This window comes from Pseudomonas sp. CM25 (genome assembly GCF_013179705.1).
Taxonomy (GTDB): Bacteria; Pseudomonadota; Gammaproteobacteria; order Pseudomonadales; family Pseudomonadaceae; genus Aquipseudomonas.
Window position 1 is genome coordinate 1 of the sequence record NZ_JABMCW010000006.1, and the last position, 47,733, is coordinate 47,733.

Below are 47,733 nucleotides of genomic sequence, written 5' to 3' on the forward strand. Positions count from 1 at the left end.
GGTAGCCGCCGTGCGCACATCACCCAAGCGCAGCGGGAAGTTGTTCAACCGTTCGTGCAGCGTGATGCTGCTGCCACTGCCACGCTTGTCGATGTCCACCAGCGCCGCCGGGCCCACCCCCGAGGTGATCTTCTGCGGCACGATCAGCCGCAGGCCATCCCCACGCTGCTCTTCGGTCAGCGGGTCGCGGGTCTCGGCCAGCTTCTGCTTGATGCAATCGGCATACTCGCGCGGGCTCTTGCCAGACATCACATCCAGTGTTTCATGCGACTGTTCCAGCTCTGCAACACTGACACAGCCACCCAGCGCTACCGACAACGCCGCCACCATCCACTTCATTTGCAGCACCTCCGCCATCAAGAATTCGGTTCGACCACGACCAGGCGATTTTGCTCCCCGTACTGGCAGATTTATCCACGCCCGGCGAACAGCGCGGCAGTGTATCGACACATCGTGGTATCTTTTGCCTTTGCAGATCCAAACCTTGCGGAGCATCACATGAAATTCGTACACCAGCGCGAGCACCTCAACGAAGACGACATCGTCGTCGTCGAGTGCTCCCAGCGCTGCAATATCCGCCTGATGAACGACGCCAACTTCCGCAGCTTCAAGAATGGCGGCCGTCACACCTACCACGGCGGCCATTTCGAGCAGTTCCCGGCAAAGATCACGGTGCCCAGCACCGGCTTCTGGAACATCACCATCGATACCGTGACCACCCGCCCGATCTCGGTCACCCGCAAGCCGACCCTGACCCACAAGATCAAGATCATCCGTCGTTCGTCGTCGAAACTCAGATAAGGCCACCATGACCCAGATCATCAAGTACGTCATCAAATACAAGCTCGACGGCGAGCGCCGCTGGGACTTCGCGCTGATGCCCGATGCCTCTCTCGAGCAAGCCCTCGATGCCCTGCGCAAGATCCACGGCGACGACGCCGACAAGATCAGCGACATCCAGGTCAGCAAGGCCCTGTAAAACTGCCGTAAGCCCCGCCGCACCGCCAGCCCCGCGCAAGGAGAATCGCATGAGCCATTGGCCCGACCGCCGTATCCTCGACCTGCTGGGCATCGAGTTGCCTGTGCTCCAGGCGCCCATGGCGGGTGCGACCGGCGCGCCGATGGCGATTGCCGTGGGCCTGGCTGGCGGGCTGGGCGCCCTGCCCTGCGCCATGCTTACGGGCGAACAGGTGCGCGCCGAGATCGCCGCCTTTCGCAGCGGCTGCCCGGGCCGCCCACTGAACCTGAACTTCTTCTGCCACCAGCCGCCAGCGCCCGATGCCGAGCACGACGCACGCTGGAAGCAGGCGCTTGAACCTTATTACCGTGAAGTGGGTGCCGATTTCGCGGCGCCCACGCCAGTGTCCAACCGCGCGCCGTTCGATGAGCAGAGCTGCCAACTGGTCGAGGCGTTGCGCCCGGAAGTGGTGAGCTTCCACTTCGGCTTGCCCCAGGCCGACCTGCTGCAACGGGTCAAGGCCAGCGGTGCCAAGGTACTGTCCAGCGCCACCACCGTGGAAGAGGCCGTCTGGCTGGAGCGCAATGGCTGTGACGCGATCATCGCCATGGGCTATGAGGCCGGCGGCCACCGCGGCATGTTCCTGAGCAGCGACATCACCAGCCAGATCGGCACCTTTGCCCTGGTGCCGCAGGTGGCCGACGCGGTGAGCGTGCCGGTGATTGCCGCTGGCGGCATTGGCGACCACCGCGGCCTGGTGGCAGCACTGGCCCTGGGCGCTGCGGCCGTGCAGATCGGCACGGCTTACCTGTTCTGCCCCGAGGCCAAGGTTTCGCCAGCGCATCGCCGGGCCCTGGACAGCGCCCCTGCCAGCGACACGGCGCTGACCAACCTGTTCACCGGTCGCCCGGCGCGGGGTATCAATAACCGCATCATGCGCGAACTGGGACCGATGAATGACCTGGCCCCGCGCTTTCCGCTGGCGGGCGGGGCATTGATGCCCCTGCGTGCGATCACCGAGCCGCAGGGCAACAGCGACTTCAGCAACCTGTGGTCGGGGCAGGCGCTGCGCCTGGGCAGGCATATGCCCGCTGGCGAATTGACCCGCGAAATTGCCTGCAAGGCGCTGGCAATGGTCGGGTGTCAGGCATCTTCTTAAGCAGGTTTGGCCCTTTCGCGGGCGAATCGATCAGCCCCTTCCCGGCAAATGGCCTACCGCTATATAGTTAAGGCCATAACGTTAACCCCAAGGAGCTGTATTCATGCGTGTCCGCCCGTCCTGCCTGGCCGTCACCGCCCTGGCCAGCCTGTTCGCCTTCAACACTGCCTGGGCCGATGAAGTCCAGGTTGCGGTCGCAGCAAACTTTACAGCGCCGATCCAGGCCATCGCCAAGGATTTCGAGAAGGACACCGGCCACAAGCTGGTCGCCGCCTATGGTGCTACCGGGCAGTTCTACGCACAGATCAAGAACGGTGCCCCGTTCGAAGTGTTCCTCGCCGCAGATGACAGCACCCCGGCCAAGCTTGAACAGGAAAAGGCAATCGTCCCGGGTTCGCGCTTCACCTACGCCATCGGCACCTTGGCCTTGTGGTCGGCCAAGGACGGTTATGTAGACGCCAAAGGCGACGTGCTGAAAATGAACGCGTACAAGCACCTGTCCATCGCCAACCCGAAAGCTGCGCCTTATGGCCTGGCTGCCACCCAGGTTCTGGACAAGCTCAAGCTGACTGACGCCACCAAGGGCAAGATCGTCGAAGGCCAGAACATCACCCAGGCCTTCCAGTTCGTTTCCACCGGCAACGCCGAGCTGGGCTTCGTGGCGCTGTCGCAAATCTACAACGACGGCAAGGTCACCAACGGCTCGGCCTGGATCGTCCCTTCCGAACTGCACGACCCGATCCGCCAGGACGCCGTCATTCTCGACAAAGGCAAGGACAATCCGGCCGCCAAGGCCCTGGTCGATTACCTGAAAGGCCCGAAAGCCGCTGCAGTGATCAAGTCCTACGGCTATGAAATCTGATGCCACTGGACGCCAGTGACCTGGGTGCCATCTGGCTGACCATCAAGCTGGCCAGCCTGACCACCCTGATCCTGCTGATTATCGGCACACCCATCGCCTGGTGGCTGGCGCGCACGCGCTCCTGGCTGCGCGGGCCGGTGGGCGCCGTGGTGGCGCTGCCGCTGGTGCTGCCGCCAACGGTGATCGGCTTCTACCTGCTGATCGCCCTCGGCCCGCACGGCTGGCTGGGCCAGGCGACCCAGGCACTGGGCCTGGGCACCGTGGTATTCAGCTTCACCGGCCTGGTGATCGGTTCTACGGTGTATTCCCTGCCGTTCGTGGTCCAGCCGCTGCAGAACGCCTTCGGCGCCATCGGCCAGCGCCCGCTGGAAGTGGCGGCGACACTGCGTGCCAGCCCTTGGGACACGTTCGTCCATGTGGTGCTGCCCCTGGCGCGGCCCGGCTTCATCACCGCCAGCATCCTCGGCTTCGCCCACACGGTGGGCGAATTCGGTGTGGTGCTGATGATCGGTGGCAACATCCCTGACAAGACCCGCGTGGTTTCGGTACAGATCTTCGATCACGTCGAGGCCATGGAGTATTCGCAAGCCCACTGGCTGGCCGGTGCCATGCTGGTGTTCTCTTTCCTGGTGCTGCTCCTGCTGTACGCCGGACGCCGCGGCAAGGCTGGCTGGAGCTGAAATGACCGCATCGATTGTGGCGCGCCTGAAACTGGCGCGCGACGAATTTACCCTGGATGTCGACCTGCTACTGCCAGGGCGCGGCATCAGCGCGCTGTTCGGCCACTCGGGCTCGGGCAAGACCAGCTGCCTGCGCTGCCTGGCCGGGCTGGAGCGGGCTGCCAGCGCCTATATCGAGGTCAACGGTGAAGTCTGGGAAGACAGCGACCGCGGCTACTTCCAGGCACCGCACCTGCGCCCGGTGGGCTACGTGTTCCAGGAGGCCAGCCTGTTCCCGCACCTGTCGGTACGTGGCAACCTGGAGTTCGGCTGGCGCCGGGTGGCCCCGGCTGAACGCAAGGTCAGCCTCGACCAGGCCAGCCAGCTGCTGGGGATCGGCCACCTGCTGCAACGCCGCCCCGCCACCTTGTCCGGGGGCGAGGCGCAGCGGGTAGGCATTGCCCGCGCCCTGCTCAGCAGCCCGCGCCTGTTGTTGATGGACGAGCCTCTGGCTGCCCTCGATGGGCCGCGAAAGCGCGAGATCCTGCCCTACCTGGAGCGCCTGCACGACGAACTGGACATCCCGCTGGTGTACGTCAGCCACGCCCAGGATGAAGTGGCGCGGCTGGCCGACCACCTGGTGCTGCTGGAGCAAGGCCAGGCGGTGGCCAGCGGCCCGATTGGCGAAACCTTGGCCCGCCTCGACCTGTCGCTGGCCCAGGGCGAGGATGCCGGCGTGGTGTTCGAGGGCATGGTGGTGGGCCACGACCCGTACTACGACCTGCTCGACCTGCGCCTGCCCGGTAGCACTGGGCCGTTGCTGCGCATCGCTCACCCGGCGCATGTGATGGGCAGCACCTTGCGCGTCAAGGTACAGGCCCGTGACGTCAGCCTGGCGCTGGCAGCCGACAGCACCTCGAGCATTCTCAACCGCTTGGCGGTGCGCGTGCGCGAAAGCCGACCGGCCGAGAACCCCGCGCATGTGCTGGTCAGCCTGGATGCCGGCGGCAGCCCCCTGCTGGCCCGCATCACGCGCTTCTCGGCTGACCAGCTGGGCTTGCACCCGGGGCAGATGCTGTTTGCCCAGATCAAGTCGGTCGCGCTGTTGGGCTGAGCAACCCCGAAGCGGCTGTTGTCCATTGATCAGTAACTTGATCGAGGCTTGCCGCACATGCTCGACTGCCCTCTGCCGCGTACCCTGCATTACGTTGACGACAGCCAGCCGGGCCTGACCCGCAAGCGCTGGCGCGACCGCTTCATCTATCTGGATGCCGATGGCCAGCGGGTGCGCGACAGCGAAACCCTGGCGCGCATCGCCGCGCTGGTGATCCCACCGGCCTATACCGATGTGTGGATCTGCGCCGACCCCATGGGCCACCTGCAGGCAACCGGTATCGATGCCCGTGGCCGCAAGCAGTACCGCTACCACGTGCAGTGGCGCGAGCTGCGCGACCAGCACAAGTACGGGCGCATGCTGGCCTTTGCCCAGACCCTGCCCAAGCTGCGGGCGCAACTGGAAAACCATCTCGCCCGGCCAGGCCTGGACCGCGAAAAGGTCATGGCGCTGGTGGTGAGCCTGCTGGACCATACCCTGATCCGCATTGGCAACCAGCGCTACCTGCGCGACAACCAGTCCTACGGGCTGACTACGCTGCGTAACCGCCATGTGCAGATCAAGGGCAGCACTATCCGTTTCCAGTTCCGCGGCAAACGCGGCGTCGAGCACAACGTCACCCTCAATGACCGGCGCCTGGCCAGCCTGCTCAAGCGCTGCATGGAGTTGCCCGGCCAGGCGCTGTTCCAGTACCTGGATGAAGACGGCCAGCGTCACAGTGTCGGCTCCAGCGAGGTCAACCAGTTTCTGCAACAGCTTACCGGCGCCGACTTCACCGCCAAGGACTACCGCACCTGGGCCGGCAGCAGCCTGGCCCTGGACCTGCTACGGCCGCTGGCCTGGGAACCCGAAACCGAGGCCAAGCGCCAAGTGGCCGGCATTGTCCGCCAAGTGGCCGCGCGCCTGGGCAATACACCCGCGGTGTGCCGGCGCTGTTACATTCACCCTGCTGTACTCGAGCACTATGCACTGGGGCGTCTGGCCAACCTGCCGAAAAACCGGGTACGCAAGGGGCTGGACCCCGAAGAAGTCGCATTGCTGCTGTTTTTACAGGCACTTGAGGAACAGGAGGCCCATTGAGCCTGTCTATTCAGCCCATGATGCGAAGAAATTTCCCATTGGTCGCCAAGCGCCCTATCCTTGACACCGAGCACCTTGGCCGACAAACCGCTGACGGTTTGCCCAGCCACCTGCAACTGAAGACACGCAACAGAATTTGTCTGTCGGGGAATTACTATCCGCCGAAAGCGTCTTTAATGAGAAGGAAGAGGGACACGCTCCCGCCGCCGAGGCAACTGGCCCGACGGTTTTTTACATCACCAAGGAGAACTACATGCTGATACTCACCCGTAAGGTTGGCGAAAGCATCGTCATCAACGATGACATCAAAGTCACCATTCTGGGCGTCAAAGGGATGCAGGTGAGGATCGGTATCGATGCACCGAAAGATGTCCAGGTTCATCGCGAAGAGATCTTCAAACGCATCCAGGCCGGCAGCCCGGCCCCGGAAAAGCACGACGACTCGCACTGAGCGACTTGCCTCAAGCCGCACGGATGCGCTTGATCGCCCCGCGCCTCAGGTGCCCAGCAGTTCGCGCACCTTGGCGATCATACAATCCATGTCGAACGGTTTGTCGAACACGGCGGCGAACAGTTCCGGGCATCCCTGGTTGGCCTGCGCGCCACTCATGAGGATGACCGGCAACTCGCTCAAGGACGGGTCTTCACGCATTGAGCGCACCAATTCCTCGCCATTGAGCAGCGGCATCATGTAGTCGGTGATAACCAGCTGCACGCGCTTCTCCTTCAGCGCCTCCAGGGCCTTGCAGCCGTTGCTCGCCTTTTCCACCGCGTAGCCTTCGTCTTCCAGGGCGAAGCCGAGGATATCGGCGATCAGGTACTCGTCATCGACGATCAGGATGGTGTTCATCTGCTCATCCTGTTAGCCGCTCCCTTGCGGTACGGGCGTTCCCGAAAGCACACCACTGGCACCTTCGAACGCCTTGCGCAAGTTAATGCCCTGCGGCCCGATCAGCAGCTCGTGCAAGGCGGGGTCATGGTGGCTGTCACGCACCTTGAGAATCGACAGCATGCGCCGCAGCTGCGAATCCAGTTCGACGAAGCGCATCAGCACCAGGTTGTCGACAATGCTCGACAGGTCTGGCGCGGGCGCGCTGATTTCCGAACCGAAGATGTCGCGCATTTCCCAGGTCAGCATCACGCTTACATCGCGCGCGCGCAGCTCGCCAGCCAAGGCACGGAAAAACGCATTGAGCCGTGTCGGGTCGATGGCAAGGCGGCTGAATGCGCCAAGGCTGTCGATCAGCACGCGCTTGCTACCGTGCGCCTCCACCTGCTTTAGCAGGCGTGCGCCAACCTGGTCCAGCAAGCCCTCTGTGGTCGGCTGCCAGAACAACTGAAGGCTGCCGCCCTGCTCCATTGCGGTAAAGTCATAGCCCAACGATGCGGCTTTGTTGCGCAGCCGTTCGGGCGTTTCGTAAAAGCCGAAATGCAGCCCAGGGGCCTGCACAGTGCTGGCGCCGAGAAACGCCAGGCCCAACGATGTCTTGCCAATGCCCGAAGGCCCGATCAGCAGGCTGACCGAACCGGTAGCCAGGCCACCGTCAAGCATTTCATCCAGGTCGGCCACACCGCTGGTGACACGCCCAAGGTTTGCGTTGCCCATCTGGCTAGGGTGGCTGAACAGCGACTCCAGCCGCGGAAACACGTGCATGCCCGCTTCATCGATAAGGCACTCGTGGCGCCCTGACAACGCCGCACTGCCGCGCGTCTTGCGCAACTGGACATGGCGCACGGCGCGGCTGCCCACCAGCTGTTCACCCAGTTCGATCACCCCGTCGACCATGGTGTGCTCCGGGCTGCCCTCGTCCAGCCGGGCACTGGTCAGCAACAGCAAGGTGCAGCCGGCAAAGGCCGCATGGCCCTGCAGTTCGGAGACGAACTTCTTGGTGTCCAGCGCGGTTTCCGCGCGCACGCGGGCATTGAGCACCCCGTCGACGATCAGCAGGCTGGCCTGCTGCCGGGCGATTTCCTGGCGCAGCAAGCGCACCACCGCATCCAGCCCTTCCTGTTCGAGGGTATCGAAGGCGCTGACGAACTGGATCTGGTCGCCCACCAGTGCCGGGTCGAAGAAGTCCAGGGTGGCCAGGTACTGGAACAGCCGCTCATGCGATTCGCTGAGCAGCGTGGCTACCAGTACCCGGCCGCCGGAGCGCACATGACCACACGCCAGCTGATTGGCCAGGATGGTCTTGCCGGCACCCGGCGGGCCTTGAATGATGTAGGACGAACCGGCAACCAGGCCACCCTTGAGCAACGCATCAAGGCCTTGTATGCCCGTCACCAGCCGCTTGAGTGCCTGTGCCATGCTGTCTACCTGTGGAGTTGGCTGTCTGTCGGAGGCTGGTACACTGGCAAGTAAAGCTGCATGCAAGTTCCATGGCCGGGGTCGCTGTCGACGCAAATCGCACCACCGCTCTGCCTGGCAAAGCCATACACCTGGCTAAGGCCCAGGCCGGTGCCTTTGCCAAAAGGCTTGGTGGTGAAAAACGGCTCGAAAATACGTGGCAATACCTCTGGCGCAATACCCTCGCCGCTGTCCTGCACTTCGAAACGCACGAAGCTGCCGCGCAACCCTTCCACCTCGCCAACCAGTTCGACCACATCCACCATCAGGCTGATCCGGCCCTGCCCGGTGATGGCATCGCGGGCATTGAACAGCAGGTTGAGCAGCACCATCTGCAACTGCCCGGCATCCACCTCGATCAACGGTAGGTCCGGTTGCAGCACGACGTGCAGGTCAACCGCATCAGGCAATGCATGCTCCAGCAGGCCACGGGTCGCGGTTACCAGATCAGCCGGTGCGACGCACGTCACATCGAGCTTGCGATGGCGGGCAAAGCTGAGCAATTGCTGGGTCAGTTCAGTGCCCCGCTGCCCGGCATCGAGGATGTGCTGCAGCATGCGCTGGGCCCGCAACGGATCTTGGGTAGCCAGCGCCAGGCGCGCCGAGCTGATGATGATGGTCAGCATGTTGTTGAAGTCATGCGCCAGGCCACCGGTCAACTGGCCGAGTGCTTCAAGCTTCTGCGCCTGGAACAACTGGGCGCGCACGGCATCCAGCTGCATGGCCGACTCACGGCGGTCGGTAATGTCGCGGGTAACCTTGGCCAGGCCAACGATCTGGCCGAGATCATCGCGGATCACATCCAGCGCCGCCAAGGCCCAGAACTGCGTGCCGTCCTTGCGTACCCGCCAGCCTTCATCCTGTGCCACACCCTGTTCCAGCGCTTGGCGCAGCAAGCGTTCGGGTCGGCCATCGGCACAATCCTGAGGGGTGAAAAACAGCGAAAAATGCTGGCCGATCACTTCGTCGGCGCGGTAACCCTTGATCCGTTGCGCGCCCGCATTCCACGACACCACATGGCCGGAAGGGTCGAGCATGTAGATGGCGTAGTCGACCACCGACTGAACCAGCTGTTCATAGCGGTGGGCGGGCATGACAGGGTGGTCGAGACAGTCAGCTGAAACCATGAATACTCCACTGGCACAGCAGCAGGAACTAAATGAGGGTAACCCAGGCGCCCGCCGATGGGCACCCAGACAACTACCGCCAGTCAGCACTCTTCGACAAGCACTGGGCCAGGTAAAACCGCAACAGTGGCGCAATGACAGCAAGGTGTCAATTGAGCATTTGATCGACCGTTCATTCTGTTGATGATAGGTGCTGTGGTTGACTCAACTATAACGATGGGTTATAAAGCGCGCTTGATTGCGAAGCCCTTCTACTTAGAAGCGAGCTGGTCGTTGCGACCCCTTCAAGCGTGCGAGTGTGGTGGAATTGGTATACACAGCAGACTTAAAATCTGTCGGCGTGAGCCTTGCGGGTTCGAGTCCCGCCACTCGCACCAAACTTCTGTGAAAAGGCGCCCCTGCGGCGCCTTTTTGCTGCCTGCCAGCAATGTTTTGCGCAGCTGCTAAAGTGGAGCTTGTCCCCGTCCACTGGAACGCCACCATGCGCTACTCCCTGCTCGATGGCCAACGCGACATCATTATCCTGATTGCCCGCGTGCTGCTGATGATCCTGTTCGTCCTGTCTGGCTGGGCAAAGCTGACTGGCTTTGACGGCACGGTTGGCTACATGACCTCGCTGGGCGCCCCTGCCCCGATGCTGGCAGCTGGCATTGCCGTGCTGATGGAGTTCGTTGTCGGCATCCTGCTGGTCCTCGGCTTCTATACGCGGCCGCTGGCCTTGCTGTTTGCCCTGTTCGTGCTGGGCACGGCGCTGCTCGGGCACCCGTTCTGGAACATGGTCGACCCCGAGCGCAGCGCCAACATGACCCAGTTCCTGAAGAACCTCGCCATCATGGGCGGCTTGCTGTTGCTGGCCGTAAGCGGCCCAGGGCGCTTCTCGGTGGACGGGCGCTGATTCAATCGTCTACGCAGTCGTCAAACCAGGCTGGGTGATCGCGCTCCTCATCATCGAGGTCATCCAGCGTTTCCTCGTCCTCCTCCACCTCATCCTCGGCGCCTTGGGCATCCGCCTCGGGCTCCATGTCTTCGTAGAGAAATTCGTGATCAAGCAGGTGATCGTGTTCGGGTTCGTGCAGGTCGTCTTCGTCGTGCATGCTGGCTCCTGGGCAAGTGGCAGGCCTGTATAGGCTGATCGCCTTTGCAGGTCAATGCGTTGCCGCTTAATGCTGGGTTAACCGGCCAGGTCCAGTCTGCAGGCTCTCCCTTCAAAACGTCATTTGCCCGCCTTTCATGGCGGGCTTTTTTATGCATTTACCCAAGTGAGACATGACACGCTGCCGACCTGATCTTCACAAAATGATGACATCCAGGTGGGCACACTGGTCTCGCTCCGTATGTTCTTGCAGCCCGCCGCATTCTTGCCGCGGGCTTTTCTTTTTTGAAGCTTTTCAGGTATTCGCCATACCGACCCATGACCTGAAGCAGTTTTCCCCGACCAGGCAAGGGCTATGCTAACCCAGCCATAACCCAAGCTCACTCGGATAGACACGGAGGCTCTTATGAAAGCTGCTGTTGTTGCACCAGGCCGTCGCGTGCAGGTGGTGGAAAAAACCCTGCGCCCCCTCGAACACGGCGAAGCGCTGCTGAAGATGCAGTGCTGCGGGGTGTGCCACACGGACCTGCACGTGAAAAATGGCGATTTCGGTGACAAGACCGGCGTCGTGCTGGGCCATGAAGGCATTGGCGTGGTTCAGCAGGTAGGCCCCGGCGTCACCTCGCTCAAACCCGGTGACCGCGCCAGCGTTGCGTGGTTCTACCAGGGCTGCGGGCACTGCGAATACTGCACCAGCGGCAATGAAACCTTGTGCCGCGAAGTGAAGAACTCCGGCTACACCGTGGACGGTGGCATGGCCGAGGCCTGCATCGTCAAGGCCGACTACTCGGTAAAAGTGCCCGACGGGCTCGACTCCGCCGCCGCCAGCAGCGTTACCTGCGCCGGCGTGACCACCTACAAGGCGGTGAAAATTTCCAACATCCGCCCCGGCCAGTGGATCGCCATCTACGGCCTCGGCGGCCTGGGCAACCTGGCCCTGCAATACGCCAAGAACGTGTTCAACGCCAAAGTGATTGCCATCGACGTCAACGATGAGCAATTGCGCTTCGCCAGCGAAATGGGCGCCGACCTGGTCGTCAACCCACGCAGCGAAGACGCGGCCAAGGTCATCCAGGCCAAGACCGGCGGCGCCCATGCCGCTGTGGTTACTGCCGTAGCCAAGGCGGCCTTCGACTCCGCCGTCGACGCCCTGCGCGCCGGTGGCCGCCTGGTTGCCGTCGGGCTGCCATCAGAAGCCATGAACCTGAACATCCCGCGCCTGGTGCTGGATGGCATCGAAGTGATCGGTTCGCTGGTGGGCACACGGCAGGACCTGCAGGAAGCCTTCCAGTTTGCCGCTGAAGGCAAGGTGGTGCCCAAGGTGACCCTGCGGCCGATCGAGGACATCAACCAGATCTTTGAGGAGATGCTCGAGGGCAAGATCAAGGGGCGAATGGTGATCCAGTTCGAAGGCTGATAGCCTGAAGGTCGATGTCACAACCCGTAATGAGCCCGCAGACGTCCTCTACGGGCTTTTTTACTTTGCTGGGCGTCAAGGAACAGACCATGAGCTTCGACTGGCACGCCGGCCCGATCACCCGCACCACCCCGCTGGACAAGCATTACCGCAACACCCAGAAAGTTCGTCAGTTTCTGCTGAGCGAATGCGGCGAGGCATTCAGGTTCGACCGCACATTCATGGCCTGGATCAAGAGCGGGACGCCATCCACCATGGGTGAAGTGGCAGATGAATGGCTACGTATGCACCGGTGACCGTCAGCCTCAGATGCGTGTAGGCACGTGTGCGCCGCTTTGCAATCTTCAGCCATGGCCGCTTCTTTCAGGATTTTATCCAACGATTCAACCATGCTTGAATAGTCCATTTCATGACTCCGTCGTCGGTGGAACCCACTTGAAGATCCCAACGATAGCTTCCGAATATTTCAGAATCCTGCGACCAGCAAGTCGCTGTCTGTTCTGATGACCGGGAAAACGGCCAGGAGGTTCAAGATTTGACCGTCCACAGCTGATCGATCCGCGTTGTAAAGGACTGGCTCATCAGCTCCCGCCGCATGCCCCAGTCCGGTACCGCCGGAACACTGGCAGCCCGCATCGTCCCCCTGCCCCAGCGCTCGTTGATGTTGTCCATCACTTGCATCAGCCGGCCGCACGCCACTGACTGCTTGAGCGCAAACAGGTCCTCTGAAAACTCCCCCGGCTGGCGAAGATCCATCAGCAGCACTTCGGCTTTGCTGTATCGAAACCCAGGCCGAAAAATACGCGCTACCGCATCGGTGGCCAACCGCGTCAGCAACAACGTGTCACACGTTGGATACGGCAGCTCGACCAGCGCACCCTGGGCATGGTGGGCCTCGTCCGGGTTGAACATGCCGGTGCGGATACTTACCCGCATGCGCTTGCACACCGAGCCCTGGGCGCGCAGTTTTTCCGCCGCACGACCGACGTAAGTGGCCACTGCCTGCGTGATCGGCGTCAGTTCGGTGAGCCGCTTGCCGAACATCCGGCTGCAGCAGATTTCCTGTTTCGGCGGCTCGGCTTCATCCAGTTCCAGGCAGGGTGTACCGGCCAGCTCCCGGGCCGTTTTCTCCACCACCACGCTGAACCTGTCACGCAGCGTGCGGGCGTCGGCCCTGGCCAGGTCCATGGCCGTGCGTATGCCCATTGCCTCGAGGTGCGCAGTCATCTTCCGGCCAATTCCCCAGACTTCCTTCACCTCGGTATTGCGCAGCACCCAGTCCCGTTTGAACGGGTCGCAAATATCTACCACGCCACCGGTGTGAGCCTGCAGTCGTTTCGCCATGTGGTTTGCCAGCTTGGCAAGCGTCTTGGTGCTGGCGATACCCACACCCACCGGAATGCCCGTGCACTTGAACACCCGGGCGCGCACGTTGTGGCCAAACTGGGTAAGGTTTTGCGCAATGCCGCTGAGGTCGGCGAAACACTCGTCGATGCTGTAGATCTCGACCGCCGGCACCATCGACTCGATCAATGTCGTGACGCGCTCGCTCATGTCGCCGTAGAGCGCGTAATTGCTGCTGAAGGCCAGGACGCCGTGACGGCGCAGCCTGTCCCTGGCCTGGAAGTACGGTTCACCCATTTTCACGAACGGTTTCGCGTCATACGACCTGGCGATCACGCAACCGTCGTTGTTGCTCAGCACCACGATCGGGGTCTTGGCCAGGTCCGGCCGGAACACCCGCTCGCAACTTGCATAAAACGAATTGCAATCAATCAACGCAAACACCGGGTCACTGCGCATGGTCACGCACGCTATAACGCACCACGCCCCAAACGAGCAGATCGTCGCCTTCCATGATGTAGCGCGGCGGATACGCCGGGTTTTCCGACTTGAGTATCACCACCCCGTCACGCCGATGCAGGCGCTTGCACACCGGCTCGGTATTGACCGCGGCGATCACGATATCGCCATGCTCCGCCTCGCGCCCACGGTCGACGATGACGATATCGCCAGAGTAGATACCGGCCCCCTGCATGCTGTCGCCTTCTACCTTTACCAGATACACATGCGGCGCGCGGAGGTCGAACAATTCATCGAGCGATATATGGCCTTCCAGATGGTCCGCCGCAGGTGACGGAAACCCGGCCGGAATCTGGAACGCGTAAAGCGGGATGGGTTGGGTACCGCCGGCGGGCGTACCCAGAAAAGTAATGGTCATGATGGACGGCTCGACGCAAACTGTATGCATATACAGTAAATCCGGCATCGGTCGTCCGGTCAATCCTGAGCGACGAAATTTCTGACAGGCGAGAGGTGGGAAATGTGTGGACGGTACTCGATCTACGAGTCGATGGATCATTACCTGCGCCAGCTGTCGCTGGACCTGGTGGTGATCAACGGGTACGACCATGAACCGATCAACCGCTACAACGTGGCGCCGTCGACCCGCGTAGAGGTAGTCCGCCAGCTTGACGACGGGCTGAGCGTGGACCGGGTGAAATGGGGCTGGTCGCCTTTCTGGGCGAAGGGAAAACGACCAGACCCGATCAACGCGCGGGCCGAAACAGTGATGACCGGCAAATTTTTCAAAGACCTGTGGCCAGGCGGCAGAGCCCTGGCGCCAGCAAATGGCTGGTTCGAGTGGATCCCGGACCAGCACGACCCGAAGCACAAGCAACCCTGGTACATCACCGGCGTCGATGGCGCCCCGCTGTACTTCGCCGCGCTGGCGGAAGTTCACCCAGGTATGGAGCCAGACCCGTGTGACGGCTTTGTGATCGTTACCGCTGCAGCAGACCAGGGCCTGGTGGACATCCATGACCGCAAGCCCCTGGTGCTGACACCTGACACGGCCAGGGAATGGCTCGACCCGACCACGTCAGCCGAGCGCGCAGCTGAAATTGTGCGGGAGGGATGTCGGCCGGCAGCATCGTTTCACTGGTACCCGGTGGGCAAAGCCGTAGGCAATGTGCGCAACCAGGGCGCCGAGCTGATCATGCCGCTCGGCGGAACGAACCAACAGGCGCAATTTGAGTTCTAAACTGTGTAAAAGCGTGAATCCTGCCCGGTAATCGGGCCGGCCCGTGCGGTACCGGTTGGAACGGAGAAGACAGCATGACAGAAGAAGAAGCCAAAGATGTTGTTGAGCGCATCCAGTACGAACTGAGCCATCCCCATGGCCGCGTCGCCACGCGGATCGAAATTCACGATGTGGGGTTATGGACGCGACTTGAGGGGGCATGTGGTACCAACTACAACGCCGTGGGTGGCGGCACACTCTTTGAGAAACCGGTTGTGCTGGGGCCCAAGTGTGATGCTTCGTACACCATCCTGTACCAGGTCTGAGCGATAACAACGTTTCGGGGTTTTCGCCTCAGGGGAAACTTCTGGCCCACATGAAGCCCGCAGATTTCGTCTGCGGGCTTTCTTCCGACCTATAGTCGTTTGAGAAAAATAGCCGCAATGAGCATTCGCAGCCTGGCAAAGAACCTGCCTGCAGACCCCGGTAACGAAGGCTGGGTGCTGGGATGGGGCGTGCTGCGGGATAGACATCCATGGCACTTTGTCGACGTCTATGCCGACCGGCAAACAGCCGTGGCGGAAGCGCAGCGCCGCGGTGACGAGTACGTGGTGGAGTATGGCTCGCACCGCCTTGGCTCGAGTGAGTTCGTCTGCGGTATCAACCCGCCTGAGGGTTAACGGGCCGGCGTTTCCAAAGGCCTACCTGATCTCAGTTCCGTTCAGCTTTCTGGTCGTCCTCCAGAGATGTCCGTCAGGGCTTGAAACCTTGATTTGGGCAGCTGACGGTAAGTGGTTTTGGGATTTCGGTATTTTCCCTCGCCCAAAGAAAAACCCCGCAGACGTTAATCTGCGGGGCTTTCGAATGGTGGAGGCCGAGGTCGGAATCGAACCGGCGTAGACGGATTTGCAATCCGATTCAAGAACTCCCGTTTCATGCGGCCTTGGCGAGAAAATCAGTTCCAAAACAAAACGGAGGTTGCCGGCCCGTAAGCCGCATTCTACAAGGGTCGCCGTTTTAGTTTTGGAACAGATTTCCCCAGTGGAGCCAAGGCTTGGGCTGGTACTCGCGCAACATAAGCGTTTAGCTCAAATACAGCTGTCACCGAATGACCGCTATCGACACAGATCGGCCACTCGCTACCCCTGCGAAATGGTAGTTGAGCGCTAACCCAGATGCGGGATTCGCAAGGATGCAGGCTGTGTGCCATTATCTTCATGGTCAAAGGCATGGATTGGCTATAAATGAGCGAAGCGAAGTCAAAGTCAAAAAAGGCAAAAAGCAATAAAAAATCAGCGCCTAAAACAGCTGTTATTCACACGATCGTGAGACTGGAGCTGAAAAAACCGCTGCCACGGAGTGCAGAGTTTTTTATTCGCAGCCTTCGATACACCGCATACCGTGACTGGCAAAAAATAAAATGGCACAAAATAAATGAAATATATGCAAATATTTTGCTGTCGGAGCAGGCTGGATACCAACAGCACAAGGAGATCGCGTCTTTTCTCTACCATTTGAATTGTATCGACGCCGTGACGCAGGACACATTGGGTAAAAGAACTAGCACCGACGCGACACGTATTTATGATTCCTCAGAGCAAATGAAACTCGTGTTAGAGCTATACCCGGACGTTGCGTCTCCCCTACTGAAAAAACAGACAGGCAAAGCCAACGATAGAAGGCCTGCAAGTTTTGCGAATAAATCAGAAAGCAGTTTTAAACCGACTAAAATTCGCCGCGATGATGTCACGATTGACGAGCACACGAAGCCTGTAGCAAAAAAGGATAGCGGTATATTGTATACCGCTGGGTGGGCTGCAACGGGGGCTTTTGACGATGCCGATAAACCGGAGAGGAAATGACCACGGGTATCGAAAAATCATAGACACCCTGACCGTTGATGCCCCTGCATCCACTACCGCCATCTGCCAATCGCCGCAGGCCTAGTTCTTGGCAGCGGTTTTCAAGACCGTCGTACAAGTCACCGAATCATGGGGCGCCAGCACCAAAATCGATTCCAAAACAGACACGAAACGGCATGCCTACAAGCCGCATACTGCAAGGGTCGCCGGTTCAGTTTTGGAATCGATGTTTACCTTAATGGGACGTAAACGAGCCGTGTTTCGCTGCCTCTCCTAAGCTGCTGCCAAGCGGACAATTCACAAGGAAAACACCATGAAAATTGCCAGCTACAAGTATAGATTTGGAGAATGGCTGTTCACGCCGCCTGGGGCAATAATTTGTGGCGTCATCGGGATCTCAGCAGTCGATGCAGTTAGGCGGGCCTGGGGCTCAAGAGAGTTCCTGGCTGACTTTATTCTCTGGTGGATAGCAGGAATTGTCTACCTTCCATTCATCTGCGCTCCGTTCGCGGGCGGAATCTACATTGGGGTGAGGATAGCCAAGCGAACTGGAATGAAATGGGTGGGCTGGCTCTCGGGGATTGCCATCACGGTTATTCTGATAGGTGCGATTTCAGCTGCAGCTCAAGCTATTCCAGGAATAGGTTGGCGATTGGATGTCTTCCTCTCCTCTGGAGAATCATGACCAAGCAGCCGGGTACTCGGCGAAACACCGCCCTTCGATGTCGAACCTTCCAGTAATGCACCAGTAGCGTGAGATTCGAGCCTCAGGCCGCGCCACAAGCGGCCTGTGCATCGCCCCGGTCTAATACAGTTCGCCCAGTTTCAGCGATTTTTGCCCAGAAAAGTCGAGAAGCTTTCGAGCAGTTTTAGACAGCTTCAGCCCCCCCACCCAGGTGCTCTGCCAACCACGATCCGTCCGCCATAGTCACTTCCCCCTCCTCCCACAGTCCACTATCGACCCATAGCTGCCCTTCACCAAGTGTAGCAATCGGCCAATAGCTGCCGGTTAGGACGGGCAGTTACCGGCCAATGGTTCGTCGGGCTAGCCTATTCGAAGCTCCCAGTTCGCTCGCGCTCCTCTTCGTCCTCTCGAAGCTCTTCCGCTGCGATTCTTCGTTCGAGGCTCGCTCTAGCTGTCGCCAATACTGGCTTCAGCTGTTCTTCGTTACCGAGACTCAGAGCATCGAGAAGCGGAACCCGTTTCTTCAAGATTTCGGCCAAAGACCCGGACCAGCCTGAAGGCGTGAATCGCTTCAAATAGGCTTCAATCACAGACTTCTTATCAGGAGCATTAGCGAGCACAGCCAGCGCGGCATCCGAAATAACCAACTCAGAATCGTCCACAGAGTCGATATTGGTATGCTCTTCACTTGCTTGACTTCGGGTGTCGAATAGCTTGCAGCTCCGCGCCGCGAACACGTAACGATCAGAGGGCGAGGCATTACACCAATCGATCAACATGTCCACTGGGACTACGCTGAGTGCTGTCTCTTTCCGATCACTGAAAGCGCGCCCAATCACCGGCGACACCTGACGGTAATAAGCTTCTTCACCGGGAATATAAATCGCGTCGAGCGCTCGTCGCGGCATGTGCCTGAGGAACGGCGAGATAGCGTTTTTGATGACGTCCCTATTGAGGTAACTACATTCCTTCGTGCGCGCAAAGGTAACTAGACCGTTCAATACCTCCAGCGCTGCTTCGGAAGAAGCTAATCGCTTCAATGAAAACTCCAGTATGCTCTCAAGGCGGTAACCGCTATTGGCACGATCTCCAAGAACCTTTCCCCACTCGGCTGAGCCCAGAAGATTGAGGCAGGTTGCCGCCAGTGACTCCTTATACGCATCATCGTGATCTGATGCGCAGTGGACGACCATGGAGAGGACGTCGAGAAACACGACACCACCATTTGGCAGCAGTGCTATCGCAGAAAGCAGCTCGCCAATCTCCGCAACAGAGAATGAGTCAGTTTGTCTGCCCATCCCGAGATAGGAATATTGCCAGGCAGGAGTATTTCCACCCTTGATTGATTGGTGGATTCGAGCGTAAGCCGCTTGGTTCATCGGTATGGTGCAATGCAGGTCCATGATCCATTTGACCCAAACTGCATCACTCACCGCGTTGTCGAGAAACTCCTCGGCAGAAGCGGGAGATGCGTGATGCCAGCCGTTAAGCAAGCCGCGGAGGAACAAGACACCGACGGTTCCGGGCATGGCAGTGGCGATATGTTCTTTTGCCGCATCCAAAATCCAGCTTGGGTCCGCAATCTGTTTTCCAACCCCAACCCCAAAATGAAATGCACTGGCTCCTGACTTGGTTGAGATCAATTGCGGGAGTAACTCGAAGAGAAGGCCCTCAATGGTGGCAGCAGCCTCCCCAAGCTGCTCCGCGGCCTGGCTTGATCTGCGGATGCGCTCCCCAGTCGTTTCAGCGCCCTGATCTGTATCATCGTCATCAAGATCTAGGTCGAATTGATTCGATTCTAGAAGTCGAGCTCGAATCATGTCGGGTATAGCCTTCGGCTTGAGAAGTTTCTCCAGTTCGCGCAGCTCGTTTTGAACCGACTCATCGAGTTGACCCGAGTCAAAGCGGAGAATGTTTTTGATCCCAAACCAACCCTGAGGCCAGCTCACGACTGAAGCCAGTTCTTCTACTGCTGCACACACTTCTGGCCTCAGATTCGTGTCAACCCAAAGTCCTCTTAAGCGGCGTCCCAAAATAGATCTGCAACTTTCAGAAAGCTCGGACGTCTGCTTACCAATGTCTAGTGCCATGCGAATGAATGGCATGTACCACGCATTAACATCTGAGCTGGATGCAGGAGCCCATCCCTCGCTGCGCTTTCGGGCTCCAAAATCGAATCTGCTCACGGAGGTAAAATATCCTGACTCAAGCGCCGCTTCGAGCGCTAAAAGCCCCAACTGCTCTCGTTTGGAGTCCCTCGATTCAAGTAGTTCTCTGACGAATTTTGCTCTTTGAGTGGGTGGGGCATTCGTTCCGGATAGCACGCAGAAAAACAGAGACGTCAGAATTCCTACAGTGGATTCGTGCCCCCCATTTTCTTGGGGCTCCGCCAAGGCGAATCGGACAAGAATATCGGCGGCGATATCGAAGTCTTCGTCTTCGAACGCGATGGCTTTCAACGTGTGCGCACATTGAGCACGTTGCCTGTTTTCATCCGAAAGAAAGCTAGGAATATTGGCAGCCCGCCCAATTGCCGCTAGAGCGATCTTTGGAGATACAGGCGCAATGTTGTGAAAGATCTCATGGCCAATGTCATTGAGAGCCGTTAGATCGCCCAAGCGCCCGGATGGCGAGAGCCAGTCCCGTACGAGCTCGGCGGCTTTTGCGCTTTCATGTAGGTAACCAAGTCGCCGCGAGAACGACCGGGCAACACGGTCGGTCGCGTTATCGACAAAGGCATTCACGATCTGCGATTTGGGTATCGCTTCTAGTGCCTGGGCTGCAAGTCGATTAGCTATCGCGTGTGGCAAAACAGCACGCCATTTGCCGCGCACCTGTACGAGACCTCTTCGCTGTAAATCAACCACTTTTCGCTTTAGGGTGATCAATGAAACGTCAGCAACAGCGGCAATTTTGTTGAGCTCTGAGCCAGGGCTATCGTCCTCGCCGTCGAACGAGTACAAAATACTGGCCGCTTCAGCGCAGCTGAGGAGATCTTCATTCTCGGCGTTCTTCTGATGAAACAGGCGCTTGAACAAGTCGGAGTCTCGCAACCGCGCCAGCTCACCAGTCGTCGTAACAGTCGCTGCCAACGCAAACGCGACGCGAGCGTTACCGTCGGAGAATGCGGTGATGGTATCGACATCACTGAACGATAGGACTGGATAACGCCGCTGAAGAAGCTGCTTGATTACGTCATCGGAGGAGCCTTCGAGACGGTAGCACTTCGTGGCGTCTGGTAAGTCGTCCCGAACGTCGTACTCAACAGTAACCAAGCCTATCTTGCTGCCAGACTTTTTCAGCAGCTCGGTGAGCCTCTGATGAGTGTCAGATCCGCAGTTGTCCACGACGAGAACACACTGACTACCGTCTTCAATCAGCGCTTCGAGCATCGCTGAAGGTTGAGGGGAAGGTCCATCTGAAAGGTCCGTGTACAGCACGTCGTCAGCACTCAGCGCAGCCTGATGTGTCCTCACGCGCGGATCGAAGAGCGCCTGTACCAGTCTCGTTTTACCGACGCCAGATAAGCCGACAATGCGTACGCTTGCCCCCTTCGACAGGTCGATACGCAGGCGATCAATGGCGGCCGAAACATTAATGCCCTTCTCTGCGTCAGGCGTGAACACATTGACTCGATCATCGATCAGATATTCGGAGTCGACGGTCGTCTCTTGGTAGGCCCATCCCGAGTATGGGCGCCAACCCACAAGTGGCTTGCCTAGCTGGTGCTTTACCCAGGCGACGATCGCTGGGTGTTGCTCGACCCAGTCTGCAATCTTTCTCGCGTCATAGAAGGCAATATGCGGCGAGGAGCCGAGGCCGTTGGCCGACAAGCAATCTCTCATCGCATTGAGTCGAAGATCGAGAGCGGATTTGGAGGTATCGTCTCGCGTTGCGGCGATGACGTAACTTCCTTTGACCGTAGCGAGGTCGCGTATTGCTTGCCTTAGCACTCCCTTGGGCGCCATTTCCCCAGGTATCTTGCCGGGGGTGAACACCTCGGCCTTTACCTGAAAGGCTGTGTTGTCATTGGGTAGATAGCCGGATATCCCCAGTGGCGGATTTATCTCTACCCTGACGTCCACCCCTCCATCTTTTGCCCTTTGATCGCCACCCCAGGTGACGGCCGACTCGGAGCCACCGTGCTTGCGAATCTCAGCCCGACACAATCTTGCGATCAGTGCGCGCGCTTGCTCGTCGTTCAGGGATTTTATGTCCGCTGTATCTACGTGAAATAGTGTGTGCATTTTTGGGGGGGCGTCAGGCTGACTGAGGCCTTATCTTAAAGCCTAAAGGCCTTTTGACACAGCAAGGACTGGCAACACGAAATAGTTGAGGGATGGTTCAACCCGGCCAGCATGGCTGCAAACCAAACTAGGTAATCCAGAGTCCTCCGGGTATTCATCCATGGCTGGTAGAACCCGCAACGTGGCGAAGCTGGTTGTTTTCGGTGCCACTGCTTGGAAACCTAGATGACTGCTTTTGGCCGAATGCTGCCCTTCGCGAGCGGCCGCTATGGGTCGATAGCTGTCACTGGCTACCCTGTGCTTTCCCCTCATAGCCGTCGTTCACACAAGGCGGCTCAAGCGACCTCCTCATGCTCGATCAGTGCCCACAGCCTCGCCGCCTCGGTGAACTCCAACATGTCAGCCAACTGGTCTTCGTCAACGTCGCTGCGTCGGTGCGCGGAAATCGCGAGCTCGGCAAGCACCGCGGCCCTGCCATCAGGATCGGTCAACAAGGCAGGCTGGTCATTCAGCTCGGCCAGCCAGGCGGACGGCAGGCTTAACATTTGACCGTCCATAGCTGGTCGATCCGTGTCGTATAGGATTGACTCATCATATCCCTCCTCATACCCCAGTCCGGTGTCGCCGGCACGCTGGCGGCCCGCACTGTCCCCCTCCCCCAGCGCTCGTTGATGCCATCCATCACCTGCATCAGCCGGTCACATGCCACCGACTGTTTGAGCGCGAACAAATCCTCTGAGAATTCGCCTGGTTGCCGCAGATCCATCAAAAGCACCTCTGCCTTGCTGTACCGAAACCCTGGCCTGAAGATCCGGCCAACCGCGTCGGTCGCCAGCCTGGTCATCAGCAGCGTGTCGCTGGTGGGGTACGGCAGCTCTACCAATGCCCCTTGAGCGTGGTGCGCCTCATCCGGGTTAAACATCCCGGTGCGGATACTCACGCGCATGCGTTTGCAAACCGATCCTTGGGCCCGGAGTTTTTCCGCTGCACGGCCTACATAAGTGGCCACCGCCTGCTTGATCGGCGCCAACTCGGTCAGCCGCTTGCCGAACATCCGACTGCAGCAGATTTCCTGCTTCGGGGGTTCAGCCTCGTCCAGCTCCAGGCATGGCGTGCCAGCCAGTTCGCGGGCAGTTTTCTCCACCACCACACTGAATTTCTGCCGCAACGTCCTGGCATCAGCCTTGGCCAGATCCATCGCCGTATGAATGCCCATCGCTTCAAGGTGGGCAGTCATTCGCCGGCCTACGCCCCACACCTCTTTCACTTCGGTATTCCGTAGCACCCAGTCGCGCTTGAACGGATCGGTGATGTCCACCACACCGCCGGTTTGTGCCTGCAGCCGTTTGGCGGTGTGGTTGGCAAGCTTCGCAAGTGTCTTTGTGCCGGCGATGCCAACACCCACGGGGATGCCGGTGCACTGGAAAATCTTGGACCGCAGCTTTCGACCGAACTGGGTCAGGTTTTCCTGAATACCCGATAGATCTGCGAAGCACTCGTCGATGCTGTAGATCTCAGTGGCAGGCACCATCGACTCGATCAGCGTCATGACGCGCTCGCTCATATCGCCGTACAGCGCGTAATTACTGCTGAATGCCATGATGCCGTGCCGGCGTAGCTTGTCCTTCGCCTGGAAATACGGTTCGCCCATCTTCACGAAAGGCTTTGCATCGTATGACCTGGCAATCACGCAGCCATCGTTGTTACTCAGTACGACGATCGGGGTCTTGGCCAGGTCGGGCCGGAATACGCGCTCGCAGCTCGCGTAAAACGAGTTGCAATCAATGAGTGCGAAAACGTGATCACTGCGCATGGTCGCGAACGCTGTAACGCACAACGCCCCATACGACGAGGTCATCGCCCTCCATGATGTACCGCGGCGGATACGCCGGATTCTCCGACTTGAGGATCACCACACCATCGCGGCGGTGCAAACGCTTGCACACAGGCTCGCTGTTAACGGCAGCAATCACGATGTCGCCGTGCTCAGCCTCACGGCCTCGGTCTACGATGACCAGGTCACCCGAGTAGATGCCTGCGCCTTGCATACTGTCGCCTTCAACTTTTACCAGATACACATGGGGCGCGCGGAGGTCGAATAGCTCATCCAGGGAAATGTGGCCTTCCAAATGGTCCGCAGCAGGCGAAGGGAAACCGGCCGGGACGTGGAATGAATACAACGGTAGCGGTTCGGTACCACCGGTGGGCGTACCTAGAAATGTGATGGTCATGATGGAAGGTCCAATGCGAACTGTATGCATATACAGTAAATCCGGCATTGGGAGCCCGGTCAATCCTGGGTGGCGAAAATTCTGACGGGCGAGAGGTGGGATATGTGCGGACGGTACTCGATCTACGAGTCGATGTATCACTACCTGCGCCAGCTATCGCTGGACCTGGTCGTGATAAATGGCTACGACCACGAGCCAATCAGTCGCTACAACGTGGCGCCGTCTACCCGCGTCGAGGTCATACGCCAGGTAGATGGTGGACTGTGCGTGGATCGGGTCAAGTGGGGATGGTCGCCATTTTGGGCGAAGGGGAAACGTCCTGATCCGATCAATGCTCGGGCCGAGACAGTGGTGACAGGAAAATTCTTTAAGGGCCTGTGGCCGAACGGCAGAGCCCTGGCGCCTGCAAATGGCTGGTTTGAGTGGCTCCCTGATCTAGCGGACCCGAAGCGCAAACAGCCCTACTACATCACGGGCGCCGACGGCGCCCCGCTGTACTTCGCTGCACTTGCTGAGGTGCACCAGAGCCTCGAGCCGGATGAGCGCGATGGGTTCGTGATCATCACAGCAGCAGCCGATCAAGGGCTCGTCGACATCCACGACAGAAAGCCCCTAGTGCTGACGCCAGAAGTGGCCAAGGAATGGTTAGACCCAACCACAACGCCTGAGCGCGCGGCGGAGATCGTCGAGGCAGGATGCCGGCCCGCTCAGGATTTTCGCTGGTTCCCTGTAGGTAAAGCGGTCGGCAACGTGCGCAACCAAGGGCCAGAACTGATTGAACCGGTCAGTGAGGAGAGCCGCCAGGGCGACCTAGAGCTCTAAGCTGGTAGTCGGTGACTGCCTGGAATTGGGATTCTGCGATCAGTCGTAGTCGCTCAATCTCAAGGGGTGACGCGCCATCGGTCTGTGCTTGGTGATAACGCTTCAGTGCTTCGACTGCATCGGTGTACATCGGATGATCTGGGAACAGTACCGAAGGAGCTGTTGACATTACGGAGCCCTCTTTCAGCAGTCGCTTTTCAATGGATAGTATCAGGCGGATGTTTGGCTTCGATCAGCTGAAAATCGATGACTGCATGGTAGAGGGAGTCCGCGACAAGGCGTAGCCGCTGCACCTCTTCAGCAGGCGCGTTAGCGGCCTCAGCTGCCCGGAGCTCCCTCATGGCGTCGATCGCCTGCTGAATCAGAGCCTCGCCGGCCTCAACAATCCCAATGAAAGAACGCTTGACCACAAGTCACTCCTAGCAGTTGATAAGAAGCATAGGGCAAAACGAGCCAAGCATCTGCGAAGGACAAAAATCTCTGTATTTCAGAACAGTTGCCCCAACTCCGCTGGCGTCCAGTTCATGATAATTAACTCACTGGCCATCTCAGCCTTGCCCTGACGCTGGTTGGTCGTTGTGTAGCGAATATCCAGGCACTCAAAGTGGAATCCATCGAAAACACGGCGAATATCAGGGTGATCGTTGATGCTCACCATGACCTTGCCTTTGCAAGTGCGCATGAACTCAGCCATCCGCTCATATTGTTCGAACGGGAAATCGACCCCGTAGCCGGCGGTTTGCCAGTAAGGCGGGTCCATGTAGAAGAAGGTGTGCGCTCGATCGTAGCGTTGCGCACAGTCGAGCCAAGACAGATTCTCGACGTAGGTGCCGGCCAACCGCTGCCAGGCGGCGGACAGGTTCTCCTCGATGCGCAGCAGGTTGATGGCAGGTCCGGTGGTGGCGGTACCGAACGTTTGCCCAGTAACTTTGCCGCCGAAGGCGTGCTGCTGCAGGTAGAAGAACCGGGCTGCGCGCTGGATATCGGTCAGCGTCTCCGGTCTTGCCATCTTTTGCCACTCGAAGATCTGGCGGGACGACAGCGCCCATTTGAACTGCCGGACAAATTCCTCAAGGTGGTTCTGCACCACCCGGTACAAGTTGACCAGATCGCCGTTGAGGTCATTCAAGACCTCCACCTGTGCTGGTTGAGGCCGCATGAAGTAGAGGGCAGCACCACCAGCAAAGACCTCGACGTAGCACTCATGGGCAGGGAAAAGCGGAATCAAGCGGTCGGCCAGGCGGCGCTTGCCGCCCATCCAGGGGATAATTGGGTTAGTCAATTTGCAAACCTTTACTGTATAGATAAACAGGTGCTAGGCTCGCCGTGCTTTGTGCACAGAGCGGGAGCCTTGGCTGGGCTTGCAGGTATGGTCTGCGGGTTCGGCGGTCAGCAGGGATGTTGACGCATCCCCGGTGGCCGCTCTCTTTGCATAAGGCCTTTGAATTACTAGCGAGCGCTTACTGACGCTCGCTTGCGACTAGTGCGTCATGCTCGCGGACGCATTGTTCACCGGCGATCCTGGCTCGGTCATAAGCCTGCGCCAGCTCTCGATTCGTTTCGACAGACCGGCTGAGCAGGTCGGAGAGCACCATGGCGGCGCGGGTGGCTGCCTCGCCTCTGGCGACAGCGGCGGTATCCGTGCCGGGGCAACTGACGGTGGCAGCGAACTGGGCTGCGTCACTGCGCAACCGCTGGCCAGCAGTATCGGCGTCAGCAGCACCAGCATCAGCAATCGTTCTTTCTTCATGCCCTTTTACCCTTGCCTCTTGCTGCGCATCTGCGCTCCGATGTTCTTCCAAACGCACCGAGCGCTCACCAATCACTTCGGCGAGTCGGTCGCCGCTGTCACGCTTCGCTGATTGCTGGCCGGCCTGGGCAAGCTCCACTGAGCGACCGTGCTCATAGACCGCCCAGTGGGAAGCCAACAGCACCAGGCCCGCAGCAACTCCGGCCCAAGGGCTCATGAAGCCAGGGCCCGCCGCACGCCCTCGTCGATCACTTCAGCCTTGTATGGGTTGCCGCCGTTCTCGTGGACGATGACGCCCACCACAGCTTCACGCAGCACCTGCGGCTTGGAGATGTCGATCGAATCGCGAACGCCCACGCCGAGACGCTTCGCGATGGCCTGGGCATAGGCCAAGGTGTTGTTCTCACTGGCCGGCGCCCATCGGCTGATGAACTCCAGGGGGGTATCGATACCAGGGCGGCCCACGCCGAGCATGCCGTCCTTACCGCGGTAGTTGAGCAGTAGCTTGGCCAAGGCCCGGATGCCGTTCTCGGCTTGATCAAAGCGGGCGAAGCGCGGGCTGGCCATGCCCACCTCCAAGCCAAGCTGGCCCTGCCACGCGTTACGGGGGTTGAAATCAATATTGCCCGGGTTGTTATTGCGAACGCCGCGCGGTGTGGACATGGTTTCTCCAGAGGAAAGAAAGCCCGCACATGGCGGGCTGCATGAATTTCAGGCACAAAAAAACCGCTCGAGGCGGCTTGTGATCCTGCAAATCGGGTTACACAGAAATTCCCAGGCGGGTCGTTCGCTTGCGCATTGCTTCAGCAACCAGCGCCATCTCCGCATCAGTCAGCACGACCGAGTAGATAGCAACTGCGGAAATATCCACTTCGCCGCCGAAGGTCGAGGAAGCACCGCCGATGCGTACCACCGAGTCGGACAGCACACGCCGGGTAACTGTCGAGCTAGAAGCCTTCGCGTTACGGGTTAGGTTGAAAGATTCGGTGATGATGTTTGACGCCCGAACTGCTCTGAGCCCCCAAGTTGTCGGGACTTCACCGCTAAGGTTTGACGCACCAGAGGTAGTGCCTGTCCCTGCGCCGTTTACACGCCCAGCGTTACCGGTCAACGAGTCCCCAGCACCGTGGAACAACGACACGCCATAGCCGGCGCCCGGTACAGTCGGGTCAACCGAGTTGCCTGTGAAGCCGCCAGCATAGAACGGCGAATCCGGCCCGCCGCCCGGGGCCGTAGGTGGCGTGCTCACCGCCTTGCCAATCACCAGGATGGTCATTTCGACGCTATCTGGGATCTGCGTCTTCAGGAAGTTAACCAGCCCCTTGAAGCGGCCATGAGTGGCGAATGCCACCGGCGCACCGACGACCTCGGCGTCGGGCTTATTGATGGCACGGTTCCTGGAGAAGCGGCTGGCATCGGTGTCGAAGGTGAACCATCCCTCCAGGCCGCGGGTGACCGGTGGGATCACCTTCGAATTCCACGGTGCAACGGTGTCCTTGGCGATCAGCTTGATACCCATAAATGTTCCTCGATTCAGATCAGATTGAGTGCAGCGGCAGCGATGTAGGGCGCCAGCGCTTGGAAAGTCGCGATACGGGAGGCCTGCCACGGGTGGACAGGGTCCGACCAGTCGACGGCATAGAAGCCATCCTCGGCGGCGGCCCCGGCAGTCGAGAACGAGTAACCCACATCGGGGTTTGTCAGCGCCCAGAGCGGCGCCAGCAGGGTTTTCGCATCAGCCCGATCAGCGATCGACTTCTGCATGGCTCGGATCAGCGGCAGGTAATGGCTGGTCCAAAGCGCGTTCCTATCCGCACTGACGGCGGTGCCAGGTACAAACCGGATGATCTTCGCGTTTGGCCAGGCCGCCCGGATCTGGTCATGCATGATCGTGTCGTTGCTGAGGACATGGCTGTAGATCGTTGCGGCGGTACGGTCCCGAACATCGTTGGTGCCCAAGCCCTGTAGCACGATGTCAGGCGTTGCCAGGCCGAATCTCGACTGATAGAACGCCGGGTCGAACACATAGCCATTCCGGACGATAGATGATGGGTCACTGCCAGTTGCAGCACGCGCAAACGGGTTGCGGTCGCGCTGGTCTGTTTTGGACATTTCCTTGTATGCATCCTCTTGCCCAGGCGGCAGGATGATCGCGCGATCGGTAATGGCGTTCGTGTAGTCGCCGGTCTCCCAGCCCTCACGGGCCTCGCCAAGTTCGCCAGAGATGTCCCCGGCGTTGCTGGCCACCGCCGACCCCTTCATGGTGCCGATGAACTGCGGCGTCAGGCCGAGGGCCTGCAGGAACTGCTTGAGGTAGTAGCCGCCCTGCCGGTTGCAGATCGAGTCGCCGATGATCAGTATCTTCGGGCTCAGAGGTACCGTCTGCACTGGGACGTTCTTCAGCGTAAGGGGCATGAAGCGCCGGGTGCTGGGGGACTCGAGGTCGCGCAAATTCAGCACTGCGCCAGAACCATACTGCTGGCCGTTGATCGTCAGCACTTCCCCCTTTTCACTCGCCGCCGTGGTGGTGCTGGCCACGCTCGCCTCTACCGCAGGAGCGTCCTGCCGGCGCGGCAGCATGTTCTGGGCGTAAAGCTTCTGGTCGTAGAGGTCCGAGGTCACGATCAGCGGCGAAAACATCAGACCCAGGCTGAAAGGCGGGATACGCGCAACCTGTTCTTGTGCACCTGGTTGCGGAAGAACACCGCCCTCGGCATCAGTGGAGAACGTACCCGGCATGTCGGTGCGCTCGCCTTCAAATTCCCCGCCAACAATGACCCGGTTGTCGTCGACGTACAGGATCACGCTTCCATCATCCGTCACGATGCTGGTCGGAGCGCCTTCGTTGTTGATCTCGAAAGCCGTGGTCGAGAGCCGTTTGCTGGTCAGCGAGAGGTGGCTACCCCCGCCCTCGTCATCGACCACGTCCAGAATCCGCGTCTCCGGGGCAACGACAGACTGGGACTGAACCAACTGGGTCATGCTCTTAAGCGCGTCTGAGCTCGGATAGCTGTCGACAAATACTGCCGACCCATCAATATTTCGGTAGACGTTGACGTACTCATCCTGGACGGTGGACAGCACGCTGAAGTTAGTGCCGTCAGTGGTTCCTTCCAGACCAAGCGCGACAGACGTGTACGGCATCGCCCCGCCAAGCAAGGTCGACAGGTTGGCCATCACCATGGCATTTGTCGGGCGAAATACCCCGGGGGAAACCTCGACCATCTTGATTTCCGGCGACAGTAGCAGCTCGTCGGTCGTGTCGATCGTTTGCGTCAAGCGTGCGAGATCTTCTGCTCCGCTCATGTTTACTCCAAGCGAAAAAAAGCCCACCGAAGTGGGCAGGGAATTAGGTGGCCAGTGCGCCGGGCCATGATCGGGTGTACCAGCGTTCCAGCAGGTCTCGCAGCTGGGCCGTCATTACCGCGATTGGCATGCCGGCAAGCAGCGAGGTGAACTCGGCTTCGTCAATGATTGGCAGTTCGAATAGCTCAAGCGTGGCCGTGTAGCGCCACAAGTCATCGCTCACAAACTCGGGACCGGTGTAGATGTCGGTGAACCTGGCGCGATGCGGCTTCAGCCCCAGCGGCGTCCGAAGCGGGCAGAGAAACCAGTCGGCCCACCCGATCCCCCACTTGCACCACCCCTCAAACAGCTTGGCCTCTGCTGTCGAGAGCAACCAGCTGACAGGCAGCAGCGTAGGAACGCTACCGAACCGCCGCCGCTGCATGGCCCGACCACTCGACATCGTCGTCCTGACTATCGGGCTTACGGGCTTGAAGCCGTACCCATCCCCCACTGGCAGCGGGAGATCATCCGGAAAGGTCAGCATCCTCAAGCATCCTCAGGTGCAAAGTTGTCGTCATCCGCGTAGACACGCGCGTCGTAGTTGACCGCCTCCATATCCGCCGAGTAATCACCCGGCTCGATGGATGTGATGAGGACCGGGTAGCACCACCTGTTCGAGACGCCGAACAGCAAGTGCGGCGGCTCAATCTTCAGGGAAAGATCCGGTTCGAAATCAATCGTCGGGATGATTACTCTGTAGTCGTCCAGGCGCGCTGCAGCCCATGGCCCGCTAACAGAGCCATCAGGCCTGCGAACTGCGAGCACATGGGTCTTCCCGGCCTCCCAAGTGAACGGCTCGCTGCTTTCTACGATCACCGGCCCCTCTCCATGGGAACAATCAACCATTACCGCGGACTGGGCGTACCCCGGAATGTCATCTGCAACAGCGTCATAGCTGAGGTAACCGCTATTGAGCGCCGAGAGCTCGGTGCTCCAGCTGTAGCTTTTGGTCTGGTAGACCTGCGCCCGGCGCTGCCGCATGCCATACCGCCAGGCACGATCGCGGTCAGTGACGCCATCGAGCGTGATTTCCTCGACTCTGATGAATGCATCACCGTCCAGCTTGCACTTCACCGTTTCTTCCGCCCAGGTGTTCCCGTCCCGGTACTTGATAAGCACCCCGTCGTAGTCATCCGGTGCCGGCAGTGTGAACGCACGCTTCAAGGAACTGCTCATGTTCTGCGGCGTGTACATCTTGCCGATCTGGGTGCGCAGCTCATCGCGCACGGGCGTGATCCGTCCGCGCTCAAGCGTGAACTTCGCAAACCCGGCCTTCAACGCATCGTTCAGGGCGTCCTTGACCGTGCCTGCTTCCTCTACTGCGAAGTCGAAGTAGTCCCCCCGACTTTGCCAAGTAGCCCCGTGGCGCACAAACTCTTCGATATCCAGATCGTCGTCAGTGGCGCCCGCATCCTCCGCGACGTAGTGAACCCAGGGTGCGATGTCCCTGGTAGCTGTCGGCGCGGACCAGGTGCCATCGACCAGCACCGGCAGCTTCCGCGTGCCAATCACTGATACCTGACTCTCGGACTGCGCTGACAGCTTGGTACCGCCCCGGGCATACACAGCGATCACCGTCACGCCGGGATAGCGCAACGGCGCCTTGTCGATTCTGGCGCGCATGCCATACCACTGCACACGGTCCTGCTTGGTGTTGGCAGTGGACTCTTCGCCGATTCGTCGAACCCGGATCTCCCCGCGCATGTACGAGGGGAATGTGATTGTTCGGGTAAAGGCAATCTGGTCACGGCGGGTCGCTGTAAAAGTCCAAAATACCGGGGTCCAAGCCCCGGCAGTGCTGACATCGCGATACTGCGCCTCGACCTTCACGCTGACCTGCCGCTGGTTGCCGTTCTTCTCGGTGTAGCGGATCAGGCCGCTCGGGAAGAAGAAGTCCAGCTCCACCCGGCGTACAGTCTCGCCTTCCGGGCAGACCACGAATGACCCCGCCCAGTCGCCTTCAGTGGTTGAGCCGTCCAACACAGCGCTCACGCCATTGCTCTGGATCGCGTCGAACCCATCCCATTCATCGTCAACTGCACCGGTGTCGGTCAGCCGAACAACCGTGATCGCTGAGGGGCCGTGGCTCTCGTCCTCTGGGGTCTCGTCGTCATCTTCTGCGGAGTCGTCCGAAACTTCCGTGATCCGGTAGCGCATGTCGCGATATCCGATCGAGGAAAGCAATTCACCGGTTTGCAGGCCGACAGCTGGAGCGCCACCATCGTACGCCATGGTCATCCAGGCATACTGCCCCTCCGTTGCTGCCTCTGACTTCACCCCCGTCGCAAACACGGGGCTCGCCCCCAGAATGTCGACGACAGCGCCGGCTACTGTCAGGCCAGTACCGGTGAACGGCGCGGCCTTCTCAGCAATCCTCAAACGATCACTGGATGCGCTGGCCACCAACGGCGTGCCGGCCAATGCAGCGTTCACCGCAGTTACCAGGCCAGTCAGGTCGGTGGTGGCAGTGGTCAGGGAAATGGGAAAATCGCTGGTACCGCGAGAAACCGTAAAGCTCAGTGGCGTCACATTGAAGTCGAATCGCGTCGGCGCTGCACTACCGGTGACCATCGAGGCGCTACCGGGCACTGCCGGCGTGCCTGGCACTTCTGGCGTATAGCTGGCCACCACGTATTCGCCCGCGTTAGCACCCGAAATCTCGATGCGCATACCTACGAACGGCAGGAGCATGGGCAGATGCGGGCCGCTGACTACAGTCGCACTGCCATCAACCGGCGCGGCGAACGTGTACGGGTACGGTACCTCGATGCGAGCGATCATTCCGCTGTCCCAACCGAGCGGGAACCAGCCAGCACCCTCCGGAACGGTCAGCACATGATCGGCAACCAGCACCGATTCGCCCGTAAACTGCTGAGCAACGGTGGTGGTGGTCGTGAGCGTGAGTCCCGCCCCGCCGGTGCTGGTTGAACCAACCTCGGTAGAGTTGTGCCACCAGAGCCGGGCCGGCTCATCGGCCAGCGACTCGCCTGGGCCATAGATCCGGTATCGCGCGGTGCTACCGAGCGAAGCGATCGGAGTGTCGCCGATCTTCACGTCGGTGGGGTTGATCTCAAACTCACCAACGCCAATGCACAGCAGCATCTCCACCCACTGCTCCGTCTCGTTGACGAAGTAGTGCCGAGGCGGCACCAGGTAGTCGGGGAAGATCCGCGTGCGGCCGGCGACTTCCCGGATTATGTCACCCACCTTGACCTGGTTGCCGGTGGTCTTCGCCAAGTTAAGGCTCTGGCCCTTTTGCGACTTGTTCGTTGGGGTGGTCAGCGGCTTCTGCGTGAGCATGATGACGCCGACCGCCACCACGGCGGCCACTACGGCCCACACAGCGACCTCAAGGCCGGTGCCCTTAGGCTCCGGGTAGATGCGGACGGTGTCCATTGGGGAAAACTCGACCTTGCCCCAATGGGCAGGTGCAATGAAGACCCCGTTCACCTCAATGCTGATGGGCGGCGATGAGCGCGGCATATACCCTGGCACATTGCGCTGCAGCCACCCCTCGATCGTCATCACCTTGTCGGTTCTGTGGCGCTCCAGGGGAGAGCCCTCAAGCTTGCTCGGGTAGAATTCGATCACGGTGATAACTCACTTTCAGGTACTGGTCTTGAAATCGCCGAAGCGGCTTGATGGTCGCCCCGCTGGGCTTCATCTCCAGGCCGTGCAACCGGCCTTCGGCCTCGACGATCAGCGCAACGTGGATGCAGATATCACCCCGCCAAACGCAGGCGATAGCGCCCACCTCCGGCGCACAGCGCTCCATGCCCGCGGCTTCGTGGTTGACTGCCCGGGTGAACTCCATCGGCATGGTGTTTCGGACATAACCCCAGCTGGGTAGCAGCCGCAAGCCGTACACCTCATGACGCACTGCCCTGGCCATCCCCCAGCAATCGAAGCGCGTAGGGCCGCGCCCTCCATCCTCGTAGGTGGCGGTCAAATAGCTGTCGAACATTTCTGCGCCCAATAAAAAGCCCAGCTAAAAAGCTGGGCTTGTTTGCAGTTAACCGCTTTAGGCTCTGGATGAACACCCAGGCTGGCTCTGGTCGATGATCAGGTCACCCTCGACTCGGTAGCCGATCATGCCGAAAATGAACGAATGATTTACCGACGACATAACCACATCGCTCAAGCCGACAGCACACCGGTCTTTCTGAATCGCATCGTCCATGGCTGTCTTGATGTTTGGGAAGCCAAGCGGGAAAAGAATCACGGGATAGTTATCCTCGCCGATCACACGCTTACCTTTCACAAACTTCGAAGAGTTCAGATTGTAGTTTTTAGTGCTTGCGACAGTCATGTCCGCAACTCGTACAGTACAGCCAGATGCCAACACGGCCCCCATCAATGCAGCAATTACCGCTTTTTTCATGTTTGACTCCGCTTGAAAGGCCGCGACTATAGCAAAAGGCCTTCACGTGAGGCATCGACAGATCACACGTACCTAAGGCAGGGGGAGAAATTCAAGGTGTACTTGCGCCTTGGCCAGGCCAAGTTGATGTAGTCGGAGTAACCAGCCTGAAGCTGCACGCTAGCCCCCTCCATGAAACCGCTGAGCACGGTCATCCGGTACGGTTTCTCCGCAGGTGCGGATAAGTCGGACGATAGGAAAATCCGGAACACCAAGGTGATCTTCTGCCGGGCCTCCAGCGCCTGGTCGATCAGTTGCTGAGCTACGCCGGTGACGTTGTCGATGGCAAAGGTCAGCGTTTGGCTGCCGCTGTCGTCACGCTTTGGCAGGGCGGCATCAAAGGCCGACGCAGTGAACTTCACCTTGGCGCCTGTTTCGAGCGTGGCCACGATATCATCGAAGCCAGCACAGAGGTAAATCGGCGCCGACCACGCTGGGCAGCGAAGCTCAAGGGTCGGAATGATCCACGCCTTGCCGCCAGAGGCGTACAGCGTTGCAATCGCAGTCATCGGCCTATCCTTTTCGCTCCGTAGTACTGTTCGTGTGCCTTGGCAAGCGCCCCGCCCTGCCGGATGTTAGCCACGCACAAATCAATGATCTGGCGACCATCCGGGCCCGTTGACATCTGAACCTGCCCCGCGCGACTGGCATCCTCATAAAGATTGACCTGTGGAGCAGACTGAGCCGGCGCAGTCCCGCCTGAGGCCGATGAGTCAGCAGTGGGCGCCGAAGAACTGCCGGGGCCGCCAATGAAAGCAGCGCGGCCATCGCTGATGGCCTCCAGCGTGCCAACCCCGATACGAGCAGTAGCCTCGGCATCGAATACGTACTCGCCGCGGTGCACCGGGCCGGCGACCTCATCTTTACGGCCGTGCCCCGTGTAGCCGCCATCCATGAACCCCACACCCGACATCGCGGTCATTCCCACGGCCGAGGCCAGCGGGTTGGCGATGGTGAGCGCAGTAGCCATTGCACCAGGTGCAAGGGCCGGACCTACGATCGGGATTGCCGCAGTGGAAGCGAAAGCAGCCAGGCCGGCCTGCAACGCAGTCGCCTGGGCATTTGCCGCCATCATTCCTGCGGCGCTCGCCTGAGTGGTCTTGCCGACAAGGAGCTGAACGCCCTGGTAAATGAGCCACTGTGCGGCCATATCAGCCAGCGCATTGAGCACCGACTCAGCAAAGCCACCGATCATGTTGCCCAGAGCATCGCCAGCACTTTCAGTCTCGGTGGCAACATCGGTCATGAAGGTGCTCAGTTCGCTTCGGGCACTTCCCAAGATGTTTGTCGTGGCATCGGCGGCCTGGGCGGAGTAGTTCTGCGCATCATCAGCGAAGTTTGCCCAGGCCTCATGGACACCATTCATCCAGTTGGACTGCTGCTCATCAATCGCAGCATAGTAATTCGCCTGGTTCTCTAGCTGCTTGTCCAACTCCTGCTTCAGGATCTTGGTTTCGCCAGCGACCAGTTCCGGGCTTACCTGCCCGGTATTGGCCTGCTCATTCAGCGCCTTCAAGTCGGCTACATACTTCTGCCGCAGCGCCAGTTCGGCCCGCATGCGATCACGCGCCTTATCGCCCGACCCAACTCCGGAGAGCTCCTGCGCAAACCCATCAGCCTGGGTCTTGGTTCCAGCCTCCTGGGTAGCTTTGAAGGCGCTGAGCTTCAACGCGTCTTCATTGGCCTTCTTGATCTTGTTGAGACCATCCAGTTCAGCAGCTAGCTCAAGTAGGCGTTTCTGCTGGGCCTTGGAGAGGTTGCCGAGCTTGCCCTCCTGCAACTCGAAGGACAGCTTGGCAACCTCGGTGGCGTCCTTCTGCTTGTCGCCAGTGGTGTTGATCAGCTCGATCTGGCGCTTGTAGCCTTCCTCGGTCGTGTCGAAATCTTTCAGCTGCTTCTTCGTGGCCTGGTCTGATTTGGACTCGCCATCGCGCTTGGACTTGTTCGCCCTCTCGTTGGCTTTCTTCTGCGCCTCGATGGCATTTGCAAAAGAGAGAGCGGCCAGGCGATCCGCCTCAGTCAGATCAGTGTGCTCGGCAAGGTACCGGTTAACGACTTTGATCATGTCGCCGTTGTCTTGCAGGCCAGCCAACTGCTTCTGCAAGGTATCGAGGTAGGTCTGGCCGGCAGTGCTCATGCCCAACTTCGCGGCGTTATTCGCCTGAGTCGACGCCGTGTTGTCGTTCGTGGCTCCGGTCAGTACGCGAAGCGTATCGGCGATCCGAGAGGAAGTTTCATCGGCATTACCCACGGCTCGCGCCTGGGTTATCCATTGCTGCAGTGTGCCCTCAGGAACTTTCAGCCGCTCTCCAACTTCCTGAAGTATTGGAGACAGGCCATCACCTGCCTTCCGCGCTTCATTCAAGCGGTCGATCACCGATTGATATTCGGTCAGCTGCTTTCCGTACATCCCCCCAGAGTCTCGGGCCGGCGCCGTTACCGTGGCCCTTCGGATTGATTGCGCCAGAGAGCCGTACGCGTCTTGGACTTCTTCAGCAGCCTTTACCTGCCTCTGCTTCCAATCCACCAGAGCCGCGGCGCGCTGGTCCCGGTTGAGCTTCTGGAACTCCTCCCGCAGTTGGGATACGGGCTTTTGCATGTCCTCCAGGCTGACCCCAGCCTTATCCGCATTGTCGCGAAGCAGGAGGAAACTTGCCGCCGCGGTGCCGGCGAGAATCGCCAACCCCATGGGTCCGCCCAGGCCGGCAAGGAGACCGGCCGAAGCGGCCTTCAATCCAGACTGAGCTGTTGCTACTGCAGTAGTTGCAGCGGCCTCCTTTGTCCGCGCCGTTGCAAGCTGAAGGGACATTTGGGTCTGAACTGCGGTACCGCGCGCCGCAATAGCCTCCCGCTCAGCAAGAATGGTGGCAGTCTGAGCTTTCCGTTGATCCGCTATCGCCGCCTGCAGTGTTGCCTCAGCCTGGGCAATGCGCGCAACACGGTCAGCCCGCGCGGCCTGCACGGCCAGCCCGGTTTTCGCAACGTAGTTGGTCAGCGCAGCAGCACCGACGCCGCCCATGGCCACGGCCACCAGATCCACGTTGTCAGCCAGCGCAATCAGCACGCTCGCAAAGCCAGCGACTATGCCGGTTTGCTCTTCCATGCCGCCCACGAATACCTGAATAGCGTTGCTGATGTTCACCATCGCGTCCTGCACGCTGGTGGACATTTCAGCCGCAGCCTTGCGGTTGACCTCCACATTGCTCAGCAGGCCGGTATTAATGTAATCGAGCGACAGCTTGCCCTCGACTCCGAGCTTTCGGATTTCCTCGGCGCTCTTGCCGGTGGCGGTGGCAATCGCAGTGACGATGGTCGGCATGGCGTCCTGAATGGACACCCAGCCATCCGCCTCGACCTTGCCGGTCTGCAGGGCCTTCGAGTAGGCATCCAGCGCGGAGCCGGCTTTGTCGGCAGCGGCGGCGTTGGTCACCAGCAGGAAGCTGAAGCTGTCGGTGATGTCGAGCGTCTGCTGAGTGTTGAAGCCCAGGCTGCGCATTACGTCCGCAGTGCGGATGTAAAGCTCTTGGGCTTCAGCCAGAGGCCGATAGGTTTCTTGGGCAGTTTGCAGCAGGTGTTCCTGGACCAGCTGGTACTCGCCTGCACTACCGGCGGCAGCCTTCATCCGGTCAGACATCTGCCCGTAGGCGTCGACTTGCTGAATGATTCCGCCGATCAGGCCGGCTCCAGCCACGGCCGCGAAAGCACCACGAACGAGAGTACCGGCTTGCTGCGCTGCGGCGCCTGCCCGATCAAATGCGGAGTCGACCTTAGCCAAACTCTGATCGATCGCCTGGGATGACCGAGCGACCAACTGATCAGCATTGGCCAACTCTCGACGCAGCTGAGCCGTGGTCGCCTCAATCTGGACCAGCATCCCTTGGACCTGTTGGTCGGCCATGTAATTCTCCAGAACGAAAAAACCCGCCGGAGCGGGTATTGAGCTATGCGCTGCGGCCCGTCAGCGCCTGTCGCAGCTTGTCGGCCACTGCTGAGGCGCTGGGTTTCGGCTTGGCCCCTTGCGCCTTTCCTTTGCCGAAGGGGTTGGTCATCTGCGACCACTCGAGCCTGGCATCCAGCGCCATGAACAGTTCGGGCAGCGGTGTTCGCCAGGCCACATCTGGCTGCCAGCCAAGCCAGCCTGTTGCGATTGAGTACAGCCGGTCGACGTAACTCCCGTCCTCAATGACGCTTATGCCGCCCCGGCTTGTTCGTTTCCCGCATCTTTGCCGCGCGGGTTGTACAGCGCGACCAGGTAGGCGTTCAGCTGTGTCGACACATCAAGAACGCCGTGCTGCCAAACTTGCTCTGGCACTGCCTTAGCGGCCTTCTCGTCAAGGCCGGCACCGGCCACCAGGATGGCAGCGCAACCGTCGACGCTGAGCGAGTTGATCGCCTGGGAAGCACCGCGCAGGCCGCCAAAGCGGCTCTCGATCGCCCGCACAGCCTTCAGGGTTGGGGTAAGGGTGAACACTTCGTCACCCAGGTTGACGGTAACGGTACCGTGCAGCGTGTTGTTCATGGATCAGGTCCTGTGAGGCCGGGGCCGAAGCCCCGGATGCTTATGGGGTGACAGGGGCCGGCAGCAGCTCGAGGATTTCCGAGTTGATGCCAAAGGTGATGTTGCGGCGCACCACGTTGTCAGCAGCGCCGGCTGCAACGGTGTTGTTCATCACCTTCGCGCGGTAGTAGAACGTGGTCGGGCTGATTGCTGGGGAAGCATCAGGGTCGCCGTCGTTGAGGGTGACCTTGATGTTGTAATCCCCCTTGCTGCGATCCTTGTGAGCGGTCTTTACGGCGTTCTGGCCAGCATCCCCGTTATCCAGGCCCACGGTCATGGTCATGTCGCCGGCGTCAGCCGTACCCTTGTACTTGCGCACACGGCCGTCCTCGAGCGACGTGAAGGTCACGCTGCTGAAGGTGTCGCCAAACTCGCCGAGGTCTTCGATTTCACCAACACGCACATAGGTGTCGGCCTCGTACTCAGTTTTGGTAGTCGCCCCGGTCTTGCTGCCAATGAAGAGGCGGCAGCCAGCGGCTGTATTGAGGTTGTCTTCTGCGGGCATGGGTAATCCTCCAAAGCCACGTCGGATAGAAGCCGCAGCGCGGCCAGTGGGTGATTCAGTGGGTGGTGATTACACGGACGGTAATCGAGCCCTGGTAGGTGATGCCGTCGGCGTCGCGCTGGGCGTCGGCCTGCTCAACCCGGACGGAAACCGCGCGGCCGACTTCCAGTGGCAACCGGCGCTCATCTAAGGCGGCAATAACCTCGCCGTTGATGCGCTTGACCTCGGCCTGGCCAAGCGCATCGGACCAGACCGACAGGTACAGCAGGCGAGTTTCGCGCTTGCGGCCAGAGATTGGGCTGCTGTTGACCGATACCTCCCGGTCGATGGACACATACGGCATATCCGCATTCAATGGCGCACCGTCGTAGATCGGGCAACTCACCTCAGCTTGAAGCCTGGCGAAGATGGCCTCCTGCAGGGCTAGCGATGGATCAGCCATTGCCTACCCCCTGGCTTGCCTTGCGGAGCGTGCGGCGCACTGCCACTTCGATATCGGCCATCACGTACTCGCGGTTCACGTCCATCGAGGGGCGCAGCCACGGGTGCGCTGGCCTAGCCGGAATATCCGGGTACTTACCGAAGAAGTGCTGACCATCGGACTTGTTCTTGACCGCGCGCTGCCGTATGGCGTTGCGGCGCCCCCTGAGCTGCATCGTGTCGCGGTTCTTGGTATGCACACCGCCTACAGCATTGCGGTCGGCCCTCTGGTAGATCTTGCCCGAATAGCCCTTGGTCCCGTACTCGATGAAGCGCAAGTAGAAGAAGCGTCGGTTATCGCGCTTACCGCGAATGCCGATCTGCGCATCCAAGCCGCTAGGAGCGACATAGATTTTCAGCGCGGCGGCGGCGGCTCCTGTGTCCTTCGGCATCAACTGCTGCTGCGTGGCCAGGACACGCTCAGCCGCGTTGCGCATGGCCGGCGTCAGCTCGTTGTCCATGGTCTTGTGGATGTTGCGCAGCGTTCGCCGAAGGCGGATATCACCGCGCATCTTCGAGCGGCGGGCCATAAGCTACTCCTTGGCTTGGGCGGGCTTCGCGGGCTTTTCGGTTGCGGCCGGCTGATCTTTGATTTCCACCGCGTAGCCACGGGCGATCAGGCCTTCGCCATATTCCTTCTTCACGTCAAAGATTTCGCCCTTCTCGCGCTCGCCAGACGCACCGGTCAGCGGGCCCAATGCTTGGATTTTCATGATTGACCTCATGGGTTGGGTACCGATGAGCACAGTAGCCGCATCAGTGTGTGCTCATTGTCAGGCAATACAGCCTCGACCCTGTAAGTGACCCCGCGCCGGGTGACTCGCCAGCCGGCAGCAATGTCGGCGCGCGGCCTGGCGATGATCTCGGCAGATACGACGGCCTCAAGCTTTTCAGCAATAGGCGCTACCCGACCACTGGGCGTCCGTATTTCTCCCCACATTTCGGGGCGAACTGCGGGCAGCCAAGTCACCGTGGCGCCCCCGGACTTATTGCGCTCCTCGTGCGGGAACGTCACCTGAAAACGGTGGCGTAGCGGACCGGCTCTCATACGCCCCACCCAATACGATGAGGGGTCAGGAGCGCCACCGAGCCTTTCGGCAACTCGGTGGCAATGGTCCCGATTACAACGTCCTCACGGTTCGCGTACAGGTGGCCGAGGATCAGCAAACAGGCAGCGTTGATCTGCTTGTTGCTGACCATGGGAGAGTCGCCAGCCTCGCCGGAAGCGATTGCCTCATCCAGCGCCTGCTGATCGGCATAAAAGCGGCGGTTCAGATAGTCCATCGCCTGCCCTTCCGCCGCCTCGATCAGGAGCTCCAGGTATTCGTCAGCATCGTCGGGGTCCCGGAGATGATGCCGAGCGATGGACATGCTGATAACCGACATCATCTACTCCTTCAGCGGCTCAAGTGATGCCAATTTCCGCTGCACCAGATCCTCAGCATGGCGGCGGGCTACCGTGTACGCTGGACCGCCGCGACGGCGAAGCTCGCCTTCATCCATGTACGACCGCAGCGGATAAATCTGAAGAGTCGCTGGATTGAGGTTTGCCGCGACCTGATCGCCTTCGGCCAACGGATCAGTATCGAGGCCGCTATCAGTTAAGTCTGAAGCTACTTGGCTCGCGCCTTCGGATGCCGCGGCGCCACTAACGGAGACATCAGCACCGGCACCCTGGTCGGGCTCAATTACATCCACTCCAGAGCCCGCGGTTGCTTGTCCTTCTCGTGTCACTTGGCCTGAGCCTTCCGCTGAACCTAAAGCAGCTGCAGGAGCCCCCGCCTCACCTTGTTCTGGCGCGAGTGCAGCGTTAGGTGATGGAGAAGAGCCGGAGCCTTCAGTCCGGCCGGTGCTGAATTCAGTGGCCTCGGCAGGGTCTTTCGCCTCAACCGGGGTAGCGGGTGTTTCCTGTTTACGTGCCATCGGAGTACTCCAATAGGGCGCCATTGCTGACGCCACATTACGAAGAGTTAAGGCGTGCCGGTCAGCTGGCCGGCCACAAAGGCCTCTTCGCGGTAAATGGCGAAGGCCAGACGCTCTTCAGCACGGATCGTCGCCATGTTCTTCTCGAAGTCGTCGCTGTTCTCGGTCGAGATCAGCACTTCGATTTCCATCCGGTCGAAGATCTGCGCGCCGAGCTTGAACGCGCCGACGAGGAAGTCGTCTTGGGTCATGGCCTGGGTAGAAACCACAGGGCGATTCCAGAGTTTCGCGTTGGTGCCTTCCTGAGGCTGGCCGATGATGTAGCGGCCTTCCCCGTCCTTGGTCAGCTCAATGGCCGCCCAGTCGATCGGGTTGAGCACGATGCCGTCGGATGGGAACTCGGCCAGTTCGGCCTGCAGCAGCGCCAGGCGCAGGCGATCAATGCGCTGCTCGCCCACCACAGCTACGCCAGCCGGGGCGGCGTACAGTTGCGCAACGGTCATGAGGCCCTGCAGGTTCACGCCGGTGCCGTTGCCATAAAGCAACTGAGCTTCTTCCGCCATGTTGAGGCCGTACCGTGCCCGACCGTCGATATAGCTCTGCAGGGCTTTGGCATCGTCCAGCATCTGCCGGCTGGCTTTGAACAGATGGGCGATGGTCCGCACATTCGCAGTGGCCAGGCCAAAGGTCAGGTCGGAGTAAGGCTTGGCGGTGGTCTCCGCCACAGTACGGGCGTTGTTGGTGAAGCCGGTTTCACGGACGTACTCGATGGAGTTCGATTCGGTGGTGCCCGGCGCGACCAGGTCGCGGACGGTCAGTCGGCGTTGCGGCGGAGCAATGATCCCCGGCAAGCGCTGAGTCTGAACCAGGTCACCGCCGGTTGCGGTGGTGATCGCCGCGCGCGGCACGGAGACACGACGAGAGCCGCGGAAGGACGAATTCATGTCCTTCATTTCTTCGCTTTCGATCACGAGCGCGCCAACCGACTTGTGGGGCTCTTCCTGATGGTTGCGATCGCGACTGGCGTTCACGAGCTTCTGCTCGGCCTCGCCCAGGCGCGCCTGAAGCTCGCCCTGCTTGGTCAGAAGTTCATCGACCTTGGCGCGGGTTTCGGTATTCATTTCACCGGAGGCCTTGATTTGCTTCTCGGTGGCCTCGGCCTGGCTTTTGATCTGATCGCCAATGCCCTTGAGGCTGGCGTTGAGTTCCTTGACTTGGGCTTCAAAGTCCATGGTCACTTTCCTTTCAGAGAATTGAGGATGTTGGTTGCCGCGCTCAGAGAGGCGGAGAGGTCTGGCGCGACAGCGCGAGGCTTATCGGGCGGGGCAGCGTTATGCGTACCCCCGCCGGCAGCGCGAGGCATGCCGGACTTGAAATTGGCGAACAGTTCGCGGCGCTCGGAGCGAGTCATGCCACCTTTGGCCAGGGCTACATCCATGGCCTTGAGCGCATTGGCCTGGGCGGCGTCTTCGGTTTCGCGCTCGGTGACCTCTGTCGAGGACAACAGCCCGGTGGCCAGGCCAAGCTCCACCGCACGCTTGCCGCGGATGTAGGTTTCGTCATCCATCAATTCGGCCATATCTTCAACAGGCTGCCCGCTGGTCTCGGCGTAGAGGTCGGCCATCGCGGCATCGAACTCTTCCATGTCGTCGGCGATGTCGCGCAGGTAGTGGCGATTGCCGGCGAGCCAGGTCCAGCAGTTGTGGATCATGAGGAAGGCGCTGCTGGCTACCTCACGCTTTTTTCCGGCCAGGAAAACAATCGAAGCAGCGCTGGCCGCCATCCCGAGCACCTTGGTGGTGACCTGGTGACTGTGTTCTTGGAGGCGGTGGTAAATGGCGATGCCTTCGAACATGTCGCCGCCCGGCGAGTTGATGTAAACGGTCACGTCGCGCTCGCCGATGGCCCGCAAGGCGGCATCGATTCGTTTCAGCGTGACGCCTTCGCCGTACCAGTCTTCGCCAATCACGCCGTACACCGTGATGGTGTCAGAGGTGTTCTCAACGGCCGCCTGGATCGCGGGGTTCCATTTCTCGAGCGCGCGCGGGCTCATCTCGCTGCGCAGGCCGCGAGACTGGATCTTGTGTTTCATGGATGACTCCCGAGATTTACTTTTCCGGCTGTTGTAGCCAGTTCATCAGTGCGGCCCTTGCGGCCTGACCATCGTTTTGCTTACCCAGCTGGTCCAGCGGCACCAGGTTCGACTGCACGGTCAGTACATCGCCACCAGGCATGCTTGGAAGGTTCTCTTTCCGCCGCCCCTCGTTTCGAGTCAGGTAGCCGTTCTGCCCCATCGTGCTGAGATAGGCCGCACGGCCTGCGCTATCCGCACGCAGGAATGCTTCAAGCGAGTACTCGGCATAGAACTTGATCCGGTCAACGGCCGTCATGCACCACTTGTTCACGCATTGCTCGATTGGCGCAGTGAAGGACATGATGCAGTAGGTGAGAAACGCGATCTGTTGCTGCTCCAGGCCTGTGCCCCAGTTGCTTCCCTTATCGGTCTTCATCACCATCCAGGGTGGGACGCCGAACCATCGACAGATCTCCTCGATGCTATGCCCTCTCGACTCCAGCAACTGGGCATCGGCGGGGTTGATGCCGATCATCTCCGGCTTCACACCCTGCTCAAGCACAGGGCTCTTGCCGGCATTTAACGCCCCGGAAATCGTCTTCACGTACTCACGAAACTCAACGCGCTGGGCTGGGTTGAGCGTCTTGTCCACCGAAAACGCCACCGTGGGCATCATGCCGTTGCGGAAGGTGCTGTTGGCGGCATCGTCTGCAGACATCGCCGAACCGAATACATCCGCGCCGTAGCGAATAGCAGAAAGCCCGACTCGGCCATCCAGGGTAAAGGCTGGGATGTGCAGCATGTCCTGCCGCTGGATCTCTCGCCTGGCCCCCTTTCGGGGCCTGAAGAAATACCTCAGCCGGCCATCGTCGTCGAACTCAAGGTCGACCCGGGACGGCATCAGGAAGTCCAGCGCAATCACGCGACCTGCAGAGCGGTGAATCTCGCAGTAAGCGTTCCCCCACAGCAACATCGAGGCAACGACTGCCTGCCAGAAATGGAATGCGGCCATATCTTCGTTGGGGCTGGTGTGCACCACGTCGTACAGCGGGAAGTCCCGAGCGCTCTCGCGACTGCCATCTGGCATACGCCGGTAGATGCTCAACGGCAAGCCAGCTACCGAGGTCGAGATAATCCGAACGCACGCCCACACGGTGGACAGGCGCATGGCCTTATCGACACTGACTGACTTACCACTGCTGGACTGAGCGCCGTTAAAGGCACTCCAAAAACCTCCATCCGACAGCTTGATAGTCTTGCCCAGCCATTCACTCATACTGGCTGAAGGCTTGGCAGCAGCAGCCCCCAATGCCTGCGATAGGGTTTTAATCACTGACAAGCCCTCTACGGATGAAGCCAGCGATGCAGAAGAAGCTCAGTGATCCCGCCAGCAAAGCCCAGCCTGTACCAGCCAGCATCCAGACCCCGCCGCATGCCAGGCAGAAAGCGACCACTGCACAGGCGATGAAAATATGAAATGCGTTCATGCGATGAGTGGATCCCGAATGCCTGCCATGAAATTGTCCATTCCGCCCCTGCCTTCTGGATTAAGGCTCAGTAGCGAAACGGCGTTGAATGTAGCCATAAGCGGGTCAATCTTTGCGGTGCCCGATGCTTGCTTGGTGATCAAGAAGGCGTTGGCTGAAGGCACGCCCTTGGCATTCCCGCAGGACCAGGCCATGAGCGGCTGACCACAATGGAGCAGCGTGCCCTCGGCAAGCTTGCGTTCCGTCGTTTTGATTGCACCGGTGAGCTTCCAACCTTGCGAGATGCCCACGATCTTGTCTTCCTCAACGCCAGCATCCGCAAGCGCGTCGAGTACTGCCCCGATGCCGGCCGGGTCGAGGCCAACTTTGTCGAGTAGGCCGGTGTCATTGACGCGGGCAACGATGGCCGCAAATTGCTCAACGTCATCACCGATGCGCTCCACGATGGTGATGTCGCCGGCCTTTTCTAGGTCCCTCAACCGTGGCGCTTCTGACTTGCGGCGCTCCAGAACCGAAGGGTGCGCCCAGGCGTGAGCCCAGTGGAACCACCTGCGGCTTCCCGTCTCTCGCCCCATCACGGCAAGACCGAGCAAGTCATCAAGACCGCCGCCGTCACCGCCAACATCAATGACCTCGCATCGCGTGAGGATTTCGTCGAGGCTGAGCCACGCTGAAGCCTGGGCCTCCCAAAACTCAGCCCCGACCCAAGCGTCGGACATCAGCGCAAGGCCGATCTCGATGTTGAGGTGCTTGGCCAAGAAGCCGCGCAGCTCAGCCTCGCCGTCCAGTTCAGCCTGCATAAACAGGCGCTCAAGCGTAGGCCGGTCAACGGAGTAGTCGATGTTCGGATTGACCAGGTGGAAGTTCTCAGGCTTCCGCGCCTCGCCACTTTTGATCATCTCTTGAGAAAACTCATAGATGATCGGCAGGAAGCGGTTGTCGTCGATCCGGCCATCACGCACGCCGCGTGCGTAGTTGAGCTTGGAGCGGAACACGCCAGCCGGCGGCTCGTTCGACTGGGTCGTCAACCAGATGATGAAGCCCTCAGGTCGCGACAGCAGACCACCAGTGGCCTCGCGGATCATGTCGGCGGCTTTTGGGTTCTTGCCGAACAGCCACGCCTCATCGATCAGGACGCCGACCGCCTTCTTGCCGCCCACCACGTCGCTATCCGCAGCCACCACCTTCAAGGTGGCGCCGGTCTCGCGATGCGTGATCAGCCGCAGGTGCGGCTGGACATGCAGCAGCGCTTTCAGCTCATCGTCATTGTTGACCATGTCCTTGGCCGGGATGAACGAGTTGTCGGCAATCTCCTTGGTCGGCGCCAGGATGATGAACTCAGCCGAAAGACGCCAGTTGCGGATCAGTGCGGTCAGCATGATCCCTGCAGCAATCGTAGATTTACTGTTTTTCTTCGGGATGCAGAGCATCACCTCCCGAATTAGGCGCTCGCCGGTCTCGCTGTTGTAGCTCCCGAAGATGGCCCCGGCGAACGCCAGGACCCACGGTGCACAGGCGGCCTCAATGGTGGGACTGCCCGGGGCATCAACGATCTTCAGCCCCTTGAACACCTCGAGACCGGCTTCAGCTTCGTCTGGAAACAGCGGCTCAGGGATGATTGATTCGCCCGCAGCCAGGCACCTCCACCAGTCCGGGCAGGCTGTTGTCCATTGCATAGGTCAGTTCTTCACTACGGAGAGGGGCGGCTTGCCTTGTGAGTACTTGCCTTTACCAACCTGTTTGGCGGCCTCGGCCTTCTGCTCTTTCTTGCCCTGGTCGGCAACCTTGCCGTGCACATAGGGCATCAGCGTCTTGGCCGCTTCCAGCCGCATGCGAAGATCGGCGCTTTCGGCATTCATGAGCTCAGTGAGGAAGGCTCGCGGGTCGTCGGTTTCTGTGAGAGACACCTCGCCGGGCTGCGCGAATTCCGGCTGCTCAGCTTTAACTTTTCGCGCAGGTTTAACTTCGGTGCTGGTTGCCTGCTTTTGCTTCAGGCGCCGCCCGACCTCTGCGAGCACGTCGGGGTCCTTGGCTAGCTTGGAGCCCGCTTGCGACGCGGTCTTCTCCGAATATCCGGCAGCAATCGCCGCCTCACGATTTGAGGCCCCCGACAACAAAGCGTCAACAAACCGCCGCTTCTTGTCGGTTAAAGCCATGGTTAACTTTTCCTGAAACGGGAAAAAATGTGTACGTGGGGTCGGTGGCGGTCTAGCTAGATGAGAACCCCTAGCTTTTGACCCCCCTACCCCTTTACGGCACGTCACTGGCGTGCTTCTAAGCCGTCGCGCTGGGCTTCGGTGATCATCTGACGTATCAGCCTCCCAGCCCTACCGCCTCCTCGGCCTGCTTGACGGAGTCGTGGCAAGGCTTGCAGAGGCCCTGCCAGTTGGTCTGATCCCAGAAGAGAACCATGTCTCCACGGTGAGCAACGATGTGGTCGACAACCCGGGCCGCAGTAGTGCGGCCGTTCCGCTCGCAGTAGATGCACAGCGGGTTGTCACGA

General features: G+C 59.9%; 56 protein-coding genes and 1 tRNA gene. 18 read left to right on the plus strand and 39 right to left on the minus strand.

From position 1 onward, the window contains the following. A partial coding sequence (locus HP546_RS01235) for a hypothetical protein (protein ID WP_172218869.1) occupies positions 1 to 339 on the minus strand: 339 nt, incomplete at its 3' end. Between the two features lie 159 nt (positions 340 to 498). On the opposite strand from HP546_RS01235, the gene HP546_RS01240 reads away from it, so the two are divergent. The 8 genes from HP546_RS01240 (at position 499) to csrA (ending at position 6,283) form a co-directional block, all read left to right on the plus strand. Further along, complete coding sequence (locus HP546_RS01240; RefSeq protein ID WP_172218870.1) at positions 499 to 801, plus strand: DUF1883 domain-containing protein; 303 nt, start codon at positions 499 to 501, stop codon at positions 799 to 801. A 7-nt stretch (positions 802 to 808) separates the two neighbouring features. After that, a complete protein-coding gene (locus HP546_RS01245; RefSeq protein WP_172218871.1) occupies positions 809 to 979 on the plus strand; it encodes a hypothetical protein in 171 nt (56 codons plus the stop codon). Between the two features lie 49 nt (positions 980 to 1,028). After that, the gene (locus HP546_RS01250; RefSeq protein ID WP_172218872.1) at positions 1,029 to 2,117 is read left to right on the plus strand and encodes a nitronate monooxygenase family protein; all 1,089 of its coding nucleotides are present in this window, start codon (positions 1,029 to 1,031) and stop codon (positions 2,115 to 2,117) included. A gap of 103 nt (positions 2,118 to 2,220) precedes the next feature. Continuing rightward, a complete protein-coding gene (gene modA / locus HP546_RS01255; RefSeq protein ID WP_172218874.1) occupies positions 2,221 to 2,979 on the plus strand; it encodes a molybdate ABC transporter substrate-binding protein in 759 nt (252 codons plus the stop codon). Next, a complete protein-coding gene (modB, locus tag HP546_RS01260) occupies positions 2,979 to 3,659 on the plus strand; it encodes a molybdate ABC transporter permease subunit (protein ID WP_172218884.1) in 681 nt (226 codons plus the stop codon). The genes modA and modB overlap by 1 nt, the downstream gene beginning before the upstream one ends. A gap of 1 nt (position 3,660) precedes the next feature. Next, positions 3,661 to 4,752 carry a molybdenum ABC transporter ATP-binding protein gene (gene modC, locus HP546_RS01265; protein WP_172218899.1) on the plus strand — a complete coding sequence of 364 codons (1,092 nt, stop codon included), beginning with the start codon at positions 3,661 to 3,663 and terminating at the stop codon, positions 4,750 to 4,752. A 57-nt stretch (positions 4,753 to 4,809) separates the two neighbouring features. After that, positions 4,810 to 5,832 (plus strand): DNA topoisomerase IB, encoded by a 1,023-nt coding sequence (locus tag HP546_RS01270; protein ID WP_172218901.1) that lies wholly within the window; start codon positions 4,810 to 4,812, stop codon positions 5,830 to 5,832. A gap of 253 nt (positions 5,833 to 6,085) precedes the next feature. Continuing rightward, the gene (gene csrA / locus HP546_RS01275) at positions 6,086 to 6,283 is read left to right on the plus strand and encodes a carbon storage regulator CsrA (protein ID WP_004375914.1); all 198 of its coding nucleotides are present in this window, start codon (positions 6,086 to 6,088) and stop codon (positions 6,281 to 6,283) included. Between the two features lie 45 nt (positions 6,284 to 6,328). On the opposite strand, the gene HP546_RS01280 is transcribed toward csrA, so the two are convergent. The 3 genes from HP546_RS01280 to HP546_RS01290 are packed head-to-tail and all read right to left on the minus strand — an operon-like array spanning position 6,329 to position 9,306. Beyond that, positions 6,329 to 6,682 (minus strand): response regulator, encoded by a 354-nt coding sequence (locus tag HP546_RS01280; RefSeq protein WP_172218903.1) that lies wholly within the window; start codon positions 6,680 to 6,682, stop codon positions 6,329 to 6,331. A 12-nt stretch (positions 6,683 to 6,694) separates the two neighbouring features. Then, the gene (locus tag HP546_RS01285) at positions 6,695 to 8,140 is read right to left on the minus strand and encodes an ATPase domain-containing protein (protein WP_172218905.1); all 1,446 of its coding nucleotides are present in this window, start codon (positions 8,138 to 8,140) and stop codon (positions 6,695 to 6,697) included. Between the two features lie 5 nt (positions 8,141 to 8,145). Then, entirely contained in the window at positions 8,146 to 9,306 is a 1,161-nt protein-coding gene (locus HP546_RS01290; protein ID WP_172218907.1) for a nitrogen regulation protein NR(II), read from the minus strand. Between the two features lie 292 nt (positions 9,307 to 9,598). On the opposite strand from HP546_RS01290, the gene HP546_RS01295 reads away from it, so the two are divergent. Both HP546_RS01295 and HP546_RS01300 read left to right on the plus strand, forming a co-directional pair. Then, positions 9,599 to 9,683 (plus strand) — tRNA-Leu (locus tag HP546_RS01295). 104 nt (positions 9,684 to 9,787) lie between these two features. After that, positions 9,788 to 10,201: a DoxX family protein gene (locus tag HP546_RS01300; RefSeq protein ID WP_172218909.1), complete on the plus strand. Its 414-nt coding sequence runs from the start codon at positions 9,788 to 9,790 to the stop codon at positions 10,199 to 10,201. A gap of 1 nt (position 10,202) precedes the next feature. Here the strand turns inward: HP546_RS01300 and HP546_RS01305 are convergent, their stop codons facing one another. Further along, entirely contained in the window at positions 10,203 to 10,400 is a 198-nt protein-coding gene (locus HP546_RS01305; protein ID WP_172218911.1) for a hypothetical protein, read from the minus strand. Positions 10,401 to 10,805: 405 nt separating this feature from the next. Between HP546_RS01305 and adhP the strand changes: the two genes are divergently transcribed. Continuing rightward, complete coding sequence (gene adhP, locus HP546_RS01310; protein ID WP_172218913.1) at positions 10,806 to 11,816, plus strand: alcohol dehydrogenase AdhP; 1,011 nt, start codon at positions 10,806 to 10,808, stop codon at positions 11,814 to 11,816. 89 nt (positions 11,817 to 11,905) lie between these two features. Further along, positions 11,906 to 12,112, plus strand: coding sequence for a DUF6434 domain-containing protein (locus HP546_RS01315; RefSeq protein WP_172218915.1), 207 nt, complete (start codon positions 11,906 to 11,908; stop codon positions 12,110 to 12,112). 232 nt (positions 12,113 to 12,344) lie between these two features. Here HP546_RS01315 and HP546_RS01320 read toward each other — a convergent pair whose 3' ends face one another. Further along, positions 12,345 to 13,619: a Y-family DNA polymerase gene (locus tag HP546_RS01320; protein ID WP_172218917.1), complete on the minus strand. Its 1,275-nt coding sequence runs from the start codon at positions 13,617 to 13,619 to the stop codon at positions 12,345 to 12,347. Further along, complete coding sequence (locus tag HP546_RS01325) at positions 13,609 to 14,037, minus strand: LexA family transcriptional regulator (protein WP_172218919.1); 429 nt, start codon at positions 14,035 to 14,037, stop codon at positions 13,609 to 13,611. The genes HP546_RS01320 and HP546_RS01325 overlap by 11 nt, the downstream gene beginning before the upstream one ends. Positions 14,038 to 14,139: 102 nt before the next feature. Here HP546_RS01325 and HP546_RS01330 point away from each other — a divergent pair, with 102 nt between their 5' ends. From HP546_RS01330 to HP546_RS01350, 5 genes are all read left to right on the plus strand, one after another. Beyond that, the gene (locus tag HP546_RS01330) at positions 14,140 to 14,859 is read left to right on the plus strand and encodes an SOS response-associated peptidase family protein (RefSeq protein WP_172218921.1); all 720 of its coding nucleotides are present in this window, start codon (positions 14,140 to 14,142) and stop codon (positions 14,857 to 14,859) included. A 74-nt stretch (positions 14,860 to 14,933) separates the two neighbouring features. Then, on the plus strand, positions 14,934 to 15,164 hold the full coding sequence (locus HP546_RS01335) for a hypothetical protein (RefSeq protein WP_172218923.1): 231 nt from the start codon (positions 14,934 to 14,936) through the stop codon (positions 15,162 to 15,164). Positions 15,165 to 15,281: 117 nt separating this feature from the next. Next, entirely contained in the window at positions 15,282 to 15,518 is a 237-nt protein-coding gene (locus HP546_RS01340; protein WP_172218925.1) for a hypothetical protein, read from the plus strand. Between the two features lie 564 nt (positions 15,519 to 16,082). Next, on the plus strand, positions 16,083 to 16,700 hold the full coding sequence (locus HP546_RS01345) for a hypothetical protein (protein ID WP_110160051.1): 618 nt from the start codon (positions 16,083 to 16,085) through the stop codon (positions 16,698 to 16,700). 313 nt (positions 16,701 to 17,013) lie between these two features. Next, positions 17,014 to 17,385 (plus strand): hypothetical protein, encoded by a 372-nt coding sequence (locus HP546_RS01350; RefSeq protein ID WP_110160052.1) that lies wholly within the window; start codon positions 17,014 to 17,016, stop codon positions 17,383 to 17,385. A gap of 365 nt (positions 17,386 to 17,750) precedes the next feature. On the opposite strand, the gene HP546_RS01355 is transcribed toward HP546_RS01350, so the two are convergent. From HP546_RS01355 to HP546_RS01370, 4 genes are all read right to left on the minus strand, one after another. Continuing rightward, entirely contained in the window at positions 17,751 to 21,632 is a 3,882-nt protein-coding gene (locus HP546_RS01355; protein ID WP_110160053.1) for a hypothetical protein, read from the minus strand. A gap of 335 nt (positions 21,633 to 21,967) precedes the next feature. Then, positions 21,968 to 22,177 carry a hypothetical protein gene (locus tag HP546_RS01360; RefSeq protein ID WP_110160054.1) on the minus strand — a complete coding sequence of 70 codons (210 nt, stop codon included), beginning with the start codon at positions 22,175 to 22,177 and terminating at the stop codon, positions 21,968 to 21,970. Beyond that, complete coding sequence (locus tag HP546_RS01365; protein ID WP_110160055.1) at positions 22,171 to 23,445, minus strand: Y-family DNA polymerase; 1,275 nt, start codon at positions 23,443 to 23,445, stop codon at positions 22,171 to 22,173. Before HP546_RS01365 ends, HP546_RS01360 begins: the two co-directional genes overlap by 7 nt. Next, on the minus strand, positions 23,435 to 23,863 hold the full coding sequence (locus tag HP546_RS01370) for a LexA family transcriptional regulator (protein WP_041166989.1): 429 nt from the start codon (positions 23,861 to 23,863) through the stop codon (positions 23,435 to 23,437). The genes HP546_RS01365 and HP546_RS01370 overlap by 11 nt, the downstream gene beginning before the upstream one ends. A gap of 102 nt (positions 23,864 to 23,965) precedes the next feature. Here HP546_RS01370 and HP546_RS01375 point away from each other — a divergent pair, with 102 nt between their 5' ends. Then, entirely contained in the window at positions 23,966 to 24,685 is a 720-nt protein-coding gene (locus tag HP546_RS01375; protein ID WP_110160056.1) for an SOS response-associated peptidase family protein, read from the plus strand. Here HP546_RS01375 and HP546_RS31245 read toward each other — a convergent pair. The 28 genes from HP546_RS31245 to HP546_RS01510 all read right to left on the minus strand — a co-directional run. Then, positions 24,648 to 24,854, minus strand: a complete 207-nt coding sequence (locus tag HP546_RS31245; RefSeq protein ID WP_110160057.1) for a hypothetical protein — start codon at positions 24,852 to 24,854, stop codon at positions 24,648 to 24,650. The two genes, HP546_RS01375 and HP546_RS31245, sit on opposite strands and share 38 nt — an antisense overlap. 28 nt (positions 24,855 to 24,882) lie before the next feature. Next, on the minus strand, positions 24,883 to 25,095 hold the full coding sequence (locus tag HP546_RS01380; protein ID WP_110160058.1) for a hypothetical protein: 213 nt from the start codon (positions 25,093 to 25,095) through the stop codon (positions 24,883 to 24,885). A gap of 77 nt (positions 25,096 to 25,172) precedes the next feature. Then, positions 25,173 to 25,967 (minus strand): DNA adenine methylase, encoded by a 795-nt coding sequence (locus HP546_RS01385; RefSeq protein ID WP_110160059.1) that lies wholly within the window; start codon positions 25,965 to 25,967, stop codon positions 25,173 to 25,175. Positions 25,968 to 26,145: 178 nt separating this feature from the next. Further along, positions 26,146 to 26,652 carry a DUF2514 domain-containing protein gene (locus HP546_RS01390; RefSeq protein ID WP_110160060.1) on the minus strand — a complete coding sequence of 169 codons (507 nt, stop codon included), beginning with the start codon at positions 26,650 to 26,652 and terminating at the stop codon, positions 26,146 to 26,148. Next, complete coding sequence (locus HP546_RS01395) at positions 26,649 to 27,098, minus strand: structural protein P5 (protein WP_110160061.1); 450 nt, start codon at positions 27,096 to 27,098, stop codon at positions 26,649 to 26,651. The genes HP546_RS01390 and HP546_RS01395 overlap by 4 nt, the downstream gene beginning before the upstream one ends. 97 nt (positions 27,099 to 27,195) lie before the next feature. Then, positions 27,196 to 27,954: a hypothetical protein gene (locus HP546_RS01400; protein ID WP_110160062.1), complete on the minus strand. Its 759-nt coding sequence runs from the start codon at positions 27,952 to 27,954 to the stop codon at positions 27,196 to 27,198. A 14-nt stretch (positions 27,955 to 27,968) separates the two neighbouring features. After that, positions 27,969 to 29,741: an SGNH/GDSL hydrolase family protein gene (locus HP546_RS31055; protein WP_177410819.1), complete on the minus strand. Its 1,773-nt coding sequence runs from the start codon at positions 29,739 to 29,741 to the stop codon at positions 27,969 to 27,971. A 43-nt stretch (positions 29,742 to 29,784) separates the two neighbouring features. Beyond that, positions 29,785 to 30,267, minus strand: coding sequence for a hypothetical protein (locus HP546_RS01410; protein ID WP_110160063.1), 483 nt, complete (start codon positions 30,265 to 30,267; stop codon positions 29,785 to 29,787). A 2-nt stretch (positions 30,268 to 30,269) separates the two neighbouring features. Beyond that, the gene (locus tag HP546_RS01415; RefSeq protein WP_172218927.1) at positions 30,270 to 33,374 is read right to left on the minus strand and encodes a host specificity factor TipJ family phage tail protein; all 3,105 of its coding nucleotides are present in this window, start codon (positions 33,372 to 33,374) and stop codon (positions 30,270 to 30,272) included. Beyond that, the gene (locus HP546_RS01420; protein WP_110160064.1) at positions 33,346 to 33,747 is read right to left on the minus strand and encodes a hypothetical protein; all 402 of its coding nucleotides are present in this window, start codon (positions 33,745 to 33,747) and stop codon (positions 33,346 to 33,348) included. The genes HP546_RS01415 and HP546_RS01420 overlap by 29 nt, the downstream gene beginning before the upstream one ends. Positions 33,748 to 33,804: 57 nt before the next feature. Continuing rightward, on the minus strand, positions 33,805 to 34,164 hold the full coding sequence (locus HP546_RS01425) for a hypothetical protein (protein WP_110160065.1): 360 nt from the start codon (positions 34,162 to 34,164) through the stop codon (positions 33,805 to 33,807). 62 nt (positions 34,165 to 34,226) lie between these two features. After that, a complete protein-coding gene (locus tag HP546_RS01430) occupies positions 34,227 to 34,712 on the minus strand; it encodes a DUF1833 family protein (protein WP_110160066.1) in 486 nt (161 codons plus the stop codon). After that, positions 34,709 to 38,101 (minus strand): phage tail tape measure protein, encoded by a 3,393-nt coding sequence (locus HP546_RS01435; protein WP_110160067.1) that lies wholly within the window; start codon positions 38,099 to 38,101, stop codon positions 34,709 to 34,711. The genes HP546_RS01430 and HP546_RS01435 overlap by 4 nt, the downstream gene beginning before the upstream one ends. A gap of 43 nt (positions 38,102 to 38,144) precedes the next feature. Continuing rightward, positions 38,145 to 38,285, minus strand: coding sequence for a hypothetical protein (locus HP546_RS01440; RefSeq protein WP_306124867.1), 141 nt, complete (start codon positions 38,283 to 38,285; stop codon positions 38,145 to 38,147). 107 nt (positions 38,286 to 38,392) lie between these two features. Beyond that, positions 38,393 to 38,722, minus strand: coding sequence for a hypothetical protein (locus HP546_RS01445; protein ID WP_110160069.1), 330 nt, complete (start codon positions 38,720 to 38,722; stop codon positions 38,393 to 38,395). 40 nt (positions 38,723 to 38,762) lie between these two features. Further along, positions 38,763 to 39,266, minus strand: a complete 504-nt coding sequence (locus HP546_RS01450) for a hypothetical protein (RefSeq protein WP_172218929.1) — start codon at positions 39,264 to 39,266, stop codon at positions 38,763 to 38,765. Between the two features lie 55 nt (positions 39,267 to 39,321). Then, complete coding sequence (locus HP546_RS01455; RefSeq protein WP_085614999.1) at positions 39,322 to 39,708, minus strand: DUF3168 domain-containing protein; 387 nt, start codon at positions 39,706 to 39,708, stop codon at positions 39,322 to 39,324. Next, on the minus strand, positions 39,701 to 40,276 hold the full coding sequence (locus HP546_RS01460; RefSeq protein WP_076402807.1) for a hypothetical protein: 576 nt from the start codon (positions 40,274 to 40,276) through the stop codon (positions 39,701 to 39,703). Before HP546_RS01460 ends, HP546_RS01455 begins: the two co-directional genes overlap by 8 nt. Before the next feature lie 3 nt (positions 40,277 to 40,279). Next, a complete protein-coding gene (locus tag HP546_RS01465; protein ID WP_110160072.1) occupies positions 40,280 to 40,459 on the minus strand; it encodes a hypothetical protein in 180 nt (59 codons plus the stop codon). Positions 40,460 to 40,467: 8 nt separating this feature from the next. Further along, positions 40,468 to 40,794: a phage head closure protein gene (locus HP546_RS01470; RefSeq protein ID WP_172218931.1), complete on the minus strand. Its 327-nt coding sequence runs from the start codon at positions 40,792 to 40,794 to the stop codon at positions 40,468 to 40,470. Next, positions 40,791 to 41,132: a head-tail connector protein gene (locus HP546_RS01475; RefSeq protein WP_088512191.1), complete on the minus strand. Its 342-nt coding sequence runs from the start codon at positions 41,130 to 41,132 to the stop codon at positions 40,791 to 40,793. The genes HP546_RS01470 and HP546_RS01475 overlap by 4 nt, the downstream gene beginning before the upstream one ends. Before the next feature lie 3 nt (positions 41,133 to 41,135). Next, complete coding sequence (locus tag HP546_RS01480) at positions 41,136 to 41,669, minus strand: hypothetical protein (protein WP_172218933.1); 534 nt, start codon at positions 41,667 to 41,669, stop codon at positions 41,136 to 41,138. A gap of 47 nt (positions 41,670 to 41,716) precedes the next feature. After that, positions 41,717 to 42,901 (minus strand): phage major capsid protein, encoded by a 1,185-nt coding sequence (locus tag HP546_RS01485; RefSeq protein WP_172218935.1) that lies wholly within the window; start codon positions 42,899 to 42,901, stop codon positions 41,717 to 41,719. A 2-nt stretch (positions 42,902 to 42,903) separates the two neighbouring features. Next, positions 42,904 to 43,761, minus strand: coding sequence for a head maturation protease, ClpP-related (locus tag HP546_RS01490; RefSeq protein WP_110160074.1), 858 nt, complete (start codon positions 43,759 to 43,761; stop codon positions 42,904 to 42,906). 16 nt (positions 43,762 to 43,777) lie between these two features. After that, a complete protein-coding gene (locus HP546_RS01495) occupies positions 43,778 to 45,076 on the minus strand; it encodes a phage portal protein (RefSeq protein ID WP_172218937.1) in 1,299 nt (432 codons plus the stop codon). A gap of 150 nt (positions 45,077 to 45,226) precedes the next feature. Continuing rightward, positions 45,227 to 46,906: a terminase large subunit gene (locus tag HP546_RS01500; RefSeq protein ID WP_172218939.1), complete on the minus strand. Its 1,680-nt coding sequence runs from the start codon at positions 46,904 to 46,906 to the stop codon at positions 45,227 to 45,229. Between the two features lie 3 nt (positions 46,907 to 46,909). Continuing rightward, entirely contained in the window at positions 46,910 to 47,386 is a 477-nt protein-coding gene (locus tag HP546_RS01505) for a terminase small subunit (RefSeq protein WP_172218941.1), read from the minus strand. A gap of 157 nt (positions 47,387 to 47,543) precedes the next feature. Next, a partial coding sequence (locus tag HP546_RS01510) for an HNH endonuclease (RefSeq protein ID WP_172218943.1) occupies positions 47,544 to 47,733 on the minus strand: 190 nt, incomplete at its 5' end.

Bases quoted from the DNA above. Each gene is read 5' to 3' on its own strand.
- HP546_RS01240 (WP_172218870.1), top strand. From the start codon at position 499: ATGAAATTCGTACACCAGCGCGAGCACCTCAACGAAGACGACATCGTC.
- HP546_RS01245 (WP_172218871.1), top strand. From the start codon at position 809: ATGACCCAGATCATCAAGTACGTCATCAAATACAAGCTCGACGGCGAG.
- HP546_RS01250 (WP_172218872.1), top strand. From the start codon at position 1,029: ATGAGCCATTGGCCCGACCGCCGTATCCTCGACCTGCTGGGCATCGAG.
- modA (WP_172218874.1), top strand. From the start codon at position 2,221: ATGCGTGTCCGCCCGTCCTGCCTGGCCGTCACCGCCCTGGCCAGCCTG.
- modB (WP_172218884.1), top strand. From the start codon at position 2,979: ATGCCACTGGACGCCAGTGACCTGGGTGCCATCTGGCTGACCATCAAG.
- modC (WP_172218899.1), top strand. From the start codon at position 3,661: ATGACCGCATCGATTGTGGCGCGCCTGAAACTGGCGCGCGACGAATTT.
- HP546_RS01270 (WP_172218901.1), top strand. From the start codon at position 4,810: ATGCTCGACTGCCCTCTGCCGCGTACCCTGCATTACGTTGACGACAGC.
- csrA (WP_004375914.1), top strand. From the start codon at position 6,086: ATGCTGATACTCACCCGTAAGGTTGGCGAAAGCATCGTCATCAACGAT.
- HP546_RS01280 (WP_172218903.1), bottom strand. From the start codon at position 6,682: ATGAACACCATCCTGATCGTCGATGACGAGTACCTGATCGCCGATATC.
- HP546_RS01285 (WP_172218905.1), bottom strand. From the start codon at position 8,140: ATGGCACAGGCACTCAAGCGGCTGGTGACGGGCATACAAGGCCTTGAT.
- HP546_RS01290 (WP_172218907.1), bottom strand. From the start codon at position 9,306: ATGGTTTCAGCTGACTGTCTCGACCACCCTGTCATGCCCGCCCACCGC.
- HP546_RS01300 (WP_172218909.1), top strand. From the start codon at position 9,788: ATGCGCTACTCCCTGCTCGATGGCCAACGCGACATCATTATCCTGATT.
- HP546_RS01305 (WP_172218911.1), bottom strand. From the start codon at position 10,400: ATGCACGACGAAGACGACCTGCACGAACCCGAACACGATCACCTGCTT.
- adhP (WP_172218913.1), top strand. From the start codon at position 10,806: ATGAAAGCTGCTGTTGTTGCACCAGGCCGTCGCGTGCAGGTGGTGGAA.
- HP546_RS01315 (WP_172218915.1), top strand. From the start codon at position 11,906: ATGAGCTTCGACTGGCACGCCGGCCCGATCACCCGCACCACCCCGCTG.
- HP546_RS01320 (WP_172218917.1), bottom strand. From the start codon at position 13,619: ATGCGCAGTGACCCGGTGTTTGCGTTGATTGATTGCAATTCGTTTTAT.
- HP546_RS01325 (WP_172218919.1), bottom strand. From the start codon at position 14,037: ATGACCATTACTTTTCTGGGTACGCCCGCCGGCGGTACCCAACCCATC.
- HP546_RS01330 (WP_172218921.1), top strand. From the start codon at position 14,140: ATGTGTGGACGGTACTCGATCTACGAGTCGATGGATCATTACCTGCGC.
- HP546_RS01335 (WP_172218923.1), top strand. From the start codon at position 14,934: ATGACAGAAGAAGAAGCCAAAGATGTTGTTGAGCGCATCCAGTACGAA.
- HP546_RS01340 (WP_172218925.1), top strand. From the start codon at position 15,282: ATGAGCATTCGCAGCCTGGCAAAGAACCTGCCTGCAGACCCCGGTAAC.
- HP546_RS01345 (WP_110160051.1), top strand. From the start codon at position 16,083: ATGAGCGAAGCGAAGTCAAAGTCAAAAAAGGCAAAAAGCAATAAAAAA.
- HP546_RS01350 (WP_110160052.1), top strand. From the start codon at position 17,014: ATGAAAATTGCCAGCTACAAGTATAGATTTGGAGAATGGCTGTTCACG.
- HP546_RS01355 (WP_110160053.1), bottom strand. From the start codon at position 21,632: ATGCACACACTATTTCACGTAGATACAGCGGACATAAAATCCCTGAAC.
- HP546_RS01360 (WP_110160054.1), bottom strand. From the start codon at position 22,177: ATGTTAAGCCTGCCGTCCGCCTGGCTGGCCGAGCTGAATGACCAGCCT.
- HP546_RS01365 (WP_110160055.1), bottom strand. From the start codon at position 23,445: ATGCGCAGTGATCACGTTTTCGCACTCATTGATTGCAACTCGTTTTAC.
- HP546_RS01370 (WP_041166989.1), bottom strand. From the start codon at position 23,863: ATGACCATCACATTTCTAGGTACGCCCACCGGTGGTACCGAACCGCTA.
- HP546_RS01375 (WP_110160056.1), top strand. From the start codon at position 23,966: ATGTGCGGACGGTACTCGATCTACGAGTCGATGTATCACTACCTGCGC.
- HP546_RS31245 (WP_110160057.1), bottom strand. From the start codon at position 24,854: ATGTCAACAGCTCCTTCGGTACTGTTCCCAGATCATCCGATGTACACC.
- HP546_RS01390 (WP_110160060.1), bottom strand. From the start codon at position 26,652: ATGAGCCCTTGGGCCGGAGTTGCTGCGGGCCTGGTGCTGTTGGCTTCC.
- HP546_RS01395 (WP_110160061.1), bottom strand. From the start codon at position 27,098: ATGTCCACACCGCGCGGCGTTCGCAATAACAACCCGGGCAATATTGAT.
- HP546_RS01400 (WP_110160062.1), bottom strand. From the start codon at position 27,954: ATGGGTATCAAGCTGATCGCCAAGGACACCGTTGCACCGTGGAATTCG.
- HP546_RS31055 (WP_177410819.1), bottom strand. From the start codon at position 29,741: ATGAGCGGAGCAGAAGATCTCGCACGCTTGACGCAAACGATCGACACG.
- HP546_RS01410 (WP_110160063.1), bottom strand. From the start codon at position 30,267: ATGCTGACCTTTCCGGATGATCTCCCGCTGCCAGTGGGGGATGGGTAC.
- HP546_RS01420 (WP_110160064.1), bottom strand. From the start codon at position 33,747: ATGTTCGACAGCTATTTGACCGCCACCTACGAGGATGGAGGGCGCGGC.
- HP546_RS01425 (WP_110160065.1), bottom strand. From the start codon at position 34,164: ATGAAAAAAGCGGTAATTGCTGCATTGATGGGGGCCGTGTTGGCATCT.
- HP546_RS01430 (WP_110160066.1), bottom strand. From the start codon at position 34,712: ATGACTGCGATTGCAACGCTGTACGCCTCTGGCGGCAAGGCGTGGATC.
- HP546_RS01435 (WP_110160067.1), bottom strand. From the start codon at position 38,101: ATGGCCGACCAACAGGTCCAAGGGATGCTGGTCCAGATTGAGGCGACC.
- HP546_RS01440 (WP_306124867.1), bottom strand. From the start codon at position 38,285: ATGGCGCTGGATGCCAGGCTCGAGTGGTCGCAGATGACCAACCCCTTC.
- HP546_RS01445 (WP_110160069.1), bottom strand. From the start codon at position 38,722: ATGAACAACACGCTGCACGGTACCGTTACCGTCAACCTGGGTGACGAA.
- HP546_RS01450 (WP_172218929.1), bottom strand. From the start codon at position 39,266: ATGCCCGCAGAAGACAACCTCAATACAGCCGCTGGCTGCCGCCTCTTC.
- HP546_RS01455 (WP_085614999.1), bottom strand. From the start codon at position 39,708: ATGGCTGATCCATCGCTAGCCCTGCAGGAGGCCATCTTCGCCAGGCTT.
- HP546_RS01460 (WP_076402807.1), bottom strand. From the start codon at position 40,276: ATGGCCCGCCGCTCGAAGATGCGCGGTGATATCCGCCTTCGGCGAACG.
- HP546_RS01465 (WP_110160072.1), bottom strand. From the start codon at position 40,459: ATGAAAATCCAAGCATTGGGCCCGCTGACCGGTGCGTCTGGCGAGCGC.
- HP546_RS01470 (WP_172218931.1), bottom strand. From the start codon at position 40,794: ATGAGAGCCGGTCCGCTACGCCACCGTTTTCAGGTGACGTTCCCGCAC.
- HP546_RS01475 (WP_088512191.1), bottom strand. From the start codon at position 41,132: ATGTCGGTTATCAGCATGTCCATCGCTCGGCATCATCTCCGGGACCCC.
- HP546_RS01480 (WP_172218933.1), bottom strand. From the start codon at position 41,669: ATGGCACGTAAACAGGAAACACCCGCTACCCCGGTTGAGGCGAAAGAC.
- HP546_RS01485 (WP_172218935.1), bottom strand. From the start codon at position 42,901: ATGGACTTTGAAGCCCAAGTCAAGGAACTCAACGCCAGCCTCAAGGGC.
- HP546_RS01490 (WP_110160074.1), bottom strand. From the start codon at position 43,761: ATGAAACACAAGATCCAGTCTCGCGGCCTGCGCAGCGAGATGAGCCCG.
- HP546_RS01500 (WP_172218939.1), bottom strand. From the start codon at position 46,906: ATGCAATGGACAACAGCCTGCCCGGACTGGTGGAGGTGCCTGGCTGCG.
- HP546_RS01505 (WP_172218941.1), bottom strand. From the start codon at position 47,386: ATGGCTTTAACCGACAAGAAGCGGCGGTTTGTTGACGCTTTGTTGTCG.